Source organism: Chryseobacterium glaciei (genome assembly GCF_001648155.1).
Classification (GTDB): domain Bacteria; phylum Bacteroidota; class Bacteroidia; order Flavobacteriales; family Weeksellaceae; genus Chryseobacterium; species Chryseobacterium glaciei.
In genome coordinates, this window is sequence record NZ_CP015199.1 from 807,400 (window position 1) to 865,070 (window position 57,671).

A 57,671-nucleotide genomic window follows, 5' to 3' on the forward strand; every position below is an offset into this window, starting at 1 on the left:
ACCTTTTATCTTGTGTTGCCTCCATATTTTCTATAATGAACAAATATAAGAAAAAGTGTTTTCTTTTGTTCTCATTTTATGCTCAAAAAAGACCGCCAAAGTATGACGGTCTTTTGTATATTTTATTGATGTATAGATTTTATTTTTTTTGAATATTAGCTTTAAATAATATTCTTTAACGCAAATTCCGCGAAGATTTTTCAATGAGATCAAATTGTGGATAACTTTTTTATTCTTTAACAGGAGTCAGTTCAAGACGGTCTTTATCAATTTTAAAATTATATGTTCCGTTTAATGTTTTTGGCTCATCGCAACCGCTGGACATATCTGCTGATCCTTCACTAATGTTTACTTGATTTGTATCGTACATGCTGTACGTTCCGATCATGTGAAAACAAGAATTCCCGTTGTGAATTTTTCTATCCTCAAATTGAAGAAAATAAAACTTAGGTTGCTCATCAGGAAATTTAATCCATTTTGCTTTTTTTAAAATAGCGCTTCCGTCAGCGTTCATTTTTTCAACTTCCCAGGTTGTTTTGGCAAGCGGATTGGTTTGAGCTTTTACAGTCGTGATCAATGAAAATACAATGATGATGAAAGTGAAAATAAGTTTTTTCATATTGAGATATTTAGAGATTAATTTTTTCAATTCTTTAAGATTCTGCCCGTACACTTATGCTTGATGTATCATCTTTTACAGCGTTTTCAGCTAGTTTTCTTCTGGCGTTTTCTGAAAAATACCCGCTTATTAACGGTACAAAGAATAAGGCAACGGAGGCACCTTTTGTCAATAAGGAATTCTCATTGCTTGGAGACCATCTGTTCTTTTTGATCTGATCATCGAGATGCGATATTGCATTATCTCTCATCTGAGGTCTCAGCCTTATGGGTTTAGAATTCGGGCTTCTTTTTATTTCGTTAAAAACATCCGGTCTTTTTTGCTGAATGCTTTTTATTAAAGCTCTTGCTCTTGGGCTATTTCTGAGCTGTACTTTATTCATTTTAGACAGTTGATCAAACTGTGCTTTTAAGGCTTTATCTTCAATGATTATTTTTCCTGTTTTATACAACTGTACCACGTTGGCTAAGTCTTTAACACTTGGCGGAGCTCCTGATAAAACAGTATTTTTGGTGGTTTCCCCTGTTTCTTTTGCTACAGTATTCGGATCAGTGAAGTCTTTTTCATCAGCTTTATTCATTCTCTGATAGATATCGTTGTTTGCATACGCTTCATTCCCTCTCATGACTTTGCTTTGATACAATGTCATTGCGTAGGTAGCTCCCATCCCACCGACTGTAAACAGAAATCCCGATTTTGTAAATACACCTTTCATGGCCTTTAAAAATCCGCCACCTTTTCCCATAAAAAAACCTGTAGCAATGGCTGCAACTGTTGTCACAGCTGTTTCTTTCATGTTTTCAAAAGCAATAGCTTTAGCTGTCTGAACTGCTACATCATAACTTATAATGGGCTGTAATATCCCGCCACTGTCACAAGTAAGCATGGAAGCCTCTGTTATTGCTATCTGTTTATCAAAAGTTACATTAGATTTTTCGTTGATCCATTTTCCGGATTTCAGAGGACCTGTACAATCGTGCGTGATAATGGCGATCGCTGCCGATGCTATAAGAACCGCTGCACAAACTCCTGCCACAACCCAGCCAATAGGATTGGATGCCAATATTAACCCAACAACTAAACCTCCTATCGCCATCCACATATTCATAGGTTTTTTGCAGATAAATTTTTCTTTTGTATTTCGGTCACCAATTGTGAGAAAAATAAGGTCTTTGTCTCCTTTATATAAAACAGAGAACTGCTGCCTCTCATATTTTGTAGCAATGAGTTTCTGAGGCCCTGTATTTTGCTGGAAAGTACATACGACCCATGTATTTTGGGGAATATAAGCTTTACTCATAATGTATTCAATAAAGGGTTTTTAAATATTTTAATTAAAACCATACTGGATATAATAATGTAGTTTGTAAACAACCGCACAGATCAACAATCCTACAAAAGGTAATATCAAATGGCCATATTGTAAATAATTATCATAAGAGATCTTTTTCTCCGGAATATTATTGTTCCTGAAAAATTCTTTGATATTTTCCTGTTGTTCCTTCTCTACATATACAGCTTCATTTTTTTCTTTTGTCTTAACCCTAAGCATTATTAATTCATTTAAGGGTAAAGAAATATAATAGTTTTCTACTGCAGATAAAGCAACGGGAATATTATCAATCTGAATTTTTCCCTCACTGAAATTGATCTGCACAGCTTTTTTCTTTAACTGATCAATAATAAAAGCATATGTAGCACCACCTACAGACAGATATAAAATAAAACGGAATTTCTCAAAATAAGAGCAAATAAAAATTACAATTGCAAAAACGGGAAGCCATAAATAAGCCGTTCTCAAAATCGTCTGATGATAATATCCCTTAGCTGTAAATGGAAGTTTTTTGCTCATATTATAATTCTATTCTTCTTAATTCAAATTTAGTGATTGTCTCATAATTATTTTTCACCTGTTCTTTAATGGAAGCAGTAGCATTGATCATAAATCCTGTTTCGTTTTGTATTGTATACGTGATTCTGTATATAAAATTAAATTCAGTAAAAGAATACTTAATAATTGGCTGATACATTTCCTGATAAAGCTTAATGATCTCGTTTTCGTTTACAGAATTTTTATCAAGAGTTCCTGCAAGACGGTATGTAGTTGCATTCCCTTCATTGGAGACAATTGTTTTAGAAACATCTGTATTAAGTTTTATATTTGGAAACAACTGAGATTGCTGCGAAATTCTAAAATCATCATTATTTTTCAGATTTGCTTTAAGTAAAATATGATAAAAAAGATTTTTACCTAAAACAGCTCCCAATTCTTTTTCATTAGAAAATTCTTTATTTCCGTTAGCGATAAAATCCTCGATCGTTTCCGGGGCTCTGGCTTTCATTTCATTATAAAAAGGAATTTCTTTAGATTTATTATTAATAAAATTCGACCATTTATCTGATAATTCGGAAAGATTAATGATACTGTTTATTTCTGCTTTCTCATTTTGAGTAAAAACCACGTTATTCCTTACCAATTCTATTTCTTTTATCAGATTAAAAGCCGGTTCCATTTCCTCTGGCTGAATAGAATTCACATAATCTTCCAGCGTTACAGCAAATATATTATCAGAATTTTCTTTTTTTACACTTAAAAGATATTGTGTTTTTGTTTGTGACGAAAAGCTTGGTTTACCGTCGATTACAATTACATTATTCTGTTCACACCTGTATCTTGCTTTTTTTTGAAAACTTATATTTGAAATTTCAATGTTTTGAGAAATTCCGGCTTCCAAAAACAAATATTTTAGATGAATAGGAAGTGAGCTCCCGATAATGGTATTTGTCAGTCCGCAATTATCATTATGGAAATTCACAAGATCTTTAATCGATATTCCTTCTCTTTCTGCAATTAATTCTAAAGTATCTCCTTTTTTTATCTCGTATTTAATTACTTCCATGATATTAGTTTATATCGACCTGTCCACCTTTTATTTTTACATTGCTGTCTACGATCATTCCCGGAGCACCTCCTGTTTTTCCAACTTCTGTGGTGGTTGATCCTATCACTTTCGTGGTTTCTCCTTCAACGTTAATATTTTTTGAGTGAACTGTAATACTTGTCCCGGTTATTTCAATATAGCTGTCACCAACTCTCAACGTAACTTTTTGAGCTCCATTAAGATCAATAACTCCATCTTTATCCATTGTGAGAACACTTTGCCCTTTTCCGACATCAGTGCTGTGTTTTGCTCCCGCGTTTACACAGTTATTATTTCCTACTGTTACTGTTTTATCATTATTGGCGTTGGTTGTAGCATTTCCGGCACCGTCGAATTTCATATTAGCACCGCCCTGATCGGTAAGGAAAACTGAGCCTTCGCCATCATTTAGTTCTAATTTATTTCCGCTGCGGCTGCTTAAACTTTTTATGATATTATTTTGTCCGCCTCCCGCTCCAATGGCGCCATGAAACATTCCTCCCATTACAAAAGGACGGTCAGGATGCTGATGAACAAAATTAATAATCACCTGATCATCAATTTCAGGAACTGCCATAAAGCCTCGGTTTTTATTCACTTTATCGCTGCTTCCCGCATCGGGAGTCATTACTCGGATAAATTCTGTGGTTGATGATCCGCTTTGCCAATCAAACTGAACCTGTACACGTCCCTGATTCATAGGATCTGTATTGGAGGTCACTTTTGCAAACTGAGCTTCGGCTTTTGGCAACTGGAATTCCGGACGTGGAATAAATCCGGTATCTGAAGCTATTGCATCGAAAGTTCCTGTGTAATATCCTCTTGCATCAACTTCATGATTTACTTCAACAATCATTAATTTAGTGAAATAAGAAGTCTGATTGGTATCTGTTTTACGCATTTCAATGTCTGCAATGCATCCCGGATACAAAAATGGAACTGTAGTTGCTCCAGAGGTAACAAATACGTTAGAAGCTTTACTTCCTGCGGTTCCTTTTTGGGAAGCATCAATATCCATAAAGGATACTGCTTTTATGGGAGCAACCCTCAACGAAGGAGTTTGAAAGGTTTTTTCCGAGATTTCGTAAGCTCTTTTAGCAATATCTGAGGTATGACTTATTTTTGATCTTCCTGTTGTGAGTTTTTCATTTTTACTGCTGTTATAGCCATAAAAAGTAGGATTAACGTGCTGTGCTTTCATTTTAATTTTAACATCATTCACGCTGCTTCCGTAGGTAAGTTTCACAGGTTTTTCCTGTGGCGGAAGTTTTCCGAAATGCAGAACTTCGCCGTCATAATAGAATTGTTCGCCATATGCTTCCGCAATTCTGGCCAAATAATTATAATGTGTTTCTTCGTACTGAGAGCTGTACGTAACATTTCCATGTTGTGCGTCTACTCTGTAATCGAATTTATTTTGTCCTAATCCTTCTTTAATAACCTGATCGGCAATGCTGTTCAAACTGATTTCCTGTGCACCACCAAAACTTTGAATATGCGGAGCAGCGTCCAAAAGAACCGTCGGACTTGAACCTGTAAGAACAATATTTCCAAGACTTCCTTTTTCCTGACTGAAGCCTACTTCTGTAATAACTCCGACAAAATTCCTTTCCGGGCCATCTTCTATATCTTTATATTTGAAAACTACCGTAATACGTTTTCCTAAAAAATTCTGAGCTTCTTCAAGATTATGATTTTCGGTATTTCCTAAGCTGTCGTGAGCCAACATTAAACTAAATTCGTGATGCTTAACAGCACTTTGAGTCAGTTTAAAATGCTTAAAATGCTTTACCGTTTTTCCTTCAATAATGATTTCAAGTTTCACCACACGATTGATCCCCGAAATTTGACTTTGGGGAATCGCTGATGCATTATGTATTTTGGAAGTCGGCTGTTTAGACCAGACTTTATCTTCTATGATTGATGGATTATTTGGCGAAACGACCTGGTTCATAAACATATTTGAACCTTGCGAAACTGTAGAATAAGTTTGTTGGGCTTTCGCAACTTTTTGGGTTGCTTTTTGTGCTGCGCCATTTACTTTTTGAAGTTTTTCTTCAGTTGCCTTTATTACTTTTGCTTCAGCCTTCTCCTGTATCTGAGAAACAGGGTCTTTTATACTTTTGGGGCCTTGTATCTTTGTTGATTTGTTATCCTGAAACATGATATTTTGTGTTTTAATTAAATGGTGATATTAGACTTGATATGAAGTACTTACAGCACATATCAAACCAAAATATTTTAATTTTAAAATTAAATATCAATTTATTTTAATTATTATAACAAACAAATTTTATAATATTTAATACTTAAAAATTAAATCTGAATAATTTTATTTCAAGTCATTATGACAGAAACAAAAAAACAGAATAGCCACTTTGTGAAGTGCACTATTCTGTACCAATTTTATTTTTACTAAGATGATTGTAACTGTTAGTTAGTGCCTCCTGGCCAGATACCTTCGTAAGCAGAATTACCATAGTTGATTTTTTCTGCGCTTACAATAAAGCTGATCAACATACTGTTTTCGTCTACTGCGTCGAAGTCTACTTCATGCTGAATTACGTATCCGTTTTCCCAGTTCAAAGTAATTAATGTACCTTCTTCGTGAGATTTGTTGAAAGTGATTTCTCCGCTTGTTGGTTTGTACTTCCCGTTTAGTAAGCTTTCCAGAATGTCTGATTTTTCTGTTGCTTCAATCGTAAGTTTGATGATTGCATTTGAAGGGTCTGATGCTACACGTCCTGAAACGTCTGTAGATCTTGATACGCTATAATTTAGCCTTAATAATTTTTGACCTTCGCTACCGTTGAATTTTAAGATTCCTCTTGAATTTGCTGCCATGTTTTGTAAATTTTAATCGTTAATATTTTGTGATTTGTGATTGATTTCTATAGCAAAGATATACTCCTTATTCCTGTCCTGAAAGTTTTCTACCCTCAATCTGAATTTTTGTAGTATTTCTACGATTTGATGTAGTAATTCTACTACTTTTGATTTAAAATTATTGAAAATTTCCTTTATTAAAAGGATTTAGTTGTAATTTGTTAATATTGAATTAATACATATTTTCACACTTAATTGGGAAATATTAAGTTTTATTTAAGATAAAATTAACAATTATTAACATTCTGTTTTTTCTTTTTCGAAAGATTTAAATTTTTTCGGAATCGTTATTTAAATAAAAATGCCCTATTTTAGAAATAAGGCATTTTAATATTCTTTAAAATTTTCAATCAATTTACTCTATGATATTATTGATATTTTTAGTTTTATCAATATCTGAAGGTTTAAAGCTGATCTTTGTCAAAATAAATTTTGAATTGTTCTTTTCGATATCTACAAGGTCATTATTTAATAATAAAAATTTAAACCCAAAACCTGTGGACTTAGAAGAGCTGTCTTCTAACTGAACAATCATTTTATGATCACCCTGATCTGCCACAGATTCTTTAGAAGAGACATTTACTGATGCTTCCAGAGCTTTTTTGCTGTCAAGACTGACCATCGAAATATAATACAATCCACTGTTTCCTCTGAGATGTTTTGAAAGGCCGTAAATTGTACTATTAACCAACTTCACATCCTGAAAATCTTCACCAAGCAATTCGGTGTCCATTGGCGACAATTGATATTTTTTTACAGGAATAATTGTTTTGGAGCCATTACCCGATAAAGGATAGATCTGCACATCAACCTGCCCGAATTTATCCAACAGAAATACTAAATTATCACCATTTTTAAAAACCGAAATCACTTTTAACTGTTTATAAAAATCAGGTCTGTTGGCAAACGGGCTGTATTCCTTTAATTTTTGTTTATTGATCTTGAAATTATCAACTGTTTTATTTTCTTTGCCTTTAATTTTAAACTCCCAAGCAAAATTATCGTTGCCATTGCTGACAAAGCACTCAACAGAAATATTTTTATCTAATTCTTTGGAAAATATCAATTCGGCATCTGTATTCATATTAGATTTTATATTGGTTTGACATGAGACAAAATTTAGTAAGAAAACTAATATTAAAAAAAGTATTTTTTTCATAACATTCTTTTTAGTTAGGAATAACCTGTTTAGTCAGCTCTTTCTGCATATTGGTGATCACAGTCTTATATTTATAGTTATTCTTTTTTACCGGAGTAAGATTATAAGCAACAAACGGTTCTATATATTTTCCGGTCTGAGGTTTATACACTATAGCGTCTATCAGTGGATTGGCTGGATCTACTTTACCATACAAAATCCCACTTAAAGCTTTCCCAGAATAATCTTTTAATAAATCATCATCATTTGGAAAAGTTTTAGCCGAAGTTAAGCCATAAGAAGGGTCAAAATATTTGTTTCCGTATTTGGTAAATACATGATCCCAGAATAAATTCAGCGGAACATTTTTCAGATCCTGTGCCCGTTGTTTTATGTCAACAGGTGCCGCAGGGTCATTTATCGTCCATTCTTTAACTAAAAACAGGGAATTTTTATATCCGCTGCTATCCGTAGTTCCTGTCGGGAATATTACAAAATCATCAAACTTACCTCCAAATAAGGTATCAGATTGTATCTTGCAAATATCCTGCAAAAATGAACTCCATTCTCCACATCTTGCCTCACCATATTTTATTAAATATCTTACGCCCCGATATCGCATACTGCTTGCATGTAATGAACTGGTATTCCGCCAATATCCCATAGCTCCTTTCACACGGGCTCTTTCAACATTTAAAGATTTTATGTGATTGAAAACATTGTTCATGATTTCATCGGCATTTTTAGATCCTTTTCCAAACTTGCAGCCAAGATACAGGAATGTTTCTAATATGCTTTCTTTACTATTTGCTTTATTGATAATCATCTTGTTTCCATCTTCTGCGGTATATTCACCACCTCTGCCCGATGACATAGATAACTGATTGTACCCAGGATTTCCAATTGTAAGATAAAAACAAAACTTGACACTTCGCATTGGTACCCAATTGGTTCCGTCTTCTGAATATTCAAAATTGAGGGTGAAGTTTTCAAAATACTGTACCGTATCTTTATAAGGTTTTGTATCACAGGTAAAGGTTAGCTCATGTTCCTCATCCTTATTTTTTTTAGGATGCTGCTGTTCTTTAAAAATATACTTATTATTAGCATCTTTTATCCTGATTTTACAAGCCAGCGGACCTTTTGTTTTAAAGGTAGCCGTGAGCACAAAATTGTCGGTGCTTGCAAGGGTTATCGGTAGAGGATCAGGTTTGTTTTTATCATCAGCGTTTGTTCTAAGACTGAGCCAATGATAATATTTTCCTTTGTCTTCTAATATCCAGAAGTTTTTAAACTCATCAAAAGCATTAACCTCATCATGACAAATGTCAAAAGTTGTATTGATTTTAATTTTAATAAGGTCTAAACTTCCCAATGACGGAGGTGCAGCACTTTTATTATAGCTCACCCCTTTTGCAATACCTTTTTGTGCAAATTTGTCTGCAGAAGTGTTTACAATACTTTTTCCGGCAAAAACTTTGGCATCACCTCCGGTTGTCTCTATATAATCACCACCTATGTAAGATTCTTTGCCCATTTTACAAAAGATTTAGTAATTTTTAGATTTCTGTCCTGAGTTGTTCTGCACTTCTTTTTCAGCGTGTTGCTCAAAAGTTCCCTGACTTTGCGTGGTAATTTGTCCGTTGGCCACACGTAATCTGTCTTTTTCGGTATGAGATTCTTTATTTCCCTGAATAAATTCCGTCATTTTTCCGGTTACGTTAGTAATAAAATCTGCTCCGGTAGAAACATACTTCATAGAACCTATGCTTTCGCTGTGATTCATCATAATAGTATCCATTTTATTCACTCCGACGTTTGTCGTCATGTTTTCACCGACATTGATATTCATATTTCTGCAATTCAAAGTCATTGTTTCGGGAGCGGTAATTGTGATATTGCTTCCTGTGGTGTCTAAATGAATTTCATTCCCTGATTTATCTGTAATAATAATGCTCTCATCTTCTGTGAAAACCACTCTGTGACCGCTTCTTGTCTGGATTGATTTTACCCTGTTATCAACTCCGCCGCCTAATCCAACTCCGCCATGAAACATTCCCCCCATTACGAAAGGTCTGTCTGGATGGCTGTGAACGAAATTAACCATCACCTGATCTCCAACTTCGGGAATGGCAACATAGCCTCTGTTTTGGCTGATTTGATCTGTTCCTCCCGCATCAGGACTCATCATTCTGATGAAATGTGTTGTATCATTGGTTTGCCAGTCAAATCTAACCTGAACTCTTCCCTGTCCTTCCGGATCTGTATTTGAAATTACGGTTGCAATTTGCGGTTCAGCTTTTGGCATTGTGAATTCTGGTTTCGGTAAAAATCCGGTGTCTGAAGCGATACCTTCAAAGCTTCCGGTGTAATGACCGATCGTATCAATTTCATGGGTTGTTTCGGTTACCATGATCTTGGTGAAATAAGAACTTTCATTAGTATCAACCTTTCTCATTTGAACATCAGCCACGCAACCCGGATGCAAAAACGGAACCGTTGTATTTCCTGATAATAAAAATACATTTACAGCTTCACTTCCTGCTGTACTTTTTTGAGAATATTCTACATCAAGATGCGTTGATGCTTTAATTGGCGCTACCTGAAGTGCAGGGGTCTTGAAAATTTTATCATTGTGCTCGTAAGCGGTTTTTGCTAAATCACTTTTATGCTGAATCGGTGTTGCTCCGGAAGTCAGTTTTTCATTTTTACTGCTGTTGTAGCCGTAAAATTGAGGTTTTGTATGATTTGCTTTTAATTCAACCTTAATATCATTGGCGTTACTTCCGTAAATAAGTTTGATCGGTTTATTCTGAGGCGGAAGTTTCCCGAAATGCAGGACTTCACCATCATAATAAAACTGTTCACCATAGGCTTCTGCCATTCTTGCCAGATAATTGTAGTGCGTTTCGTCGTATTGGCTGCTGTAAATGATCTGAGAATAGTCATTCGTATCAACTCTGATATCAAAACGGCTTTTATCAATTCCCTGTTTGATAACTTCTTCAGCGATAATTCCCATATTGACAGGTTTATCACCCCCAAAACTTTGGATATGACAGGCTCCGTCCAATAAAATGGTCGGACTAAAACCAGAAAGAACAATATTTCCGAGGCTCATTTTCTCCTGACTGAAACCAACTCCTGTAATAACTCCAACAAAATTTCTTTCAGGGCTGTTTTCTATGTCTTTGAATGAAATGACTGCTGTCAGACGTTTTCCGAGAAATTTATTAGCCTCTTCCAAGGTATGGTTTTGATTATTTCCTAACGTGTCGTGCGCCAAAGTGAGCGTAAACTCATGATGCCGCTGTGCGCTTTGTTTCAGTTTGAAGTGTTTGTAATACTTGATTACTTTACCTTCAATGACCAAAGATAATTTCACCAGCCTGTTGATCCCAGCGTGGTGGCTTTCCGATACACCGTCTGCATTCTGTGACGGACGATAGGAAGGGCTTTTCAGTATATTTTGTGATTCTGTTTTCATATTACCTGCGTTTAGATAGGTTAAACATTATCTCCCCGTGTTATTTTGTGGTTTGGTATGTGGTGTTTGGTTCTTTATATCATTTTCCTTCTTTAATAGATCTGGAAAGTATTTTGGTCTTTCTCAGTAAAAAATCAGGCATCAGATCTGTTGGAAGATACAACATACTTTCGCCTTTATTTTCGAGTTCTTCTGTAATTCCCGGGTTCCATGAGAGCAGTTTGTCTACATCTACATCAAGCTCATCCGCGATTACATTTAAATTAAATCCTGCATTGATCTCTGTTTCCGCCAACGTGGAATTATCTTTTCCGCTTCCCCCGTTTGCAAAGAAAACAGTATTCATTCGTGAAGAATTATAATTGCTTAAAACGCTCTGCAGTTCTCCCGTTGCATAGCATGCATTTAAATATTTTTTGACATGATTAATGGTTTCCTGTGGAAGATATTTAGAAAAAATATGATATTGTGAAGAACCTGCAGCCTGCATTGCTTTGGCAACATTTCCCTCTCCGCAGTTGTAGGCAGCCACGACGGTTACCCAGTTATTATATTTTTTATAAAGATTCGCCAGAGAAATTACTGCAACTTTTGTACTTTTATACAGATCATTACGATTCTGCTCCGAAAGCCCGTACTGATTGGCATGAGAGGTCATAAGCTGCCAAGCTCCCACCGCTCCGGCTCCGGAAGTAATATTCCTGTTAAAATGAGACTCGATCAAAGCCAAATTTCTCAAATGTTTCGGTAATCCTTTTTGAGCAAGAGAATGTTCAATAAAATCAACGATCTCTTTGTTTGAATTAATGATATTTTTATATCTCCTCACGCTGTTTTCCGAAGTATCGGATGCAGCGAGGAATTGTCCGTTCACAAGTTGTGAAGAACTCATCAATATTATTCCTAAAAAAATATTTTTGAAGTTCATGTTTATATTTTTTGACAAATTTGCCGTTCTATTAAAAACAGCAAATCTGCCTTTTTACTTTATTTATTCTACTTTCCAGGTTAATTGATCATCTTGCCAATCTACATTCAGTGTCTGTCCGGTTTTTACCTCTTCTCTCACGATCATTTTGGAAATTGGTCTTGCCAATTGCGCTCTAATCACTCCTGAGATCTGTCTTGCTCCGTATTTACTGCTGAATCCTCCTAATGCAAGTTGTTTCACAGCTTCATCCGTTATTTTTAAGGTCATTCCTAATCTGTGAAGTGATGCGTGAAGTGATTTTAACTGAATATTAAAAATTCTTTCCGCAATAGATTCTGTGATCGGTGCAAAAGGAATAATTTCTGTGATTCTTGCCAAAAATTCCGGTCTGAATTTACCTGAATTTGACATAATTTGCATTAATGCAGGTGATTGCGGAACTTTCCCTTCTTCAAACTGCTTTACAATTTCTTCGCTTCCGATATTTGACGTAAATAAGATGATCGCATTGCTGAAATCTCCTTCTTTTCCAAGCTTATCATGTACTTTTCCTTCATCCATGATCTGTAAAAAGACATCAAAAACTGAGTGATGCGCTTTTTCAATTTCATCAAATAAAACTACGGTGTAAGGTTGCTGACGAATTTTATTCACCAACATTCCACCTTCCTCGTAGCCAACATATCCCGGAGGCGCTCCATATAAAAGTGCCGCCGAATGTTCTTCTTTAAACTCAGACATATCAAAACGAACCATCGCTTTTTCATCATTGAAAAGCAGTTCCGCCATTGATTTTGCCAGCTCCGTTTTTCCTGTTCCCGTTGGTCCCAAAAGGAAAAATGAACCGATTGGCTGTCCGGGTTTATTTAATCCGCTTCGGTTTTCAACAATCGCATCAGAAAGGATTTTTAAAGCATGATCTTGTCCGACAACCCTATTCAACAAAAGACCTTCCATATTCAGAAGTTTTTCTTTTTCCTGAGCCTGAATTTTTCCGATTGGAATATTTGTTTTGGCGGCCATAACAGCAGCCAATTCCAAACGGTCTACTTTCTCTCTTTTCTTTGATGCGTGCTGTAAAAGTTCAGCGTATGTTTCTTCAATTATTTTCTGAATTTCCTCGACAGGCATTGAATTGTCAATTTGTGGCTGCTCACTTAAAGAACCCCACAAAATCGGACTTATTTTATCTCTCAATAAATTATAATTCCAGATCAATTCGTCTGCTTTGTCTTTATCATCCAGATATTCTTCCTGTAAAATGGTTTCATAAATACCTTTCCAGCTTTCTAATTCCTTTTCTGAAAGTTCGTCAAGCATTTTGATCGCCGCCATTGTTCTGTCTAATAAATCAATTGCTGCGTCTGGTAATTTTTTACCTTTTGCATAACGTTTTGCTAAACGGACACATTCGGGAAGGGCAGTTTTTTCAACTTCAATTCCGTGGTGTTTTTTATAGCCATCCAATAGAACATCAATCATTTTAACACAAGTTTTTTCGTCCGGTTCGTTGATCGTTAAGACTTCAAAACGACGATTAAAAGCCTGCTCCGGCTCGATGATTTTTCTATATTCTTCCTGAGTTGTGGCTCCGATTACTGTGATTTCACCTCTTGCCAGTTCAGGTTTAAGAAGATTAGCAACGTTTCCGATGCTTCCTTTTGGATCTAAAAGCGTGTGAATTTCATCAATGAAAAGAATTGCTTTTTCGATCTTTTTACATTCGGTAATGATCTTTTTAAGACGATCTTCAATTTCGCCTTTATAAGAAGTTCCGGCTAATAAAGCTCCCGTGTCAAGTTCTAAAAGAGTTCCGTTTTTAAGCATTTCAGGAACGTTTCCTTTAATAATTTCAGTGGCGAAACCTTCTACCAAAGCAGTTTTACCAACTCCCGGTTCTCCGATAATAATGACATTGGGTTTAGTTCTTCTACAAAGAATTTCAACCAACATTCTCAGTTCTTTATCTCTTCCGATGATGTTTTCCAGATCTCCTTTTCTCGCCTGCGCCGTTCTGTCGACACAATAGGCTTTAATGGATGGAAAAGAATTATCGGAATAATCTGAGCCATTTGAAAATAAGGAAGAAATCCCATCATCCTCAGCGTTACCAAATGGCGTATCTTTTCTGTATAAATTGAATATTTCGTGTTCTCTAAGCGGTAATGACTTCAACTGCTGCAATGAAAAAACAACCTGCGGTTTCACGATAGCCGTTAAAAGGCAAATCGGAGTAATCTCGTCCAACCCCAATTTCAAACGAATATCATCTGCTTCCTCAATAATATTGTCTACAAATTCATCCTGTTTAGCTTCATCGGGAAGATGCGTAGTTTTAGGATAATCTTCAATGCGGACATCTGCCCATTCGTAAAAATATCCCGGATCTTTATCTATGTTTTTTAAAAATTCATTAAGTCCGATATCTTTGTGCATTAAAGCCTGCAAAATATGCGGACCACCGTAAGTGGCATTATAATTTTCTCTCGCGATTGATTGTGCAATATGAAAAAGTTGTTTTACTGTCTCGTTGGTTACTAGTACTCCCATTTTACTATTTTTCTCAAAAATTAATACTATATCTGATTTCGGTGTGTGTTGTTTTGATTATGTTTTCATTAAATTTTAAACAAATATTAATCCACAATCATTAAAAATTTTATACTTTACTAAGATATTAGTTTTTTTTCAATAATATTAGATATGTCTTTTAAATGTGAGATAGTTAATATTACTGGAAAAAATATATGAGTATTTGCTTTTTTTAACGCAAAGTCGCAAAGATTTTTTTTTGAAATGATTGAGGATGTTTTTTGTTCGCAAAGGCGTTCTACTCAACTAAGTTTAAAAGAATATTTTTCATTAAAATATTAAAAAAACATAAAAAACTTCACATTATGAAATGGATATATTGGGTAATGGTAAAAAAAGACCGCCTTGAGGGGACAGTCTTTTTTATGAATGTTGATTATGTGTAGATTTTAGCTAGACGGCCATAGACCTTCGTAAGCAGAATTACCATAATTGATCTTCTCTGCGCTTATGATAAAGCTGATCAACATGCTGTTCTCGTCTACTGCGTCGAAGTCTACTTCATGCTGAATTACATATCCGTTTTCCCAGTTTAAAGTAATTAATGTACCTTCTTCATGAGATTTGTTGAAAGTAATTTCTCCGCTTGTAGGCTTGTACTTTCCGTTTAGTAAGCTTTCCAGAATGTCTGATTTTTCTGTTGCTTCTACGGTTAATTTAATGATTGCGTTTGAGGGGTCTGACGCTACTCTACCAGATACATCTGTAGATCTTGAAACGCTGTAATTCAGCTTCAATAGTTTTTGCCCTTCGGTACCGTTGAATTTTAAAATTCCTCTTGAATTTGCTGCCATGATAGTAAATTTTTAATCGTTAATAGTATTTTGTGATTCAGTGATTGTTCAACAAATATAAAACGGTTAATTATTTTTTGAAAGCATTTGAAAACAATTTTAAAAATTTGTCGTAATTCTACGATTTGATGTAGTAATTCTACGATCGTTAACAAAAAATTAATTTTAAAACCAATTTACTAATAATAGCTTATGATTTCTGTTCGATCTTTAAACTTGTCACATTCTTGATTCCAGATTGGAAAATAACGTATTTGAGCTCTATATTTTTTATTAATCCATTCTCTGAAAATAGTGTATATTTTCCGTTATAGTCAATTTCCTGATTGGGAGACTGAAATGTTTGTAAAATATTTATTTCCTGAGCATGATTTTCTTCGCCAACTTTTTGCTGAATTATAATAGGAATATTTTCTTCACCAATTGTTTGCTCAACATAAGATTTCCCGTTTACAAATTCATTTCTTACAGGCGCAAAATAGGTTTTAATGAAACTATCATCTTTCATTCTTTCATTGAATAGATTCTGATCGAGAACCGCTATTTCAAATTCATCAATGTAGATTTTAGCATATTTATCAGGAAAAAAATCAAGTAATTTTTCTTTTATAGATTTAAAGTTATCAGTGGTTTCTTTTTTCAGACTAACATGAACAACTTTACCTTTTGAATCTGTTTTAATGACTATCGGATTCAAAGAACGGATAGATTCTGTTGCCAGATCTGCCATTTTACTTCCGGACTGATCATAAAAATTATTCTTAAAAAGATGGAAAATATGATAATTAAAACTTTTTTCAATCCATTTTAAAGAAGCTGTAAAAGAAATAAAATTACTTTTCTTTTTATCTTCATTTTCTGCGGCTTCCGTGATATTTACATCATATATTTTGCTGAAATTTTCGGGATCAAAAGATAATTTTGGATTCAGTTTGGGATGTTTGAAGGGGGCATCATTTTTTGAATTATATTCGTTGATATCTTTTAACTCAGGAATTAATAATTTTTTCCGCGGAATAAGTTCATCTTGGATATAATCTTCCCTTGCACAACGCTTATTGTGATATTCTTTAAGATATTTGGGATTTTCGAGTTTAATTTCTTCAGATATACTTTCCAGTGTTTCCCCATGAAGTATAAAATGAACGATCATAGTTTTTGTTTTTTTTTGATATGAAGCAATTTAGTTAAAAATATTCTTATAAAAAATAATTTTACATTACTAAATTCTTTAAAACTCAATATTTAAAGATTAATTAAAATAAAAAGCAACATGCAAAATTTGCACACTGCTTTTTATAAATCTATTAATAAGGCTTAGGTTTAATAAAATTATCTATTTTACTTTTTTTCCAGTTCGTATGAGCTTGTTTCACCTACCGTCTTATCGATTAAACTGCTTTTCAATACATATTTACTTTTGTTTTTGGAAATTGTAAATGCCGAGTTTTTATTATCTTTTTCAGCAAGTGTTATTTCATCCGGTGTTGTATTTATTACTATTAAATCTTTTTTAAGATTCTCAACATAGCTGTTTAGCTGAAATTTAGCTGAACTTCCATCAATTTTAACCGAGATTTGCCCCCAACCTCGAGGATCGCCAGATTCTTCTTTCATTCTTAGAAAACGACCTGTGTAATTGCCTATCCATTGTTTGTCTGACTGAGCTGTTTTTGCGAGTGTCCCACCGTTATTTCGTACACTGTTCACTATCCCAGCGAGGGTCATAGATTGAGGCTGATTCATTTTAGATATCCTCATATCCGGTTGCTTTGTCTGACCTTTGAAGAATATAAAAGGTAACTCTTTTTGGTTATCCGGAACAGTATGCTCATCATCTCTTTGATAATTATTATCCAAAGAAACCTGTAATTCCTTTTGCGGATTAATGATCAATTCCGTAATATCATTAGGATAAGCCCATAAATAGACACCGGGAAATCGACTATCCTGAAGAACCGGATTAAAATATAAAACCGGTTTTTGCTGATTATCAACAATATCATAAATAGCATAATCTACCCCGTCTTCATAACCCTGAGCCCTTACAATTTCTTTTTTATCATCATTATCCAGATCTACAAGCCATTTTTTATTGATCGAAGCCCACGGATAGGTAAATTGATAGATGAGTTTATCATTTTTAAACCAAAATTCATGCGTATTGGTAGCCGCAGAATCTGATGCTGTAATGATCATTTCTTTTTCAGGATCACCATCAATATTTACTTCTTCCTGACTTTGAATTTTTAAATCTGAAGGAATATTATACTTATTTTCATTCTTTACGTTGATATCAGCTGCTGCATTTTTTACTGTTAGATTTCGATTTTCTTTGCATGAAAACCCTAACATACACAGCGCTAAATAAAAAATTACGTTACGTTTCATTTATGTTCCTGTTTGGTTATTTTGGTCCGGACTCACATTAACATCCGTTCCTAATTCTGTAATTTCCGTAAGCGGATTAAAAGACGGTTTCGACATCTTCTCTTTTCTGACTTCAAAATGTAAGTGAGCCATTTTTGCAGCCTGTCCGCTCGCGTTTCCTGTCTGTCCCGTTTTTCCGATCGGATCTCCGGCACTTACCTGACCCGTTGTATATTCTGAAAGGTGACAATACATGAAAAAATATTTTTGTCCGTTATAATTACCTTCTAAAAATGTCCTGTTTCCGTATCCGTTAGGGTCTTCTAAATAAGTGATCTCACCATCTACACAAGCATAGATCTGCGTTCCTACAGGAGCATACAGGTCTAAACCATCATGTTTACCGCCTGTTCTTCCATGGTAATCACTCTTGCCTGGCGACCACTGTGTATCTGAATACCATCCTCTCAATTGCATACTGTCCAAAGGATTGTGCCATTCTGAGCTTCCTCCGATCTTTCCGCAGTTACACTGAATTCCGAATTCTTTTAAAAATCCTTTTTTAAGATGTAAATCGGAAGTACCGGCCAATTCTTCTTTTAAAAATTTGTCATACTTTTCTAAAGCGGCAGTCATTGTCTGAGCAGGCTGTCCGTATCTTCCCGGCGGTAAACTTGCCCATTCATAACTTCCATATTGTTCCAGTGCTTCTTTTACCTGATTCTTGGTGATCAATGGTAAACTTCCTGCTCTTTTATGTTTAAGAATCAAAATACAAAGTTTGTCCTGTGATTCTGCAGTAAAATCGGGCACTGAATATTTTTTAACATAATCATGAGCTTCTTCGTAGACCCCTGCTTTTTTATTGTCACTGGTCAATTGTTCTCCTTTCAGCCACCACCAAGTGTATCTCATTATCTGATAAGCTCCGGCTGCTGAAGATGAGTACGCTCCGGCTGTGATCACATTCTCAGGATGTTTGGTCATATCTGTAAACTGTGTTCCGCTATATTGCGTCGTGTAACCTTTTTCGCCTTCTGTACCTTCGCCTACTCTAAGCATTCTCATAAATGCTCTGATTCTTGCTTCACATTCACATTTCTTGCCAATTTCAAAATAAGCGCCATCTTTTTTCAGGAATTCTCCGTCGTGTTTTTTAACATCTCCTGTACATTCTGCTTTCAGCCAAAGATATTCTGTAACACTCTTATAAACATCGAAAGTTATTTGTTCATCTTTATTATAAACTTCATTGGTTAAAGCTTTTTCGATGGTTTCTATTTTCGGGAATTTTTTCTCTTTTTCAAGTTCATCCTTAATTTTATTGGCAACAATGCCTGCTATTTTCTTTTTCTGTTCTGCAGTTGCCGTTTTATTTCCATTACTGCCGAATTTATAAGTATAAGTTCCGTCTTTTATTCCACTTAATTTATCTTTCCAAGTAACTAAATTTTCATCAGATTTTGGACGGAGTTTTATTTTTACTTTTGCTAAGCCGTCTTGTGCAGTGGCTTTTAAGGTTGTAATTTCATTACCATTTTCTACACCTTCTAAAACCGGTAAATTGGCATCTTTTTCTACTAAAATTGCATCCTTTTCTCTGATATTAATACTTACCTCTTTACCATCCAACAACATCGTTCTGGCAACCACATACACTTCCTCTTCCAGAGGAGCATTGTTTATTCTTACGAATTCTGGACCAAGTTTGTATAAATTTACAGAAATACCTTCACCTTTTTTATAAGAAGTTTGCGTGAGCGCAGTTTTGATATCCTCAAGTTTAGCATATTTTTTATCATTTTTAACCAAATCATCAACTCTGGTTTTAATGATTCCTGCAATTTTATCTTTATCAATATTGTTATTATTGCTTTGGAATGTATACTGATGCTGTCCCGCAGCTTCTGAAGTTTCTTTTTTAAATTCTTCTTTAGCAAAATAAGCATCCAGAAGACCTTCCACTTTTACATTATCTACAACACTGGTACTTTTACCTTCAGGTTTTGGCTGAGTAGCGGGTTTCTGAGGTTCAGCTGTCCCTTTAGTTTCTGCTTTAGCTTCAGGTTCCTGTCCTACAGGTGAATCTTTTGTTTTGGGAGGTTGTTTGCCCTGAGGTTCTGAAGCAGGTGCTTTTGGAGTAGGTTTTGGCTGTTCTACAGGTTTAGGTTTATGTTCGGGATTTTTTACGTCGATATTAGCGGTAGCATGTTTTTTATTTTTATAATATTCTACCGTTACGTAAAACTCCATTTTTTCGGGATCTGCTTCTCCTTTTGCTGCTTTTTGTATTAAAGCTTTCGTTAAAACAAACTCTACAGCTGCCACACCATTTTTCCCAACAACTCCTTGTTTACTGTCAACAAAAAGGTTGTTTGAATTATGTCCTTCGCCTTTTGCATCATCTTCCCAAAGTGTAAATAACAGTTTTTCACCTGTAAGATTTACACACTGAGCTTTGGCAACCAATTTTTCGGTATAGCTAAAAACAGCTCCTTTTGAATCATCAACATAATGTAATTCAACTTTATTAATTTTTGGAACTCCGGCAGGTTGTGGCGTAATATCAATTGTTGTAGAACCTTTACCTTCAGGCTCATAAAGATATGCTTCCAGGCGGTACGTATGTTTTGAGGCTACTTCTCCGAAAGTGAAATTGCCATCACCTGTTTTTTTGATGTTGGTGGTGGTAAAACTTCCGTTGGAACGTTTTTTAAATAACTCCCAGGTTACTAATGCCGGATTCTGTTTATTTTTTGGTGTCGAAGGATACCATCCCGTAATTGAATACAGGGTATTTTCTCCTACTTTTGGAGCAGGATTTCCGGATATTTTTGAAACTCCTTGTTTAGACATATCAGAAAGTTTTTTAAGAGTTAATAAGCATCTATTTCACTTTCTTCAACAGTCTCCTTGAAGTCGTCTATTTTCACAAGCGGATTGATGTGTTGAACAGTTTTACTGTCAGCATTTTTTACATTTTGCTTGCTCATTTCTCCACGCTGACCGTGGTCTTTTATCGTGATCTTTCCTCCTATGACACATTGCAGCTCTGATTCTTCAGTAACGATCTTTTTATCCATTACTTTCACTTTGTCGTAGGTTTTCTTCCATTTTCCGGCCGGAGCATAGGAGCATGGCAAATACCCGCCTGAGCTGGGCTTTAATTTACACTGACCGAAACTTGGCCCGGGAGGATTGAACTGGAGATCGTCTTCTGTTACAGCAAGAAAATCTGCACTTCCTTCAGAATCATTCCAATAATGCTGTTTGTGGGCCGTGACTTTATACTGAGGAAACTGATTTCCCTGATTGCATTCAGCCTTGCCTTTCTGAACGACAAAGTGTTTGCCGTCATGAGGTGATGATTGATCTGACATATTTGTGTGATTTGGGTTCTATAAAGATAAAAAATTTACGTTAAAAAATAAAAAAAGCAGAAATAAATTTCTGCTTTTCAATATTATACATTATTAATGTTTAGTATATTCGGGTTCTTCAACGGGCATCATGGTTGGCATGAAGTATTCATTCAGCCAATAAAATGTTTGTCCGTTCTGTTGAATTTTTACTGCCGGATTGTTTCTGTGCGTAAGCATTCTGTCTGCCAGATCTTTGTAATGACGGAAGTAAGTTCTTGCCGTTTCGTTGGTAATGATCTTAGATTTTTTCCAACCTTTCAGCTTGTATTTTGACATTAATTCTTCTTCAGAATTATCAAAACCTGTACTTACACCCACTGCATAAGACATTGGCTGCTCGTATAAATCGCTTTTATCCAAAAATTTATTGGTAGGATTATACTTTTTCAACAACCTGATATATTCATTAATTGCACTTGACTGATTGAAATCTGCTCTTTCAGCGCCCGTTTTAAGATAAACTTCAGTATAGAAAGCTTTAAGATTGTCATATTCCGTTTCTGAGATCAAAATACCTTTTTCAAGGCCTGGTTTAAACTCTTTTAATTCTTTCGGAATAAAACCTTTCACCAAAAACGGACTTCCGTAATTGATCAACTGCGCTGCAATTCCTGCAGGAACCGGATTTGTAAGTCCCGGATATAGATATTTATATTTTAAATCAACATCCGTTCTTCCCGCTCCAACTGAAGAGTGGAAATAATCATTTAATGATTTATCTAAAGTTTCATTATCTAAAGTAACCTGAGCGATCAGGCTGTCAACAGATTTTTTAAGATAGCCGGGCGTTGCGATATCCCCTTTTTTCGGGAAAATAACGAAACCTTGAGACATACTCTGTTTTGGATAATTTAATGAGAAAAATCCTTCATCTCCTTCTACAAGACTAAAATTATTCTTCGTTAAAACATCATTCTGATTAATGATCTTCTGCTTTTTAAGTTCAGCAATATTTTTAGCGGTGTTGGTGACAACATTTTCGGCAAGCAAAACAAAATCATTGTAAGTATCTGATGATCTTGAGCTTGTCTGGAACATAATTAATCTAGCCTGAGCCTGAGTAAGAGAATTAATCACTCCATACATATTTCCGCCCTGATTGGCAGAAGTTCCGACAGTAATAACAATATTCGTCTCATCCGGAACGTTTGAAAGAAGATTTCCGGCAGCCATCAAACCTTCATTTACAGGTTGGTAACCGCTGTTGCTAGGGCAATTCATTTCATTCGATTTTTGGTCGATGAACGTTGTGATCTTGCTGTAATCTGTACTTAAATTTGATACCGCAACATTGTCTCCACAAGAATTATTTTTAAACAAAACAACTCCATATTTCACATTATTGAAATAAGATGGCTTCTCAAATCTAAGCTGAAGATCCTGTAATAATGATTTTACGATTGGAGCATATGGTGCGTTCGGAGCACTGATGTCTAATGCAAAAACGATATTAATCTTCTTATTTTTTTCTGTAATTTCTCTGTAACGATCAAAGTAAATCGGTTCGCCCAAAACATTGAAAACATAGTTTTTACTGTAATCCAAAATATTGGTAAAATATTTCGTTTTAGAATCCGCAGTCGGAGCATCATTTAGAGGCAATGTTACCGGATAAATATTTTCAAGAGGCGTCCTTTTGTTAACGTCGGTAAGAAGAACGGCAGTTCTATTTTCAACATCAGTTCCGCCCGGAGAACCTTCGTGCAAACCTAAGGCGGTTTCAGAAACTCCTGTTGTATTTTTCATTTTCACGGCAGAACGTTCGCCCCACGCCGAGATCACATTTGAGCTCACCCATCCATACAGGCTCGTGCTGATACTATCCATATCAACCGATGGTCTTTTGCCAACCAAAAATCTTTTGTTGTTTTCGGCCTGTTTGTAGACGTAAACAACTTGGCCGTTCGGAATCTTAACATTTGCCTGTTCGATCAAACTTGGTGAATTAAATACCATGATCGAATCATTCTTGTAATATCGCTCAGAGCTTTTGATAACATCACTGTTACTCGGTAAAACTGCTACTCTTACAGGAAAACCTGTTTTTTCGCTTTTTAAAGAATTGCTCCAGAGAAGAAGATCAGATTCGGGGATCCAACCGTAGGTTTTGATTTGTTTAGACGAAACTTTTTTCATTAAAGCATCAGGAATATATTCTGCTACTTTTACCATTCCGTCGCGGTGTTTCAGAACCATTAACGGCTCTAAAAACTTCACTTCTTTATATGATTTTTCATCACTTTTATCAAGATAGGCCGTATTTCTGGATCTGTCTGAGATCGCGATCCACGGCACTGATTTTTTAGGAAAACCATTGACAACCGGTGAGTTATCAACCTGTCCGTATTGTGAAGGTTCCGGAGTTTTTTTCGATGGCAGTTTTACCTGGCAACTCGTCAATAATACAGAAACTCCGATGTAATATGCTGCTAGAGGAAGTTTATTTCTCATCCTAATTTATCTTTTATGATTGGTGCGCCCGAAAGGACGATTATTTGCTTTGATTAATATCAACTTTGGTTACACAGTTCTGCGTATCATCAAAATTCACTTTTACAGTCTGGATGACGTTGTTTTTGTCAAACTGAAGTCCCGCGCAATACATGTAAAAATTATTTGCCTTACTGTCATTTACCTTTACCACTGTATTTTCGTTGTTACACAGATAGGTTCTCAACAAATAATTGTAGTGTGTATTGAAGCTGTTTCCGTTCGCGATCTGCTGTAAATGATATTTAAAATCGTTATCAATTTTAGCATAAGCATCTTCTACGCTCACTTCTTCTTGCAAAGCGTCATAACCCTGAAGAATTTTTATGTGATGCAAGATAGGCTCAGGACTTTCGTCTGTGTATAAGGTAACTACATAATCACCCGGTTTTTTGTAAGAATAGATCGCCATTTTATCTTTGGAATCTATATTTCCTGTTTCACCGAATTTCCATGTAAACTGTTTTGCGTCAGAAACTGCACGAAACTGCACATTTTCAAAATTCATTGCCTGAGATGGCGCATCGATTAAGGTTTTAATCTTCAACGTATCCTTTGGCTTTGGAATTCCTCTTGCAGAAACCATTACCGGGAAAGATTTAGAATATTTATTATCCACGATAAGCGTTACCGAATAATATCCAGGTTTATTATAAAAATGAAACCCTGTGCTTTTATCAGAAGTTGTACCGTCTCCGAAATTCCATCTTTTGGTTTTTGCGAACTGGGTTTTATCTTCAAATAAAAGTGTATCTCCTACCTTGAGAGAAGACGGATACACCACTCCCACAATGTCATCGGCGGAGTGTATGACTTTCTTCTGCAACCACAATGCAACCAGGGCTGCTATGAGCAAAGTTGCAATAACACCAATGATAATGTTCTTTTTGTTTTTTTGAAAATAATTCATAGTTAATATTAATAATTGTGATGTGTTTTGTTCCTAATTTTTTTTGAATTTTGGTTATTGGTTTCTTGCCTTTAAAGCATTTTCACGCTGAAAAAGTTGACTTTTCTTTTCTTTAAAACCGATTGAGCATTCCTCAAACTGTTTTTCAAAATTCTTTATGTTTTCAGTTTTACTTGAAATAACTTTTTTATCGTCGAAGAACATTTTGTAAAACTTGGCGATCTGAGGATATGCTTCTTTTCTGATATCTAATACATTGGCATTCTCAAAAGAATTAGCGACATCATTGATGCCGTTCATGATATTATTTTCCTCAAAAGGTTGAGGAACCTCATTGGTAAGCCTGTTGATTTGCGTAAATGTGCTGTCTAAAACTCTTTGAGTAACTTTTTGCTGTTGATCGAATTTTGCTTTCTGTTCCAGATTTTGAACAGAAATAACGTCTTCATCGGAAAACGGCGACTCAAAACCTTTCAGAAAAATAATTCCCAGAAAAATAAGTGCCGCGAAAAGCATGAGTACTAAATAAAGAAACTGATAATGCCTTTCCTTTTTTGATAATGTGATTTGTCCCTGCATAATTTCTGTATTTATCTTCTTTTTCTACTTCCGGTAAATTTCCTTGTAGGATCCAGTCTTAATTCATTATTTGCAAGCCCGATCTTGCCTCGGCACTCGCTCAAATCTCTCAATGCAGTCTGTTCCTTGTAAGAAACACTAACAATCTGAGTCTTTAAAGCCAATATAGGCTCTAGCTGTTTCATCAGAATGGAATAATGCTTAAAGTTGTCTGCACTGTCTTTTCCCATGATGTTTTTAGCATCCCGTACATTGTCCATGATATAGTTTTTAAGGAAAATATCATTATCAACCTTGCTTATGTCAAGCTGGTTCATTCTGTATAAAATACTGTCTACATGGGTCCTCAGCAGGTCGCTGCGGGTAAGTAATTCGCGGTATTCGTCTGCCTGTTTTTTAATTCCTTCCCTTTGGATGTCATAACTTTTAAAAAAGAAAAACACACTGGTGAAAGAAACGGCTGATAAGACGACAAAAGATAGAACAAACTTCCAAATGCCTATTCTAACGTCTGATTTGTTTAATTTTTTCTCCCTATTCGAAGACATATTTTTGTGATTTGTTTGGCAGGTGAAAATATAAAAAAAAAATTTTATGCACAATATTTAAATTATTTAGTTAAATAATACTGTCATATTATTTAATTTAAGATTAATTTTCACTTTAATAAGTTTTTCATACATTAGGCCTCTAAATTTTAAATATCTTACACCAAATCGATATTAAAGTGAGTAAACTATTAACTAATACCGTACGATTTTCTATAGCAGACAGCGATTTTTATTTTAAAAAAATAATGATCAAAACCCTTATGGAAAACCCTTTTTATATGCTTCTAAACGACTGTAACAACGGCCACGAGATTGTAAACAGAATCTATAGAAGGCAGGAAGATGTGTTCATTATTGAACTTTTTATGCCGGTATTAAGCGGAATCGAAGCCATAAAATACATCAGAAAAAGCAATTCTGAGACGCCGATTATCACTTATTCCGGGACTTATCAGGAAGATATGGCGGAAATCCTTTCAAAAATCCCAAATACTTTTTATTGCCAGAAAAAAAGCAGTGTCATAAAAGATATTGTCAAAGGCCAAATTGCGTCGAATACATTTGATTACGAAGCTTATTCTAAAGAGTGGGAACAGCAGCCATTGGCTGTTCAGGAGTATATGGACAGACAAAAACAGAGCCAGGGAGAACTTTCTTCTACCGAGATTCAGCTGATGAAATTCTGCTATGAAGGCTTCAGTAACAAAGAAATAGGAGAAAAATTAAATCTCAGCACAAGGACTATCGACACCTATATAAACAGGCTTACAGAAAAGCTCGGATTGAAAACAAAACTCCACCTGATACGCTTTTGCGTAGAAAACGGATACTACAATTCTAGCATGTAACACTATCTTAACGCAAACATAATATATAGTAAACATTAAAATCTCAACCTTTTACCGAAAAATAATTCGCGACTAATTTGCTAGTATTCAATTTTTTTAACTAAATTTGCACACCTAAAATTTAAAATTTAAAAAGGAAATGACAAAGGCAGAATTGGTAAACACCATCTCAAATAAGTTGGGAACAGAAAAGAATGAAACACAGAAAGTTGTAGAAGCTTTTATGCAGGAGATCAGGACTTCTATGTATAATGGAGACAATGTTTATCTAAGAGGTTTTGGTTCTTTTATCATTAAAACAAGAGCGGCAAAAACTGGAAGAAACATTTCTAAGAACACTGCAATTGAGATTCCTGCACACAACATTCCTGCTTTCAAACCATCAAAATCTTTTGTTGAGAAAGTAAAAACGAAAGTTACAGTAAAATAAGAAATTAACTGAATATTAACTAGTTACTAAAAAATTAAAATTATGCCAAGCGGAAAGAAAAGAAAAAGACACAAGGTTGCAACTCACAAGAGAAAGAAAAGAAGAAGAGCGAACAGACACAAGAAAAAATAATCTCCTTTTTTCGAGATTTATAATATAACAATATAGTTGGTGGTTTTATTTTTTTAAAGTTCACCGACTATATTTTTGTTTTGCAACAACTATAAGATTTTGTGCAAAATCAGGAGTGGTCACTTTTATTTTTATTAATAAAGTATGGTGGTTTTAATTTAATTCCTAAATTTAAAAACTTAATCATCCTGATAAAAACCACACCAATTTCACAACATCTTAATAATTTTACCTTACAACAAAATGAAGAAAGAACTAATAGTTTCGCATGAAGGCGACTTTACGAAGATCGCGCTACTAGAAGACGGAAGACTATGCGAACTTCATGAGGAAGAGGACAAAAGTGATTTTATAGTTGGAGATTTGTTTATAGGAAAAGTAAAAAAGCTGGCTCCGAACCTTAATGCAGCATTCGTAAATATCGGTTACGATAAAGACGCATTTCTGCATTATCAGGACTTGGGACCGCAATATCTTACGTACAAAAAGTTTCTAAAAGATACTATTTCTAAAAAACAAAGTACTTCAAGTTTAAAAAGTTTCGAGATACAACCCGAAATCGACAAAAACGGAACAGTAGAAAAAGTGATCGTTAAAGACGATCTTGTTCTGCTTCAAATTACCAAGGAACCTATTTCGACAAAAGGACCGAGAATTTCAACTCAGGTTTCTTTAACGGGACGTTTTTTGGTATTAATACCTTTCGACAATAAAGTTTCTATTTCCAAAAAGATCAAAAGCTATGAGGAAAAAGAAAGACTGAGAACCCTTATTGAAAGCATCAAACCAGAAGGTTTTGGCGTTATCATAAGAACTGTTGCAGAAGGAAAAAAAGTTGCCGACCTTCATAATGACATGAATCAATTGATTCAGAAATGGGAAAGCACTTTTAAAAACATCCAGAAAAACAAGTTTCCGTCTAAAGTTTTAAGTGAAGAAGACAAAGCTTCAGCTATTCTGAGAGATAATTTCAACCAAGACTTTGTAAGTATCATCTGTGATGACGAGCAAATGGTGGAAGAAATGAAAAATTACGTAGAAGTAATTGCTCCGGAAAGAAAAAATATTGTTCAGTTTTACGATTCACACATCCCCCTCCTCGAATATTATAACGTAGAAAAACAGCTTAAACAAAGCTTCGGAAAACACGTAAATATTCCAAGTTCAAAAGGTGCTTACCTTGTTATAGAACACACAGAAGCACTGCACGTAGTTGACGTAAACTCCGGAAATAACATCACAACCGGAAATGCAGCCAATAAAGAACACGCTCTGAACGTGAACAAAATGGCAGCAACAGAAATCGCAAGACAATTGCGTCTCCGTGATATGGGCGGCATCATCGTTATCGATTTTATAGATATGCCAAACCCCGATCACAGAAGAGATCTTTTTGAACATCTGAAAGCAGAGATGATGCGCGACAAAGCTCGCCACAAGATCCTGCCTCCAAGTAAATTTGGATTGATACAGATTACCAGACAAAGAAATCGTCAGGAAAAACAGATCGAAACAAAAGAAGACAACCCGAATAAAGACGGAGAAATCATTGCTCCGATCGTTATTGTGGAAAGATTGGAAGAAACCATCAGAAATATTATACAAAAGGATAAAGGAAAACTTTACCTTCATGTACACCCTTTCGTTGAAGCTTACCTTACTAAAGGAATCAAAAGTATTCAGATGAAATGGTTTATCAAGTATAAAAAATGGGTCACCATCATCCCAAGGGATTCTTTTAAATATTTAGAATACAAGATTTACAATTCGAAAAAAGAAGAATTGATAGGATATTCTAATTAATACAAAATTTTAAAACCTCTAGCTTGTCTGGAGGTTTTTTTGTTTATTTTAGATTTAATAAAGTATTTACAAATAACACGAAATTGATTATCATTATTAATACATTCAAAATGAGCAAAGATCACCACTACAAAACCACCATCCAATGGACAGGTAACAAAGGAACCGGAACCAGTAATTATCGTAGTTACGAAAGAAGCCACACTGTTTCCATAGAAAATAAAGCTATTATTGAAGCTTCTTCGGATCCCGCTTTCCGTGGAGATAAGACAAAACATAATCCTGAAGATCTGTTTCTCTCGTCCTTATCATCTTGTCATATGTTGTGGTATTTGCATTTTTGTTCAGAAGCCGGAATTATTGTTACCGACTACACCGACAACGCAACTGGGATTATGGAAGAAACAACCAACGGAAGTGGACATTTTAGAGAAGTCACGCTCAATCCGACCGTCATAATTACAGAAGAATCGATGATTGAAAAGGCAAAAGAGCTTCATCATAAGGCAAACGAATTCTGTTTCATTGCCAACTCCGTAAATTTCCCTGTGAAACATATCCCTCTCGTGTTAGTTAAATCAATTTAATATAATTTTTACACACGTCAAAACCCCATTAATATTAGATTTATCTAACAATAACTCTAAATTTTCAAACAAAAACTCCACCAAAAGAGAATTATTTAAAGAATAATCAATAAAATCAAATTTTACCATAAGTATTCTTAAAAAAAATAACAATATTATGATTATTTTGCTTAAAATGTAAATATTTTTTTATATTTTTATGTAAACAAAACTAACCATGATGAAGCCAAGATTAACCATTTTTGATGAGCCCGTGTTATATACCGAAGGTTTATCAAAATTACTTACCCAGAGTAAAATTTTTAATACTATTGATGTATTCAATTGCTACGAAGCACTATCAATACAATTAAAAAAGGAACCGCCTGAGTTTCTCATGATAAGTTCAAACATGCTTATGCTTACGGAACTTTATAAATCTGTAGAAAGCATAACCTCAGAAAATAAAAATATAAAAATTATCATCATTGGCAACAGCTATGATATTGTAGATATAAGAAAGCTTTTTAATAAAGGAATTAAAAGTTATCTGGATAAAAACAGCAGATACGACGAGTTTATAAAATCTATTCAGGCTCTTCTGCTTAACGAAATTTATATTTGTGATCACGCGAAAGACAGAATGATTAATTTCATCAGCAGTGAACATGCTCAAAAAAGACTTCAGATCAAAGATCCTCTTACAAGACGCGAAATGGAAATTTTAAAACTCATTTGCGACGGGCTCAGCAGTAAAGATATCTGCGAAAAACTTTTCATCAGCATCAATACCGTAGAAACGCACCGCAAAAGAATTCTCCTTAAACTAAACGTAAAAAACTCCGTTGGAGTTGTAAAATACGCACTAGAAAATCATATGATCGACTGATCACTAACCAAAACTAATTAACCAGAAATTCCAAACCTTACGGGGTTTGGAATTTTTTAATATATGAAAAAAATCTAGGCTTGAATGGTGAATTTTGCTTCGCAAGTCAATAATTGTGAAATGTGAATTGTCAATTTTTAAAATTCAGCATTCACTTGCGAAGCAAAATTGACAATTCACTATTTAAAATTCAGCTACTCATAATCCGGCATTTCGGCATTACTGAAGAGAGCAGTTCGTATAAGATCTGTCATAGAACTGCTCAGATCAATAGTCATAACGTTCTTCTGAGAAACGTTATCATTAGAAGTATTCATGAAAATAACTTGTGCATTATTGGGCGAAAATCTAGGATCAAGATCATTTGTTCCTAAAGGTTTATCGCTTTCGGTAGAAATATCAATATTTGTATTCGTTGCTAGATTATAGATGAAAATTCGCGAATCAAGCTGTCGGTAATTTCCGCTTCCGTCCTGATAGGCAGAAACATCTTTTGTATAGAGCAATAATTGTCCGTCAACGGAGAAATTCAGACCTCCGGCAGCTCCGGCAACTCCGGTGAGAATGGTTTTTACAACGCTTCCGACCATATCAACAATATAAATTTTGACATTATAACCGTTGAAATCATTCGTTTTTAAGGCAATTTTACTTCCATCATAACTCCAGTCGCATTCTGAGATCATGCTTCCGTCGAGAGTTGTGTAGATGAGCGTCAATCCGCTTCCGTCTTTATTAATTTTATATAATTTATTGAAGTTTGAGTAAATAAGTTCCTGGCCGTTTGTACTCCAAGAAAAATCCATTTCAAAATTATTAAAACCTGCTACTGGAACCGATGTTACTTTAAATAAATTGGATCCATCAGGATTTGCAGTATAAAGATGTGCGCTTCCGCCTTCTGTCCTTAAAAAAGCTATTAATCCGGCATTATTATTTTTTCTCGGTCGCCAACTGTTGTAAGACGAGTTGGTGAACTGAAAATTATTTCCAGAAGCATCACTTGAGACAATCACTAAATTTCCGTTTTGTTTCTGGGCATAATGATAACGGTTAGACGGAACCGTATTGGTGGTAAATTTACTGATTGAACTTAAAACTGGCTGGTGAATGCCGTCCGAAACAGACACCTGCCAGAAGTAACTTACACCAAACTTCAAATTTGAAAGCGAATAATGTTTCGCCGTCAAATCATTAACCTGAATCACGTTAGTGTCAAGATTATTTTTAACTGTTAAACTATATTTCAAAACATCTGTCGTATCGGGATCGGTGGCGTTCCATGTCAATTCCACACTCAAAGGCTGGTTCACCGCGTTGTCTACCGGACTTAGTAACACAGGTGTTGTGGGTGGAGAATTTAATGATTCATCATCGTCCATTTCAAAAACTACGGTCACAACCTGATTCTGGTTTTGCACATTTACCGCCTGAAAATTGGTAAGATAACCGGACAATTCTGCTTTTACAGAATAATTTCCTACAGGCATATTCGCTATTTCAAAAGAACCATCTGTTCCGCTGAAAACGGTCTGCGTTGTTGGCGCTGTGAAGATTTTCACATTGGCAATAGGTTCGTTGGTTCCTCTTTTCACCACTTTTCCTTTTAATATTCCTGTCTGAGCCTGATCTACAAGCTCCTCATTACAGGAAAATAAACAAACAGAAAAGATGATTATGCTGATTAATTGTATTAAAGTTTTCATAGTTTATGTTTTTATTTGTTACCAATGTAAAAGTTGATTCCCAACGCAAATCGCATTGCCTGATCTTTCCTTTTACCATTCACCAAACCTTCCCAATTATCTTTAAAACCCAAATCATATTGTGCTGAAGCTCTTACAGCAACATTTTTATCAATCAGATATTCTAATCCACCTCCTACCTGGCCTTTGTAATTAGGTTTAAACTCAGAATACATAGCTCCAAGACCGCCATAAATGTAGGGCGTGAATTTATATTTAGGGAAAACTAAAAATTCAAGATTAACTTCAGGAACGAAATAATTTCTTTTAACAATATTTTCATTTTCCAACGTGAAATAATTCCCACTAACCTCAACATTGAAATTTGGACTTATAAAATATTTAAAGCCTAATTTTCCGCCAATATTCATTTTAGGATTAATGTAATCATCTTTTATTTTTTGTCCTTCAGCCTGAGCAAAAATCGAGAATTTTCCTCTTTGATTATCCGGATATCTATTTCCGATGGCTCTGTTTTGGTTTTGCTCCTGTTCTCTGTTATAATTATCAATCAAAGCCTGATAATCTACGGTATTATCTACCGATTTCCCCCATATTTTATCTCTGATGCCTTCAACAATCAATGATTTTACAGATTTTTCGATGGCTTCGGATACGGCAAGCTGAACCGGTTCGTTTTGCGTCATACCAACCTCAGCTTCCAATAATCTTTCAGTATCAATATATCTGAAAAAACTTCCGTTAACGCTTGTTGAAAGAATGGTTTTTGAGGTATAAACTGTTTTTAAAATTTCGCCATTTAATGTAGAAACAGCTCGAAGATAAATCGTAATTCTATCTTGTCGATATTGAGTTGAAGCTCCGATTCCAAAATATCTAGCGCCCAATCCTCCTGTCATAATATTGCTGTCATAAGAAATCACGCCGCCCTCCAGAAGAATTCCGGCGTACAAAAGTGGTGGTAAAGCCTGGCTGTTTTTTTCGGCATCTTTTAAATATTCCTGTCTTGTGGATCTGATGATCTGTCTTTCGTTTAAAAGATTGGCAATATTTTCCCTTTCGATCGGGATAAACCACTTGCTGTCTTCCAAAGCTTTAATTAAAATGGTGGTGGTACCCTGTGGAACGGCGGTACTCCAGTTATTTCCGTTTTCAGAAGGTTTGTATTGCCCTGTCTGATCCCTGAATTTATAAACACCGATAACAACTTTTTCTTTAGGTAAAGGTAAATTTTTTAATTCTGCGGTGTAAGATGTGTTCTCTCCCATCGTAGATTTTTCGGGATTGGACGGCAATCCGAATAACGAGCTGCACGCCTGTATGACACACAACATGACGGCACAGAAAAAAATTCTGGTGTAAGTGTAAGCTCTCATGGTAAGTTTGGTTTTTTAGTTACTTTTTTTTTCTATTTTGGAATTACGATCTCGGACTGATCGCCAGTGCTGGTATCCAAAATATTTATTAAAAGTCCTTGAGCGGTAGTCGTAACCTGTAAGTACATAGACCCAAAAAGGTAATTTCCGGGTTGTATACTTCCCTCTCCGAACTGATCTTCAAACAATTTTCTGGACAGCTCACTCAAAACCTGTCGGTTAAGACTTTGGCTGAAACTGTCAACAGAATTCAAATTTCCCAGCAAATCACTGTAATCATTTTTTTGATCAAATTGATTCTGGGCATTTGCTGAACTTAAAAGCCATTGATAATTAAATGTATCTCCCCCAAATGCAGGATTTACCGGCTTGTAGACGAGTTGCTGAGACTTCCCGAGGAAAATTCCTGCAAAAAAGGTCAAAATAAGTATTAAAGTTTTCATGGCGGACGTTTTTAGTATATAAATTCATTTTTTATAAGGTTTTTCTTTGCATTAAATTCTTTTATGTATTTTAAACTGTTAGTTAATTGTTCTTTGAGATAATCTTCACTAGGATTGGTCATAAAACTGTAGACTACTTTATCATCAATTTCGATATTAATTTGTCCGTTGGTTCCACGGCCGGGAAGTTCTGAGATTGTAATGGCTGAATTGCTTTTATCCGGAAGCTGGCTGTATTGAAGGTAAAAAAAGTCATAAAAATCTTTTCCTACTTTGCTTTTGGTTTCATCGATGGTTAATCCTTTTAATTCAAAAACAACATCTTCTTCTACTTTACTGACTTTCTTTTTAAATGAATCATTATTAAGCTCAAGGCTGTCTTTGGCGATTAATTTTTGAGTTTCTTCATCTTTTACATAAAGAAAAACTTTCAAGGCATCTTTTTTTTCAAGGTTAACATTGATCTCAGACAACACTTTTGTTTCATTAGGATTAATAGAAAATTTTCCGCTTTGCTGATTGTTTGAAAGATTTCCTCCGTTCCCTTTTTTAATGGAAACCAAAAGATAATTGAGTTCTTTATAGATCGCGGTAGAGTTGGTAACTACAGCTTTTAGATTGATTTGCCCCTCCATCGTTTTACTCTCAATTTTTGCATTGATTTTTTTATCTTCCTGTCCGCTTATCGAAACAGACAGGAAAATAAAAGAACACAAAATCAAAGAATAAAAATTTTTCATCATCGGGGTTTTAATAGTTTCTCATGAAAATTGTTTTATTATCTCCTTTCACCTGTATTTGAAGGCCGTCCGAAATACTGTTACTTCCGGTAACATCAATAATATTGTTGTTTCCCTGGGTTGTAATAGCAGTTTTGGTTTCAGTATCAGTAAATGAATTATTAAAGTAAAGACTGTTGTAATCTCCCAATTGTTTTATAGAAATATTGGTTTTAGCATTAAGAGAAAGTTCAGCATTATTCGCGTCACCCATCTGAATGATATTGGAATAAGACATCATCTGATCAGGGTTCTGTCCGGCAATAACGTTAAGAACAGTATTGCTGTTGATGCGATCCCAATCGAGCAGCTGTGATTTCACAGACAAGAAAATGAGAAGTGCGAATACACTCCACCCCAATTTAAACATGGTATTAATTTTTATTAAAGTTACTGGATTACAGCTCTCTATAAAACACACCTACCCGTTACAATTGAAAAATCACGGTTTCTAGTTACGCTTTAAAATCATCAAAAAACTTTTAACAAAAAAAGGGAGAAGCCGCAGCCTCTCCCGTGTTGATTAAGATTTTGTAATGTACTTCTCTAATTTGATTGATTAACCATGATTGTATTATTATTTCCTATCTGAGCTCCTAAATGGATGTTAGAATCACCACTTTGGCTGATTGCAGCATAGTTGTTATCTCCCATTTGAAGATCAATAGCTGTATTGTTATCTCCATCCTGTTGTTGATACAATTGGTTATCAGAACCCCATTGTAGCCCCATTGCAGTGTTATCGTTACCTTCCTGAACAGAAACTGCAACGTTATCATCACCTACTTGGCCATGCATTGCAACATTGTCATTTCCATCTTGGTATTGTACCAGAATATTTCCGTCTCCAATCTGTACTCCTGTAGCTTCATTTCTTCTGCCTAACTGTACCTGAACATCAGTATTGTCATCTCCAAGCTGAATAGAAGAAGCTTCGTTTCTTCTGCCGTTCTGAAGCTGATAAGCAAAGTTATCACTACCCAACTGAATAGAAGAAGCTTCATTTCTTCTTCCTACCTGAGTTTGTTGCGTAGTGTTCATTAAACCTACCTGCCATGTTGTAGCAGAGTTTCTGTTTCCTGTTTGGCTTACTTCATTTGAGTTTCCAAGCCCCAGTTGATCTACGTCTATTGAGTTTCTGTTCCCGATACTTTCTGCAGTGTTGGTATTGAAGGCTCCCACCTGATCTATATCGGCAGTATTTCGATTTCCATCCTGATTTAGAGTATTGATATTCACCAGACCTGTTTGGTCTACTGTGGCAACGTTCCAGTTTCCAGTTTGAGTTGTTACATCAATATTTGCTTGTGCAAAAGTAAAACCCATGGCCATTAGTGTAAACACACCTGTTATAAAGTTTTTCATCTTAATAAAAATTAATTGGTTAATAGTCTGACAAAGGTAGACGCTAAAGCAATCGGGCGAACCACTATAAAAGGGCAAATTTTCAAAATCACTAATTACGGTCGTGTTTGTAACCGTTTACAGTTTATTAGCCATCACTGTAAGTAATTACGTATAAATACGGGGATTATTTCATTTGAATTTATTATTGATTATCAATTATTCGTTACTTATTTTTTCGTCCTTTTATCATTAATTAACATTTTTGCCTCTTCTTTTCTTCAGTATATATTGCTAAATTTGAGCTATGGAAAATTTTGGAAAAGATTTATTACGAAAAATAAAAAGTGTTGAACTTCCGGGAGAACATGCTCATGGTGTTTTTTCACCTCCTTCACGTCCTGTTTTCACGTATGATGAGGTATTGGCCAAGAATCCAAAATTCGCTGCTGTAAATATTATTTTGTACATTAAAGACGATGAATGGTATTTTCCATTAATATTAAGAACTGAAAACGAACGAGACAGGCATAGCGGGCAAATCTCTTTACCAGGCGGAAAACGCGAAGAAACGGACAGAGATTTTGCGGAAACCGCCGTTCGCGAAACTTCGGAAGAAATAGGCATTGAAAAACATTACGTAAGAATCATACGAGAAATGTCTCCGATCTACATTCCGCCAAGTAATTTTTATGTTTATCCGTACATTTCTTATACCAAAAAAGATCCGAAATTTATCCTACAACATACCGAAGTGGTAGAAACCATTGAATTTCCCATCACTTCCTTTCTAAACCTTCCCGATAAACCTGAAATAATGGCTTTGCCGAGCGCAGGAGGACATGAAGTTCCGGTCATCAATTTCAACGGATATATCATCTGGGGAGCTACGGCAATGATATTAAGTGAATTCAGTCAGTTGTTGAAAAAAATGTAACTTTGCACAACTGTGTTTAATTGATAGATGGCAAAAAAAAATATTTTCACCGATGCATTCGGAACTCCTTATTTTTTAAAAAGGTTAATCATTTTTATTTTAGGACTTGTCTCTTACAGAAGATTCAATGGCTTTAATAAACTAAAAATAACAGGTACAGAACACCTTGTGGATCTTCCGGATTCCAATGTGCTTTTTGTATGTAACCATCAGACATATTTCGCAGATGTGGCAGCAATGTATCACGCCTTCTGCGCGGTAAATAATGGATATTTAGACACCATAAAAAACCCGATCTACCTACTTAATCCAAAGATCGATTTTTACTACGTTGCCGCCGAAGAAACCATGAATAAAGGTATTCTTCCAAAAATTTTTAAAATTGCAGGTGCCGTAACCGTAAAAAGAACCTGGAGAGCTGAAGGACAGAATGTCAACAGAATGGTAGATCTTACAGAGGTTGATAATATTATGAAAGCCTTAGACAACGGCTGGGTAGCTACTTTCCCTCAAGGTACTACATCTGCTTTTGCGCAAGGAAGAAGAGGCACCGCAAAACTGGTTAAAAATCAGCGCCCTATTGTGATTCCTATTAAAATTAATGGGTTCCGAAGAGCGTTTGATAAAAAAGGCCTCCGCGTAAAGGTAACAGGCGTAAAACCTACCATGGAGTTTAAAGCACCTTTAGACATCGATTATGACAACGAAAAAGCACCGGAAATTTTGTTGAAAATAATGACTGCCATTGAGCAGACCGAAGATTTCAATGTACTACACAATTATGATGAAGAACTTAAAGCTAAAAAATTAGAACAAAAGGATTCAGATAATTAAAGTAGATTAAATATGAAAAGAATAATAGGGATCTTATTCGCAATCATAGTATTAGTTTCATGTAACAGCCAAAAAGTATATTCAGATTTTGACATAAGTTATTCTAAAAACGGGGGACCTTCTCCTATCTATGAGAATTTACTTATCAAGGCCAATAATGTGCATTACTCTTTTGAGGGACAAGGGAAAAAAATTAAAAAAGAGTTTAAACTTACCAATGAAGATCTAAAAAAATTGGATAACGTTCTCTCTCAGAATAATTTTAGAAGAATACAGGAAGATCGTAAAAAATTATACGACAATGTAACGACTTCTATTAATGTTAAAAAAGGTCCTAATGAAGGCAGCAAAACAGATGCGAGTTTAGTGATGCCAAATTATAAAACCAACTGGGATAACATTTTAAATGCTTTTCAGGAGATCATTAATAACAACGTTAAAAAACAGTAAATAAATTGAATACCCATTTCATTGCTATTGGCGGGAGTGCTATGCATAATCTTGCTATTGCGCTAAAAGACAAAGGATATCAGGTGACAGGTTCAGATGACGCTATTTTTGAACCTTCAAAATCAAGACTTGAGAAGAAAGGAATTCTTCCTCAGGAAATGGGATGGTTCCCTGAAAAAATAACTTCTGATATTGATGCCGTAATTCTCGGAATGCACGCTCATCAGGACAATCCCGAATTAGCAAAAGCGAAAGAACTGGGTTTAAAAATATACTCTTATCCGGAATTTCTTTACGAACAGTCTAAAACCAAAACCAGAGTTGTTATTGCAGGTTCTCACGGGAAAACAACAATTACTTCAATGATTCTTCATGTTTTGAATTTTCATCAGAAAGATGTTGATTACATGGTGGGAGCGCAATTGGAAGGTTTCGACTGTATGGTAAAACTGACTCAGGATAACGATTTTATGGTATTGGAAGGTGATGAATACCTTTCCTCTCCTATCGATTTACGTTCAAAATTCTTACTCTATCAACCCAATATTGCTTTAATGAGCGGAATTGCTTGGGATCATATCAATGTTTTCAAAACTTTTGATGACTATATCGAGCAGTTCAGAAGATTCGTTGCCAGCATTACTCCGGGTGGAGTTTTAGTCTATAACGAAGAAGATGCTGAAGTGGTAAAAGTGGTTGAAACCGCTGAAAATTATTTCAGAAAAATACCTTACAAAACTCCTGAATACGAGATCAATAACGGACAGGTTTATTTAAAAACCGAAATGGGAGATATTCCTCTTTCTGTTTTTGGAGCGCATAATCTTTTAAACCTTGAAGGAGCAAGACATATTTGCCACACGTTGGGAATTATGGATGAAGATTTCTATGATGCGATTATGAGTTTCAAAGGCGCTTCAAAACGTCTTGAAAAAGTAGAAAGAGAAGACAAAGGAATACTTTACAAAGACTTTGCGCACGCACCGAGTAAAGTGAAAGCGGCTGTAAAAGCTTTCTGTGAGCAATTTAAAAATGAGAAAAAATACGGTTTCCTTGAACTTCATACCTATTCAAGTTTAAATCCAGTGTTTTTAGAGCAATATGATCACGCAATGGACGGGTTGGAAGAAGCGATCGTTTTCTATTCCGAAGATGCTTTAAAAATCAAAAGAATGGATCCTATTTCACCTGATTTGATTAAAGAAAAATTTAAAAATGAAAATCTAAAAGTATTTACCAATGCTGAAGAACTTCACGCTTATTGGGAAACGTTAGATAAAACTAACGGTGTTTTCCTGATGATGAGTTCGGGGAATTTTGGTGGTTTAGATTTAACTAAATAAGATTATTCATACAATATAAAAAGGCCGTCTCACGATTTGTGAAACGGCCTTTTTTATGCCTTTTAAATTTCATAGATTGAGTTGATAATCATATCTGAATTATACCTAATCTAAGAGAAAATTCAATCCTTAAATATCTACAACAACATTCAACATTTTCTGCTCCCATTCAGGATCTTTAGGATCAAAGAATAATCTTTTTCCTGTGTCTAAAGAACGAACAATATTCATTTCGTCTTCTGATAATTCAAAATCAAAGACATTGAAATTTTCTTCAATTCTAGACGGCGTCACAGACTTTGGAATCGCGCAGAATCCTTCCTGCAAATGCCATCTTAAAATAACCTGAGCAACCGTTTTATTATGTTTTTCAGCAATAGCTTTTAAAGATTCGTTATTCAACAATTCAGCATTTCCGTTTCCAAGCGGGCTCCAAGGTTGGGTAACAATATTGTTTTCTCTGTTATAAACCTGCAATTCTTTTTGTTGGAAAATTGGATGTAATTCGATCTGATTAACCACAGGAAGAATGCTTGAATTAGCTTTTAATTCTTCCAATTTCTCAACCGTAAAATTACAAACACCAATTGCTTTTATTTTTCCTTCATGATACAACTCTTCCAACGCTTTCCAAGCTCCTATAAAATCTGAATAAGGCCAGTGAATAAGATACATATCTAAATACTCCAGCTGCAATCTGTCTAAAGTTCTATGAAAAGCACTTGTAGCTTTGTCATAAGTAGTATCCTGAACCCAAAGTTTCGAAGTGATAAATAAATCTTCTCTGTTTACTCCACTATTTTGAATTGCCTTTCCAACGCCTACTTCATTTTGATAGATTGCGGCCGTATCAATCATTCTATATCCTGTTTGGATAGCTTTGATCACCGTATCTTCGCATACTTTTTGGTCATCAATCTGCCAGACACCGAAACCTAAAGCCGGAATGTCAACTCCATTATTTAATGTAATCACAGGTTGTCCTGTGTATGTTTTCTTTTGCATAATATTTTGTTTATTTTTTCTAAAGTCAAACAAATTTCCGATAAAAAATTGAAATTCTACTTACCAATTTTACTTTAGATTCTAATTTTTACAAAATATTTTACCTGCTATAATTCCTGTTTTTCATTTTAAAACTATAATTTCATAAGCAAAATTGAATATTAAAAATTATAAAATATGAGTATTTATTCCTTTACAAATTATACTTTTGCATCTTTAAATTAAAATAAACTAAAACCATGAAAATCAATTACAAGAAAATGGTACCTTTTATAGGTATTCTTTGTTCAAGTGCTATTACTGCACAAGCTCCGGCCATAGAATGGCAAAAATCTTTAGGAGGAACAAACTCCGATAGAGCACATACTATCATTCAAACAGCCGATGGAGGGTATATGATTAGCGGAGCATCTAATTCAAACAATGGGAATGTAACAGGAAATCACGGAAATCAGGATTACTGGCTTGCAAAATTAAATGCAACAGGAAATCTTCAATGGCAAAAATCTTTAGGAGGAACAGGAACTGACTATGGAAGTTCTATCATTCAAACTGCTGATGGTGGATATGTGGTTGCCGGAACTTCTGATTCAAACAATGGGAATGTAACAGGAAATCATGGACTTACAGATGGCTGGGTTCTAAAATTAAATTCTGATGCAGGAATTATTTACTGGCAAAAATCTTTCGGAGGAACAAATTATGACGTTATCAATCAAATGATTCCTACGACAGATGGTGGATATATATTTGCAGGAAATTCTTCTTCAAACAATGGCGATGTAACGGGAAATAACGGTTATGTAGATTATTGGATCGTAAAAATAAATGCTGATGGAAATCTTCAATGGAAAAAATCTTTAGGAGGAACAGGAGATGACAGGGCTATTTCTATTGTTCAAACCAACGATGGTGGATATGCTGTTGCCGGATATGCTGAAAACAACAATGGAGATGTAATAGGAAATCATGGTGGAAAAGATTATTGGATTTTAAAATTAAATACTGATGGAGGCGTTATTTTTTGGAAAAAATCTTTAGGAGGATCACATCAGGATTTAGCATATTCTATTAAACAAACTTCAGATGGTGGTTATATTGTAGCTGGTAACGCTTTTTCTAATGATGGAGATGTAACAGGAAATCATGATGGAACAGATGCTTGGATCGTAAAATTAAATTCTGATGGAAACCTTCAATGGCAGAAAGCTTTAGGAGGAACTAAGGTAGATGACGCTTCTTCTATCATTCAAACCGCTGATGGTGGGTATTTGGCTGTAGGAAGCACCACTTCAAATGATGGTCAGGTAACAGGATATCATGCCCCTTCAAGTACAGGTCCTGGCGAAGCACCTCTTTCTTATGATTATTGGGCTGTAAAACTAAACGCTACAGGAAGTATTCAATGGCAAAAGTGCTTAGGAGGATCAGGAAGTGATGAGGCTAGCTCTGTTATTCAAACTGCAGATGGCGGTTATGTCATTGCTGGAAGTTCAAATTCAAACAATGGCGACGTAAGTGGAAATCATGGAGATTATGATATTTGGGTCGTAAAACTTGCTCAAGATAATCTGGCAACTAACGAAGTTTTGAAAGATGATATAAAAGTTAATATCTTCCCTAATCCGACAAAAGATAATATTACTTTAAAGCTTGATTATTCTACACCGTCTATGGAGGTTACAATTACTGATATGCTAGGGAAAATCATCCATACTCAAAAATTAGAAGGACTGACAACAAAAATAAATACCAACAATCTTAAAAAAGGTGTTTATTTTTTAAACCTAATTGGAGGTAAGGAAAATGTGAGCAAAAAATTCATTAAAGAATAATTTATACTAAAAATTATTTGTTTACAATAGACCCCGTACTTCTTGTGCGGGGTTTCTTTACATATTAATTCCCTAAGTATAGTTTCTAATTCTTTACTTTTGTGAAAATTTCACCCAATATCAAATTCAATAAGAATTGCTATTTCGGAAGACTATTCCAAAATCATGGAAATTTGGGAGTCTGCCGTAAAAGCATCCTTGCTCATGACCTGTCTGAATAATCCTTTGATATGAGCAATCTCAGATTGATAACTCGTATTTTTTCTACAACCAAAATACAGTGTATTTTCTAATTTTTTTTCTCCTTCCCAAATCAGTTTTACTTCACCGTTTTCTATTTCATTTTTACATAAAAAATCGGGAATCACAGCCAATCCTTTTCCTCCTTTCAAACAACGAATGATTGAATTTAAATTAGGAACGATATAATTTGCTCTGAAATCCGGTTTATGTCCAAAATTCAAGGTCCAGAACTGGAAGAGATGCTCCATATCTCCCGTTGTTCCGTACCATTTTTCTTCCTTTAACCAACTTTCAATCTGCTCTTTATCTTTTGTTTTTAATACTTTTTTGAAACTTTCCGTATCAACATCTTTTCCGCCCACCAAAATAATCTGTTCAGATGAAAAAGCTTCATGTTGAATATTAGGAGAAATTCCCTTTTTAGGCGTAATAATCAGGTCTAAAATCCCTTTATCCAGCTGATCCAACATTTCGGGATATTCTCCAAAACTTATTATTAAATTAAAAGGCAAGGAAGAAACATATTGCTCCAAAGTGGTCTGAAAAGTTTCAAAACACATTCCCACACTTATCGTTGGCGTCGTTTTCTCTGTAGATTTCTGAAAGTTTTTCTCAACATCTTCAAGTTTAGTCAATGGATCGGAAACTGCATTGAATAATACTTTTCCTCTTTCCGTCGGATGCATTTTTCTTCCGGTTCTGTCGAATAATTTATATCCAACATATGCTTCTAATGAGCTTAAATGAAGACTCACTCCGGGTTGTGATATGAATAAAGCCTCTGCTGCTCCCGTTAATGTTCCGGTTTTGTAGATTGCTTTAAACGTTCTGTACCATTCTAAATTTACCATAATTTATTAATTTAGTGAATAGTCAATTTGTTTCGCAGTGAATTATGAAATTCTTCAGCTAAAAAAAATTGACAAGCAAAGCGAATTGACCATTTATAATTCATTTATTACTTTAATGATACAAAGTTACAAAATAATCAGAAAACTGATAGTTTTTCGTTTCTTAAAAATGAAGCATAATAATTTGGAATTTCACTCTCTTCGATTTTTTGAGCAACTTCTTCAAGCGGATATTCTAGCTGAATAATTTCAGGAGTAATATTATCTTCATCCAACGTTAAAATTACGTAGGAAGCCAATCTGTTTTCTTCTCTTGATCTACCAACGGAGCCACTATTAATCGCCCATTTACCATCAAAATATTTTTTAAAAGACAAATGAGTGTGTCCCATAATGACAACATCCGACTGAGAATCGTTTAATAAATCAATAAAAATATTATCATTTTCAGATTCATACAAATAGGTATCATTGCTTTTTAGGCTTGAATGGACTAACTGAATATTCCAATGTTTTTTTCCAATTTTATAATTTAATTTTAAGTGAAAAGGCAATTCCGACAAATACTTTTTATTCTCTTTTGTAATGTATTTTTTAGAATGATCAATCGCCAAAAATCTTGCAGCAGTTTCTTCCTCAGAATGCTTCGTTAAAGGAATTACAGGAATATCGAAAGCAATTCTTTCATCATGATTTCCCATTAAACAAGGAATATTCAGATTTTTGATCTTTTCAATCACTTCATTTCCCCACGGTGCAAAATCAACCAAATCTCCTAAACAGAATTTCTGATGAATTCCTCTTTCTTCAATATCATTTAACACTACTTCCAACGCAGGAAGATTTCCATGTACATCGCTAAAAATTGCTATCTGCATCCTATTTTATTCAAATTATTCAAACAAAATTACGTGAGAAATGTTAGAAACAGATTTAAAATCAATATGATATTTGAACATGAAATGGGAAGTTTAATTAGGTTGGAAGTTAGAAGCTGGGAGATGGAAGCCATTCCGTTTAAGATAATAACAAAGTACTTTTGAATTGTATTGAAGTTCCATTTAATTCTGTTATTGAACTTTTCGTGCTGGATAACTTCAATCTTCATGCTTCTAACTTCCAACCTAAACCATCACAATTCTGATACTTTGCTATGATTTATACTATTTTTATTATACAAAATCCCAACCTAACTTTGCAAAGTAAAATTTAAACAATCATACAACAATGAAAAAAGTATTAATCATTAACGGTGGACAAAACTTCGGACATTCTGGAGGAAAATATAATAAAACAATTGCAGACAGCACGTTGGAAGTTCTACAAAAATTTGAAAATGTAGAAGTAAAAACTACGACAATAGACGAAGGCTATAACAAAGACGAGGAAGTTCAAAAATTTGTATGGGCAGATGTTATTATTTATCACACTCCAATCTGGTGGTTCCAATTACCAAATGGATTCAAAAAATATATTGATGAAGTTTTCACTGCAGGTCATGCCAAAGGAATTTATATGAGTGACGGTAGAACTTCAGACAATCCGCAGACCAATTACGGAACGGGAGGAATGCTTGGCGGAAGAAAATACATGGTAACCACAAGCTGGAATGCACCTGAAACTGCTTTTACGCTTCCAGGAGAATTTTTCAATGAAACGAGTGTAGATAATGGACCATTATTTGGTTTCCATAGAATGAATGCCTTTGTTTCTCTAGAAAAAATGGAAAGTTTTCATTTCCATGATGTAGAAAAAAATGCAAATATCGAACGTGATATGAAAGTCTACAAAGAACATCTTACCAACATTTTTGAACAGGAATTAAAACCACAATTAGCCTAATGAAAATTTATCTTACCGCAGTAATTAAAGCAAAAGAAGAACACAGAACAGAAGTTTTGGAAGTTCTTCAAAATATGGTTTCAGAAACCAGAAAAGAAGAAGCCAACGAATTGTACACATTACATCAAGGAATTGAAGATAAAAACCACTTTATTTTCTATGAAATTTGGAAGGATCAGGAAGGTTTAACTCAACATAATCAGCAACCTTATATTCAGGCTTTTGGAGATTTGGTTGATGAAAAATTACAGGAAAAACCACAAATTTATTTAACTAACATTATTTAAATATGAAAAAATTAGCATTATTAATTCTTGCTTTATTTACGATAGGATTTGCTCAAGCTCAAACCAAAAAATCAAAAAATATGAAAAAGAAAATTTTATTTGTCATTACCAGTCATGACAAAAAAGGTGATATAGGCGAAAATACAGGATACTATCTGGGGGAAGTTTCTCATCCTTGGGAAGTTTTGCACAAAGCGGGTTACGAAATAGATTTTGTAAGTCCAAAAGGTGGAACTCCTCCCGTTGACGGATTTGATTTAAAAGATCCCGTAAACAAAGAGTTTTGGGAAAGCAAAGACAAAAGTAAAATTGACAATTCTTTGACTCCATCACAAGTAAACCCCGCTGATTATTCAACCATATTTTATGCCGGAGGTCACGGAGCAATGTGGGATTTTGCCGAGAATACAGAATTAGCCAACATTGCTTCAAAAATTTATGAAAACGGAGGAATTGTAGCTGCAGTTTGCCATGGTCCGTCAGGTTTGGTGAATATTAAATTGAACGATGGAAAATATTTAGTTGACGGTAAAAAAATCAATGCTTTTACCAATGAAGAAGAAGCTGAAGTGAAATTAACCAACGTAGTTCCTTTTCTTTTGGAAGATAAATTAAAAGAAAGAGGCGCAAAATTTGAGAAATCAGGACTTTGGCAGAATCATGTGGTGACGGATCAGAGAGTGATTACTGGGCAAAATCCTCAATCTGCAAAAAGTGTAGGTGAGGCTATTTTAAAGGAATTAAATAAGTAATTATTAAATATTTTAACCACAAAAGACTTTTACACTTAAGTTATTTTAAGCTAAAATTATTTTGTTGAAAAGAACACTTAAGTTTTTGAAAATCTAAGATTTTCGGCTTATGTGATCTTACTATTTTCAATACATTAAACTTTAAACTTTAAAACTAAAGTGGTCTAAAGTGTTTCAATAAAAACTTTTGTGACTTTTATGGCTAAATCAACTTAAAAAATTAAGAAAAAAAATGGAATATAGAAAATTAGGAAACACAGATCTGGAACTATCCGTCATTACGCACGGAGCCTTCGCGATCGGTGGAAATATGTGGGGTGGAAATGAGAAAAAAGACTCTATAGATTCTATCCATGCTTCTTTGGATCATGGCGTAACTTCTATTGATACTGCACCTTTCTACGGTTTTGGATTGAGTGAAGAAATGATCGGAGAAGCCATCAAAGGAAAAGACCGTTCAAAAATTCAGTTATTAACCAAATTCGGTTTGGTTTGGGACGGAAGCAACAATGGAAAAGGAGAATTTTTCTTCGACGCTAATGATGACGGAAAAACGCTTCCTGTTTATAAATTAGCTTCAAAAGAAAATATCATTAAAGAAGTTGAAGAAAGTTTGAAAAGATTAGGAACAGATTACATTGATCTTCTACAGCTTCACTGGCCGGACAACACAACGTGCATCTGTGAAACCATGGAAGCTATGGAATTACTGATTCAACAAGGAAAAATTCTTTCAGCCGGAGTAAGCAATTACAATGTTGAACAAATGCAGGAAGCTAACAGGACGTTGAATTTAGCAAGCAATCAGGTTTCTTACAGCATGTTGAACCGCGCGATTGAAAACGATTTGGTTCCCTATTCTTTGGAAAATAATTCTGGAATTATCGTATACAGTCCGATGGAAAGAGGTCTTTTGACAGGAAAATATTTCAAAGAAGATAAGTTAAAAGAAAACGACCACAGAAACGGATATTTTTCTCAGTTTGATCTTAATAAAGTAAAAACATTCTTAGAGAAAATTGAACCGATTGCTCAGGAAAAAGGAGCTACTCTTTCACAGTTAGTTTTGCGTTGGACGACTTTACAACCCGCAATCACAGTTGTTTTGGCAGGAGCAAGAAACGCTCAACAAGCCATTGAAAATGCAAAAGCAATGTCTTTCGATTTATCACAAGAGGAATTGAATTTTATTAATGCTGAATTGGGCAAACTTTAGTACACATTGTCATCCTATGTTTGCATTAGGAAAACATAAGATGACTTCATAACAAGAAAAAAGCGCTTCTCAACATTGGGAAGCGCTTTTTGGTAAATAACTTATTCTAGAAAATTTATTTTGCAATCGGCATGTGCGTGCTTATTGCAATTCTGTTCCAACCATTGATTGTAACGATTGCCATAATGATTTGGGCAATTTGTGATTCATCAAACAATTGGTTTGCTTTATAATACGTTTCTTCTGTAAGCCCTTTTTGGCTGATCAAAGTGATTTCTTCCGTCATTGCCAACAATACTTGCTCTTCTTCTGTGTAAAGTTCCAACGCTTCTCTCCAGGCATTTAAAAGATAGATTCTTTGTGGAGTTTCTCCATATTTCATCGCATCTTTTGTGTGCATATCCAAACAGAAAGCACATCCGTTGATCTGTGAAGCTCTGATTTTAATTAATTCTTTCTGAATATGGTTTAAAGAAATCGTCTGAAGATATCCTTCTAATCCCATCATTGCTTTGTAAGCTGCTGATTCTGCTGTCGCGATGTTTACTCTTGCGCTCATATTATTTATATTTATTTGATTAATTTTTCTTGATTAATTCGTCGATACTTAATGAAAACTGATGTTGACTCGCCAATAAAAACGCTCCCGCACTTCCTACCCAGACAGAATAATCCAGAGGAGCTTTAACTCCTAAAGCCATCGTCATCGATAAAGCGAAAATGAGTAGTAAAAAACCTGCGCCGTAAGCTGCAATCTTAGTTTTAAATCCAATAAGTAATAATAAAGGGAATAGAATTTCTAAAAAAGTGGCGAAATAAGCTGAAAATACACTTAAACTTTCAGGAAGAAAAGAAGTCAGTTGTTGGGTGTACTTTTCAAAATTCTCCCAGTTTCCCCAAGCTGAGTTTTTACCCCAAAATCCGAATCGGTCGGCAACTGCGGAAAGCATTGTCACAGAGATGGCTAACCTTAAAAATAGTTGTGGGAATTGAAAATCTTTTTTGCCTGTCATAATCGTTGTTTTTATTAACAGGGCAAAGTTGCAACTTCTAAATTGTAAAAATCTTAAACTGGTTTAAGAACGTAATTTTGCTCTGATTTCACTTAAATATTCCGGAGTAAAACCCAAAAAGGAAGCAATCAGATATTGTGGAATTCTTTGAATAAACCAAGGATACAAGGTACTGAAATGCACATAATATTCTTCCTTCGTCATCTCATAAATATAACGGATTCTTTTCTCTGCCGCTGCATAAGCAGTTTGATACACCATTCTGAAATAGCGTTCCATAACAGGATGCTTTTCTAATAAAAGTTCCTGAGATTGATAATCGATAGCCAAAATTCTGGAATTTTCCACAGATTGAATATTAAAGCTTGATTTCATCTGTTTTTCAAAGGCAAAAGTATCAGACATCCACCAGGTTTCGATAGCAAATTCCGTGGTTTGCTCTACTCCTTTTTCATTGATAAAAAACTTTCTCAGACATCCTTCCAAGACGAAATATTTAAATTTACAGACATCGCCTTCAAGCATCAGATTTTCTTTCTTTTTCACTTTCAGAACTTGAAAAAAAGAAATAATAGAAGCAAATTCCTCGTCATTAATCGTAATGAATTTATCTAAATGTGCCTTGAAAGTTTCCATTGTAAAATTTAGTACTCAAACTTAACTTTATTTTTTTAGTTTTACAATTCCAAAAAACATTAAATCATGGACATCGTTGCAAAAATTTTGATCGCCCTAGTCGCAATAGAACACATCTACATTCTTTGGATGGAAATGTTTGCGTGGGAAACAAAAGGAAAGGAAGTTTTCAAAGCTGCTTTACCTGCAGAAATGTTCAAGCCCACAAAAGGTTTAGCCGCTAATCAGGGACTTTACAATGGTTTTCTGGCTGCAGGATTAATTTGGTCTTTATTAATTGAAGATCCGAAATGGCAAACCAATGTTTCTCTGTTTTTCCTAAGTTGTGTCGCTATTGCCGGAATTTATGGCGCTATTTCTGCAACTAAAAGAATATTTTTCGTTCAGGCATTGCCCGCTATTTTGGGAATTATTGCTGTTGTTTTGAGTAATTTCTTTCATCTTATGCAGAGATAATTTTTTGTTTTAAAAACTTAAATTCTTCATATAAATCATTTTTTTAGCTAAATTTTTACAGCTAAATTTCCATGAATTTTTCATTCCATCATCAGGCTTAAAACCAGCTTTTTAGGCCTTAAAAAATCCATTTAATATATAATTCGTAAATTTGCACTGTCATAAGAAATTGATACACAGCTTTTTTATGCTGGCCTGCATTTTGATGAAATGTAGAAATCTAAGTTGTTCAGTACACATATCTGTAATTACATCATCAGTAATTTATTTGTAGAATCTCATTAAAAGATTAACTTCTTTTTTACTTGATTCACTCTTTTTCTAGAGTATAATCTATTTGAAATATTTAAAATATAAACATAAGGCTACAGGTTTTTATGCTCATATTTTATTGTAAAAAGTTTTTATCATTAAAAGCTATTACAGACTATTTTGTACTATCGTTATTAGCAGAACAACCAAGATTAAACGTATAATCATTAATTGATGTACAGTTTCTTATATCATTTATAAATCAAATATTCTGAATATGGAAAAAATTGAAAACGGTAGAAAAGTAAAACTTAAAGTTGAAGATCTGACTATTATTTTTGGCAAAAACAAAGAAAAAGCACAGGAACTTTTAGACAAAGGTTTTTCCAAAAAGGAAATTCTTGAAAAAACGGGTTGTACTGTTGGAATCAACAAAGCTAGTTTTGAGATCTACGAAGGTGAATTTTTTGTCATCATGGGACTATCAGGAAGTGGAAAATCTACTTTGCTGCGTTGCCTAAACCGACTGAATGAGCCTACTTCAGGAAAAGTATATATCAATGATGATAATATTACCGATAAAAATAATAAAGAGCTTCTGGAAGTAAGAAGAACCGAAATGAGTATGGTATTCCAAAAATTTGGACTGCTACCCCATCATAATATTCTAGACAATGCAGGCTTCGGATTAGAAATCAGAGGTGAAAGTAAGGCTTCTCGTGATAAAAAAGCTCAAAAAGCATTAGACATCGTAGGTTTAAATGGTTTTGAAAACCAGTTTCCATCTCAACTTTCAGGAGGTATGCAACAGCGAGTAGGATTAGCAAGAGCATTAGCTAACGATCCTGAAGTTCTATTGATGGATGAAGCTTTCTCCGCCCTTGACCCTTTGATCAAATCTGAAATGCAGGATCAGATGCTTGAATTGCAGGATACATTACAAAAAACCATTGTCTTCATTACCCATGACTTAGACGAAGCCATTAAAATTGGAGACCGTATCGTCATTATGAAAGACGGTGTGATAGAGCAAATCGGAACAGCTGAGGATATTTTAACCAATCCTGCCAGCGACTATGTAAAAGCTTTTGTGGAAAAAGTTGACCGTAAAACAATCATCACCGCCAAATCTTTGATGTTCGACAAAGCTACCGTCGTACGTTTCAGAAAAGACGGTCCTGAAGGTGCCTTAAGAAAAATGAGAACAACCGGTTTGGAAACCTTACCAGTCGTGGATTTTCAAAATAAATTCTTAGGATTTGTAACGCTTAATGATGTTGTAAGAATCGCAAAGAAGAAAGAACCTACGGTAGAATCAATTATCAACAGCAATGTTCCGTCGGTTTATGCGGAAGCAACTGTTGAAGAAATGTTGCCGCTAATTTCCGGAAGTAAATCGGCCATCGCTGTGGTAGACGAAAACAATAAATTTTTAGGTCTTGTTACCCAATTATCTCTCATCATAGAAGCTACAAAATTTAACGAAGAAGAAATCATAGAATTAAAAGAAATCGCAAACAATCAATAAAATGAATAAAACTATAGATATTGGTCAATATGTAGAAACTGCAATCAATTGGCTCACAGAAAATGGGAAACCTGTATTCGATGTCATAAAACATGTAGGAAACTCCTCAATCATGGGAATTGAATGGGCTTTGGTAAACACTCCATTTTATGTTATCATTCTCCTTTTTACATTATTGGCATGGTGGAAAGCCGGAAAAGGCATCGCTATTATGACCGTAACCGGACTTACTTTAATATTTTTAATGGGATTATGGAGAGAAACCATGGAAACCCTGGCCCTTATTTTTGTCGCAACCATTACCGCGTTGGTCATCTCTGTTCCTTTGGGAATTTGGGCGGCTAAAAGTAAATTGGCTGCAAAAATCATCCGCCCGATGCTGGATTTAATGCAAACAATGCCTGCATTCGTTTATCTAATTCCTGCTGTATTATTTTTCAGTATCGGTAAAGTTCCGGGAGCCTTTGCAACTATTATTTTTGCAATGCCGCCAGCCGTACGATTAACGACCTTGGGAATTGAAGCAGTTCCGAAAGATATTGTAGAAGCAGCACGAGCTTTTGGAGCTACCAACCGCCAGATTCTATTTAAAGTAGAACTTCCTTTAGCCATGCAAACTATTTTGGCAGGGATTAACCAAACGATACTTTTATCATTATCCATGGTCGTTATTGCCGGAATGATTGCCGCAGGTGGTTTAGGTGAAAAAGTGTTGGAAGGAATTAATAATCTGGATATAGGATTAGGATTTGAAAGTGGATTATCCGTGGTGATTTTAGCCATTATTCTAGACCGAATTACTCAAGGATTTGTAAAGAAAAAACAATAAGATGAAGGAATTAAAATACTTATTTTTTCCAATTTTAATAGCCATATTTGGTGTATTAAATTCATGTGAAAATATAAAAAACTCTAAATATATAACCATCGGAATGGTAGACGGCTGGGCAGAAGACGTCGCTATGACACACGTTGCCAAAGCCGTTCTGGATGAGCAAGGATATCACGTAATTATTCAGAAAGCTTCAACAGATATGATTTTGGCTTCGATGAATAATGAAGATACAGACCTTTTCATGGGAGTTTGGTTGCCTTACACGCATGCTAAAAAAGTTGCTAAATTTCCGGGATTAATTAACCTCGGAACCAATTATGACAACGGCCGTATAGGATTGGTGGTTCCTGAATATGTCCCGATTAATTCGATAGAAGAATTAAATCAGCATCAGGATCAATTCAATCACAGAATCATTGGAATTGAAAAAGGTGCCGGATTAACATCTGGAACGGATAAAGCCATTATTGATTATCAACTGGATTATAAACAAATCAATTCCTCCACCATTGCCATGATTACGGAACTACAAAATGCGATCAAACGTAAAGAATGGATTGTTGTAGCGGGATGGCAACCCCACTGGATGTTTGGAAAAATGAAGCTTAAGTTTCTGGAAGATCCAAAAAAGACATTTGGAGAAGCAGAACAGATTAAAACCTACAGCAGAAAAAGCTTTGTCAAAGATCACCCAGAATTGGCAAAATTCTTTTCTAAAGTACATTTTGATGATGAAAATATGGCTGATCTTTTAACTAAAATGGAAGACAGTAAAGACAAAGAAGCCACGGCTAAGAAATGGGTGGAAGATCATTCTGAGCTTGTGAAATTATGGTTGGATAAAAATTAATGTTAATAATTCTCTAGCTGATTTTTTTGAATTTTTAAGAATTCACTTTATGCATAAATCATCCGCTAAATCAAATAAGAAATATAAGTTGGTAAACGCTAAGGCACAAAGAATGAAATGATATACTGTTTTAAGGCGCAAGAAAATCAAAGATTTTCATCAAACGTTATAATATGCATCCCTAAATTTTATCGCAGATAAAATCCTTGCGCCTTAAAACAGATAGTTGTTAAAAGCTTTGCGCCTTTGCATTAACCAACAAAATAAGCAGAACTACAAAGCAAAAATTTCCAACAATTTCTGCTTCATTATTTCAGGTTTAAATTCTCCTTCATGATAATACACCAAGTTTTGTTTTGAATCTAAAATAATCCACAACGGATAAACAGGCTGTTTTTTATTTTTAGATAAAGCCAACGCCAATTCATGAATTCCTGAATTTCCGTTCGGCAAATAATTGAATTCTTTTCCCTGAAAATTGATATTATCTTTCGTTTTTTCCGCTTCGAAATTGATGAAATAAAAATTGTCATTGATCATTTTAACCAAATCCTTGCTTTTATTTAATTGAAAAGATTCAATCTTACACACTGCACACCAATCTGTATAAAGATGAATAATGGTAGGTTTTGGCGTTTCTTTCTGTAGAATTTCCAAGTCAGAAAAAGTGCCTGTCTTTATCTGCGAGAGACAAAGACAAGGCACAAACATTAAAAATAAAAATATTTTGAAATTCTTCATTATTTTGTTTTTAAATCTTTTTTTTAAACGCAAAGTTTTAATTTTCTCTATTTAGTAAAAGTGAGCAAAGATGAATCAACAAGTTGATTTGATGAAGCTATTACTCTAGCTTCGCGAGGCAAATTTATTTGCCTTTGCTTTCTAAAGAAAAATATTCTAATTATAAATCTTTGCGTCAAAAAATCTTTTTATAATGTTAGCCAATCTTTATTTCAAAGTATATTTTACACCCAGAAACCCTCTAATTCTCTGCATCGGAGCATATCCGTAAGTGGTATCAAAAGTATAATGATTAGGATTGTTGATCGGATCATCAACATGCTTATCAAAAGGGTCAAACGGTCTCATCAACGGATCTTTCGGAGTAAAATTGAAGAGGTTTTTCACTCCGCAATACACTTCAAACCCAGATTTAAAACTTTTGGAAACCTGAATATTCGCCAACGTATAAAACGGAGAATATTCCGGTCGGTAATCATTCGGTAAAACAGGCAATCGCATCGGGCCATAAAACTGTCCAGTGAAATCAATCACTAAATTGTTTGAAAATTTATAGGTCAAACTATACGTTCCGCTCCATTTTGGAGCATGAAGCTGTTGAACTTTTTCTTCTTCTCCATCAAATTTTTGATAAACATCAAGGTAGGTCACTCCCAAATTAACACTCAAAGGAAAACTGAAACTGAAATCAACATTCACAGAAGCACCTCTTGAAATGCCGTATCCGTGAAGATTATCGTAAATGATTTTCTGAGGATCTGTATCAAAATCACCGACAATTTTATTGCTGAAATAGGTGTAAAATGCAGAAGCATCCAAATTAATTAACTTGCCTCCAACAGGAATTTTCCAGACATAATTTAAATTTCCATTGATTGATCTTTCTGGTTTTAAATTAGCTTTAATTACCACTTCACGGGATCCAGTCAAAGCTGCATGGTCTTCTGTAAATAAATTTACCACTCGGAAACCTGTCCCAAAATTAAATCGCAACGTATGATAAGGATTCGGAGAAAATTTCCACGCAAACCTCGGTGAATGCACAGAATGATGGATTCTATCGTAATCATATCGATAACCCAACAACAACGTATTTTTATCATTAATCTCCCACTGATCCTGAATAAAAGCTCCCAAAATCGGCGATTTCATCGGCTCATTCGTCACTCCGTCTCCGGATAAAGTTCCGGGTGTATTGTCATCATAAAAAGTTCTTTTGTAAGTAACCCCAGCAATCAAATCATGACTTCCCAATTTCTTATCCCAATACGTCTGAACAAAGGCTACTTTTTGTGTGGCATCAAACGGATTACTTCCATAAAAAGAATTTTGGTCATGAAAATTATATGAAAACTGAGTAATAATATTTTCTTTCATCGGCCATTGATACATCCCGAAAGCCTCTACTCTATTCGTATAAATACTTTCACCATACACTTCATTGCTTCCTCGGTAAGATTTATTCCACTGCATTTCTCCACCAAAACGGTCTTCATACAAATATCTCAGTGCAAAACTCGCCATCCTGTTTTCCTTTCTTTGGAAATTCCATTTATTGAAAACTGAAATTCTATTTTGTAAAGCCGAATCTGTGAAATTATCTTTATTTTGATCTATTTTTTCATTAAAACTGAAATAATTTAAACTTAATAATGAAGCGACATTTTTTCCAAAATTAAATTTTGTTGAAAGATCCAGATTATTTTCTCCCCAACTTGTTGTCATAAGATCGACACTCAATTTTGGAGCGGTCAAAGCATTTTTTGTGATAATATTAATGACTCCGCCCATCGCTTCAGATCCATAAAGAGAAGATGCAGGGCCTTTTACAACCTCAACTCTTTCAATCAAACTATTCGGAATTCCGCTTAAACCATACACGGTAGAAAGCGAACTTACAATTGGCATTCCATCAATCAAGATCATCGTATAAGGCCCTTCCAAACCATTGATGTGAATATCTCCCGTATTACAAACCGAACAATTTAATTGAGGTTTTACGCCGTTTACCATTGCAATAGCCTCGAAAATATTTGGAGTCGGATTTTTCTGAAAAAACTTCTGACTGTAAATTTCCACTGCCACCGGACTTTTAGATCTGCTGATCGGTTTTATGGTTCCGGTAATCACAACATCATCGATCAGTTTTGTCCTTTCTTCCCGTTGTGAAATTTTTACAGAATCAACCTTTTTTGATTGATTTATATTCAAACTATCCGTTTCCTGTGAAAAACAATAGCCTGAAAAAAAGATGGCAGAAAATAATATTCGCTTCATGAAATTAAAATTGTTAGACAAAACTAACATTTATTTTTAGAACAGCAAAACTCTATGAAAAATATTCTTAAAAACAATTCATGAAAAATTATTAAATTTGAGAAACTACATATAAAAGTAAAATGCGATATAACCAGTCGGGAAAAATCCCACCAAAAAGACATACTATTTTTAAGTCTCCGGAAGATAAATTTTACTACGAACAGCTTTTCGGAACGGAAGGTTTTCATGGAATCTCCTCATTGCTATACCATATTCACCGTCCGACTCAGATAAAATCTATTGGGGAACCAAAAGATGTAACTCCGAAAATCGCCGTTGATAAAAACGTAACGCCAAGAATGTTTAAGGGAATGAATGTAACTCCTGAAGACGACTTTTTGGACAGCCGCAAGATACTTTTGGTGAACAATGACCTTAAAATGGGATTGGCAAAACCAAGAAAATCGATGGATTATTTCTACAAAAATGCAGAATGTGACGAACTTTTATATGCTCATAACGGAAGCGGAGTTTTGAAAACTTTTGTAGGAAATCTGGATTTTTCTGTTGGTGATTATCTGATTATTCCGAGAGGAACAATTTATCAGGTTGAATTAAACTCTGACGACACCGTTTTCTTCGTAGTGGAAAGTCACTCTCCTATTTACACTCCAAAAAGATACAGAAACGAGTTCGGGCAGCTTTTGGAGCATTCTCCATTCTGCGAAAGAGACATCATCGCACCGACTTTTGTTGAACCTAAAGACGAAAAAGGAGAATTTTTAATTAAAGTAAAAAAAGAAAATCAAATCACCGATTTCATCTACGCAACGCACCCATTTGATGTTGTAGGCTGGGATGGTTACTTTTATCCTTATAAATTTAATATTAAAAACTTCGAACCGATTACAGGAAGAATTCACCAACCGCCACCAGTTCACCAGACTTTTGAGGCACATAATTTTGTGGTTTGTTCGTTCTGTGCAAGAATGTATGATTATCATCCGATGGCAATTCCTGCACCTTACAATCACTCAAATATTGATTCTGATGAGGTTTTATTCTACACAGAAGGAGATTTCATGAGTCGTAATCATATCGATTTAATGGATTTCACGCTTCATCCGGGAGGAATCGTTCACGGTCCTCACCCAGGTGCTATGGAAAGAAGTATCGGAAAAAAATTCACAGAAGAATATGCGGTGATGGTCGACCCTTTCCGTCCTTTGAAAATTACTGAAGAAGCAATGAAAGTGGAAGATCCTTCATATAAAACTTCTTGGTTGGAAGAATAATTTGATACGAAAAATATTCAATATACTAAACCTAACAGGTTTTTGAAACCTGTTAGGTTTGAAAATATAAAATAAGGACTAAATACACATTTAGTCCTTATTTTTTTCTAGAATATGACAAATGTTTGAAAAAAATACAACCATTTTTAAAGCAAATAAATACAATATTAATTATCTTTAAGAGATAAAAATTAAAAACTCTAAT

The 57,671-nt window shown here is 34.8% G+C and carries 54 protein-coding genes (1 of these 54 running past the window's edge); 19 read left to right on the forward strand and 35 right to left on the reverse strand.

Annotation, left to right across the window (positions count from 1 at the left end; all coding sequences use genetic code 11):
• The 21 genes from polA to tssO all read right to left on the reverse strand — a co-directional run.
• A protein-coding gene (polA, locus tag A0O34_RS03535; RefSeq protein WP_066751239.1) for a DNA polymerase I crosses the window boundary here: on the reverse strand, nt 1–25 show its start. The gene continues 2,825 nt to the left of window position 1, outside the view; 25 of the gene's 2,850 nt are visible here — the first part of the coding sequence; it begins with the start codon at nt 23–25; its stop codon lies beyond the left edge, outside the window.
• 204 nt (nt 26–229) lie between these two features.
• Nucleotides 230–619, reverse strand: coding sequence for a hypothetical protein (locus tag A0O34_RS03540; RefSeq protein WP_066751242.1), 390 nt, complete (start codon nt 617–619; stop codon nt 230–232).
• A 34-nt stretch (nt 620–653) separates the two neighbouring features.
• Nucleotides 654–1,919, reverse strand: coding sequence for a hypothetical protein (locus A0O34_RS03545; protein ID WP_066751249.1), 1,266 nt, complete (start codon nt 1,917–1,919; stop codon nt 654–656).
• Nucleotides 1,920–1,949: 30 nt separating this feature from the next.
• Entirely contained in the window at nt 1,950–2,471 is a 522-nt protein-coding gene (locus tag A0O34_RS03550) for a hypothetical protein (protein WP_066751252.1), read from the reverse strand.
• Nucleotide 2,472: 1 nt separating this feature from the next.
• Nucleotides 2,473–3,519 carry a hypothetical protein gene (locus A0O34_RS03555; RefSeq protein WP_066751255.1) on the reverse strand — a complete coding sequence of 349 codons (1,047 nt, stop codon included), beginning with the start codon at nt 3,517–3,519 and terminating at the stop codon, nt 2,473–2,475.
• Nucleotides 3,520–3,523: 4 nt separating this feature from the next.
• Nucleotides 3,524–5,704, reverse strand: a complete 2,181-nt coding sequence (locus tag A0O34_RS03560) for a type VI secretion system Vgr family protein (RefSeq protein WP_066751259.1) — start codon at nt 5,702–5,704, stop codon at nt 3,524–3,526.
• Nucleotides 5,705–5,973: 269 nt separating this feature from the next.
• Entirely contained in the window at nt 5,974–6,384 is a 411-nt protein-coding gene (tssD, locus tag A0O34_RS03565; protein ID WP_066751262.1) for a type VI secretion system tube protein TssD, read from the reverse strand.
• Nucleotides 6,385–6,781: 397 nt separating this feature from the next.
• The gene (locus A0O34_RS03570; protein WP_157885939.1) at nt 6,782–7,585 is read right to left on the reverse strand and encodes a hypothetical protein; all 804 of its coding nucleotides are present in this window, start codon (nt 7,583–7,585) and stop codon (nt 6,782–6,784) included.
• A gap of 10 nt (nt 7,586–7,595) precedes the next feature.
• Nucleotides 7,596–9,101: a hypothetical protein gene (locus A0O34_RS03575; protein ID WP_066751267.1), complete on the reverse strand. Its 1,506-nt coding sequence runs from the start codon at nt 9,099–9,101 to the stop codon at nt 7,596–7,598.
• A 12-nt stretch (nt 9,102–9,113) separates the two neighbouring features.
• Nucleotides 9,114–11,051: a type VI secretion system Vgr family protein gene (locus tag A0O34_RS03580; protein WP_066751270.1), complete on the reverse strand. Its 1,938-nt coding sequence runs from the start codon at nt 11,049–11,051 to the stop codon at nt 9,114–9,116.
• Nucleotides 11,052–11,130: 79 nt separating this feature from the next.
• The gene (locus tag A0O34_RS03585) at nt 11,131–11,979 is read right to left on the reverse strand and encodes a lytic transglycosylase domain-containing protein (protein WP_228394349.1); all 849 of its coding nucleotides are present in this window, start codon (nt 11,977–11,979) and stop codon (nt 11,131–11,133) included.
• A 63-nt stretch (nt 11,980–12,042) separates the two neighbouring features.
• On the reverse strand, nt 12,043–14,532 hold the full coding sequence (locus tag A0O34_RS03590; RefSeq protein ID WP_066751273.1) for an ATP-dependent Clp protease ATP-binding subunit: 2,490 nt from the start codon (nt 14,530–14,532) through the stop codon (nt 12,043–12,045).
• Between the two features lie 431 nt (nt 14,533–14,963).
• Nucleotides 14,964–15,368, reverse strand: coding sequence for a type VI secretion system tube protein TssD (gene tssD / locus A0O34_RS03595; protein WP_066751275.1), 405 nt, complete (start codon nt 15,366–15,368; stop codon nt 14,964–14,966).
• A gap of 190 nt (nt 15,369–15,558) precedes the next feature.
• Entirely contained in the window at nt 15,559–16,521 is a 963-nt protein-coding gene (locus A0O34_RS03600) for a hypothetical protein (RefSeq protein ID WP_066751283.1), read from the reverse strand.
• A 188-nt stretch (nt 16,522–16,709) separates the two neighbouring features.
• On the reverse strand, nt 16,710–17,759 hold the full coding sequence (locus tag A0O34_RS03605) for a hypothetical protein (RefSeq protein WP_157885940.1): 1,050 nt from the start codon (nt 17,757–17,759) through the stop codon (nt 16,710–16,712).
• Nucleotides 17,760–20,594: a peptidoglycan DD-metalloendopeptidase family protein gene (locus tag A0O34_RS03610; protein ID WP_066751289.1), complete on the reverse strand. Its 2,835-nt coding sequence runs from the start codon at nt 20,592–20,594 to the stop codon at nt 17,760–17,762.
• A gap of 20 nt (nt 20,595–20,614) precedes the next feature.
• Entirely contained in the window at nt 20,615–21,118 is a 504-nt protein-coding gene (locus A0O34_RS03615) for a DUF4280 domain-containing protein (RefSeq protein ID WP_066751292.1), read from the reverse strand.
• A 93-nt stretch (nt 21,119–21,211) separates the two neighbouring features.
• The gene (gene tssR, locus A0O34_RS03620) at nt 21,212–23,611 is read right to left on the reverse strand and encodes a type VI secretion system protein TssR domain-containing protein (RefSeq protein ID WP_066751294.1); all 2,400 of its coding nucleotides are present in this window, start codon (nt 23,609–23,611) and stop codon (nt 21,212–21,214) included.
• 40 nt (nt 23,612–23,651) lie between these two features.
• Entirely contained in the window at nt 23,652–24,560 is a 909-nt protein-coding gene (locus tag A0O34_RS03625) for a PKD domain-containing protein (RefSeq protein WP_066751296.1), read from the reverse strand.
• Between the two features lie 54 nt (nt 24,561–24,614).
• On the reverse strand, nt 24,615–25,139 hold the full coding sequence (locus A0O34_RS03630; protein WP_066751299.1) for a type VI secretion system transmembrane protein TssO: 525 nt from the start codon (nt 25,137–25,139) through the stop codon (nt 24,615–24,617).
• Between the two features lie 11 nt (nt 25,140–25,150).
• A complete protein-coding gene (gene tssO, locus A0O34_RS03635) occupies nt 25,151–25,687 on the reverse strand; it encodes a type VI secretion system TssO (protein ID WP_066751302.1) in 537 nt (178 codons plus the stop codon).
• Between the two features lie 248 nt (nt 25,688–25,935).
• Here tssO and A0O34_RS03640 point away from each other — a divergent pair, with 248 nt between their 5' ends.
• The 5 genes from A0O34_RS03640 (at nt 25,936) to A0O34_RS03660 (ending at nt 30,358) form a co-directional block, all read left to right on the forward strand.
• The gene (locus A0O34_RS03640; protein ID WP_228394350.1) at nt 25,936–26,538 is read left to right on the forward strand and encodes a response regulator transcription factor; all 603 of its coding nucleotides are present in this window, start codon (nt 25,936–25,938) and stop codon (nt 26,536–26,538) included.
• A 139-nt stretch (nt 26,539–26,677) separates the two neighbouring features.
• Complete coding sequence (locus A0O34_RS03645) at nt 26,678–26,968, forward strand: HU family DNA-binding protein (RefSeq protein ID WP_027388329.1); 291 nt, start codon at nt 26,678–26,680, stop codon at nt 26,966–26,968.
• A gap of 375 nt (nt 26,969–27,343) precedes the next feature.
• Nucleotides 27,344–28,903 carry an Rne/Rng family ribonuclease gene (locus A0O34_RS03650; protein WP_066751307.1) on the forward strand — a complete coding sequence of 520 codons (1,560 nt, stop codon included), beginning with the start codon at nt 27,344–27,346 and terminating at the stop codon, nt 28,901–28,903.
• A 110-nt stretch (nt 28,904–29,013) separates the two neighbouring features.
• Nucleotides 29,014–29,490 carry an OsmC family protein gene (locus A0O34_RS03655; RefSeq protein WP_066759482.1) on the forward strand — a complete coding sequence of 159 codons (477 nt, stop codon included), beginning with the start codon at nt 29,014–29,016 and terminating at the stop codon, nt 29,488–29,490.
• Between the two features lie 217 nt (nt 29,491–29,707).
• A complete protein-coding gene (locus tag A0O34_RS03660) occupies nt 29,708–30,358 on the forward strand; it encodes a response regulator transcription factor (RefSeq protein WP_228394351.1) in 651 nt (216 codons plus the stop codon).
• Between the two features lie 194 nt (nt 30,359–30,552).
• Here A0O34_RS03660 and A0O34_RS03665 read toward each other — a convergent pair whose 3' ends face one another.
• The 6 genes from A0O34_RS03665 to A0O34_RS03690 all read right to left on the reverse strand — a co-directional run bounded on the left by A0O34_RS03665 (nt 30,553) and on the right by A0O34_RS03690 (nt 36,027).
• Entirely contained in the window at nt 30,553–32,064 is a 1,512-nt protein-coding gene (locus A0O34_RS03665) for a carboxypeptidase-like regulatory domain-containing protein (protein WP_066751309.1), read from the reverse strand.
• Nucleotides 32,065–32,075: 11 nt separating this feature from the next.
• Entirely contained in the window at nt 32,076–33,440 is a 1,365-nt protein-coding gene (locus A0O34_RS03670) for a CsgG/HfaB family protein (RefSeq protein WP_066751311.1), read from the reverse strand.
• Nucleotides 33,441–33,472: 32 nt separating this feature from the next.
• Entirely contained in the window at nt 33,473–33,883 is a 411-nt protein-coding gene (locus tag A0O34_RS03675; RefSeq protein ID WP_066751313.1) for a curli assembly protein CsgF, read from the reverse strand.
• Nucleotides 33,884–33,894: 11 nt separating this feature from the next.
• Nucleotides 33,895–34,623, reverse strand: a complete 729-nt coding sequence (csgH, locus tag A0O34_RS03680) for a curli-like amyloid fiber formation chaperone CsgH (RefSeq protein ID WP_066759484.1) — start codon at nt 34,621–34,623, stop codon at nt 33,895–33,897.
• Between the two features lie 10 nt (nt 34,624–34,633).
• Nucleotides 34,634–35,032 (reverse strand): hypothetical protein, encoded by a 399-nt coding sequence (locus tag A0O34_RS03685; protein WP_066751315.1) that lies wholly within the window; start codon nt 35,030–35,032, stop codon nt 34,634–34,636.
• Between the two features lie 176 nt (nt 35,033–35,208).
• Nucleotides 35,209–36,027 (reverse strand): hypothetical protein, encoded by an 819-nt coding sequence (locus A0O34_RS03690; protein ID WP_066751317.1) that lies wholly within the window; start codon nt 36,025–36,027, stop codon nt 35,209–35,211.
• Between the two features lie 286 nt (nt 36,028–36,313).
• On the opposite strand from A0O34_RS03690, the gene A0O34_RS03695 reads away from it, so the two are divergent.
• Genes A0O34_RS03695 through A0O34_RS03710 form a run of 4 tightly spaced genes read left to right on the forward strand, consistent with a single transcriptional unit; the run spans nt 36,314 to nt 39,570 of the window.
• Nucleotides 36,314–36,943: an NUDIX hydrolase gene (locus A0O34_RS03695; protein WP_066751319.1), complete on the forward strand. Its 630-nt coding sequence runs from the start codon at nt 36,314–36,316 to the stop codon at nt 36,941–36,943.
• A gap of 27 nt (nt 36,944–36,970) precedes the next feature.
• Nucleotides 36,971–37,777, forward strand: coding sequence for a lysophospholipid acyltransferase family protein (locus tag A0O34_RS03700; protein WP_054511251.1), 807 nt, complete (start codon nt 36,971–36,973; stop codon nt 37,775–37,777).
• 12 nt (nt 37,778–37,789) lie between these two features.
• On the forward strand, nt 37,790–38,227 hold the full coding sequence (locus A0O34_RS03705; RefSeq protein ID WP_066751322.1) for a hypothetical protein: 438 nt from the start codon (nt 37,790–37,792) through the stop codon (nt 38,225–38,227).
• A 5-nt stretch (nt 38,228–38,232) separates the two neighbouring features.
• Entirely contained in the window at nt 38,233–39,570 is a 1,338-nt protein-coding gene (locus tag A0O34_RS03710; RefSeq protein WP_066751325.1) for a UDP-N-acetylmuramate--L-alanine ligase, read from the forward strand.
• 129 nt (nt 39,571–39,699) lie between these two features.
• Here A0O34_RS03710 and A0O34_RS03715 read toward each other — a convergent pair whose 3' ends face one another.
• Nucleotides 39,700–40,575 (reverse strand): aldo/keto reductase, encoded by an 876-nt coding sequence (locus tag A0O34_RS03715; protein ID WP_066751328.1) that lies wholly within the window; start codon nt 40,573–40,575, stop codon nt 39,700–39,702.
• Between the two features lie 239 nt (nt 40,576–40,814).
• On the opposite strand from A0O34_RS03715, the gene A0O34_RS03720 reads away from it, so the two are divergent.
• Nucleotides 40,815–42,410, forward strand: a complete 1,596-nt coding sequence (locus A0O34_RS03720; protein WP_066751331.1) for a T9SS type A sorting domain-containing protein — start codon at nt 40,815–40,817, stop codon at nt 42,408–42,410.
• Between the two features lie 152 nt (nt 42,411–42,562).
• Here the strand turns inward: A0O34_RS03720 and A0O34_RS03725 are convergent, their stop codons facing one another.
• Entirely contained in the window at nt 42,563–43,504 is a 942-nt protein-coding gene (locus A0O34_RS03725; RefSeq protein ID WP_066751333.1) for a LysR family transcriptional regulator, read from the reverse strand.
• A gap of 137 nt (nt 43,505–43,641) precedes the next feature.
• A complete protein-coding gene (locus A0O34_RS03730; protein WP_066751336.1) occupies nt 43,642–44,382 on the reverse strand; it encodes a metallophosphoesterase family protein in 741 nt (246 codons plus the stop codon).
• A 349-nt stretch (nt 44,383–44,731) separates the two neighbouring features.
• Between A0O34_RS03730 and A0O34_RS03735 the strand changes: the two genes are divergently transcribed.
• From A0O34_RS03735 to A0O34_RS03750, 4 genes are all read left to right on the forward strand, one after another.
• Nucleotides 44,732–45,346, forward strand: coding sequence for an NAD(P)H-dependent oxidoreductase (locus A0O34_RS03735; RefSeq protein WP_066751338.1), 615 nt, complete (start codon nt 44,732–44,734; stop codon nt 45,344–45,346).
• The gene (locus A0O34_RS03740; protein WP_066751340.1) at nt 45,346–45,633 is read left to right on the forward strand and encodes a putative quinol monooxygenase; all 288 of its coding nucleotides are present in this window, start codon (nt 45,346–45,348) and stop codon (nt 45,631–45,633) included. Before A0O34_RS03735 ends, A0O34_RS03740 begins: the two co-directional genes overlap by 1 nt.
• 2 nt (nt 45,634–45,635) lie before the next feature.
• The gene (locus A0O34_RS03745; protein ID WP_082891090.1) at nt 45,636–46,385 is read left to right on the forward strand and encodes a type 1 glutamine amidotransferase domain-containing protein; all 750 of its coding nucleotides are present in this window, start codon (nt 45,636–45,638) and stop codon (nt 46,383–46,385) included.
• A 232-nt stretch (nt 46,386–46,617) separates the two neighbouring features.
• Nucleotides 46,618–47,601 carry an aldo/keto reductase gene (locus A0O34_RS03750; protein WP_066751343.1) on the forward strand — a complete coding sequence of 328 codons (984 nt, stop codon included), beginning with the start codon at nt 46,618–46,620 and terminating at the stop codon, nt 47,599–47,601.
• Nucleotides 47,602–47,716: 115 nt separating this feature from the next.
• Here A0O34_RS03750 and A0O34_RS03755 read toward each other — a convergent pair whose 3' ends face one another.
• The 3 genes from A0O34_RS03755 to A0O34_RS03765 all read right to left on the reverse strand — a co-directional run bounded on the left by A0O34_RS03755 (nt 47,717) and on the right by A0O34_RS03765 (nt 49,250).
• Nucleotides 47,717–48,160 (reverse strand): carboxymuconolactone decarboxylase family protein, encoded by a 444-nt coding sequence (locus A0O34_RS03755; RefSeq protein WP_066751346.1) that lies wholly within the window; start codon nt 48,158–48,160, stop codon nt 47,717–47,719.
• A gap of 19 nt (nt 48,161–48,179) precedes the next feature.
• On the reverse strand, nt 48,180–48,614 hold the full coding sequence (locus A0O34_RS03760) for a DoxX family membrane protein (protein ID WP_066751349.1): 435 nt from the start codon (nt 48,612–48,614) through the stop codon (nt 48,180–48,182).
• 63 nt (nt 48,615–48,677) lie between these two features.
• Nucleotides 48,678–49,250 (reverse strand): Crp/Fnr family transcriptional regulator, encoded by a 573-nt coding sequence (locus A0O34_RS03765; protein WP_066751352.1) that lies wholly within the window; start codon nt 49,248–49,250, stop codon nt 48,678–48,680.
• 66 nt (nt 49,251–49,316) lie between these two features.
• Here A0O34_RS03765 and A0O34_RS03770 point away from each other — a divergent pair, with 66 nt between their 5' ends.
• From A0O34_RS03770 to A0O34_RS03785, 4 genes are all read left to right on the forward strand, one after another.
• On the forward strand, nt 49,317–49,706 hold the full coding sequence (locus A0O34_RS03770; RefSeq protein ID WP_066751355.1) for a DUF1304 domain-containing protein: 390 nt from the start codon (nt 49,317–49,319) through the stop codon (nt 49,704–49,706).
• 529 nt (nt 49,707–50,235) lie between these two features.
• Nucleotides 50,236–51,486 carry a quaternary amine ABC transporter ATP-binding protein gene (locus A0O34_RS03775; RefSeq protein ID WP_066751356.1) on the forward strand — a complete coding sequence of 417 codons (1,251 nt, stop codon included), beginning with the start codon at nt 50,236–50,238 and terminating at the stop codon, nt 51,484–51,486.
• Nucleotide 51,487: 1 nt separating this feature from the next.
• Nucleotides 51,488–52,315: an ABC transporter permease gene (locus tag A0O34_RS03780; RefSeq protein ID WP_066751359.1), complete on the forward strand. Its 828-nt coding sequence runs from the start codon at nt 51,488–51,490 to the stop codon at nt 52,313–52,315.
• Nucleotide 52,316: 1 nt separating this feature from the next.
• Nucleotides 52,317–53,171, forward strand: a complete 855-nt coding sequence (locus tag A0O34_RS03785) for a glycine betaine ABC transporter substrate-binding protein (protein WP_066751362.1) — start codon at nt 52,317–52,319, stop codon at nt 53,169–53,171.
• Between the two features lie 273 nt (nt 53,172–53,444).
• Here A0O34_RS03785 and A0O34_RS03790 read toward each other — a convergent pair whose 3' ends face one another.
• On the reverse strand, nt 53,445–53,912 hold the full coding sequence (locus A0O34_RS03790) for a thioredoxin domain-containing protein (RefSeq protein WP_066751364.1): 468 nt from the start codon (nt 53,910–53,912) through the stop codon (nt 53,445–53,447).
• 207 nt (nt 53,913–54,119) lie between these two features.
• Complete coding sequence (locus A0O34_RS03795) at nt 54,120–56,189, reverse strand: TonB-dependent receptor plug domain-containing protein (protein WP_082891241.1); 2,070 nt, start codon at nt 56,187–56,189, stop codon at nt 54,120–54,122.
• A gap of 122 nt (nt 56,190–56,311) precedes the next feature.
• Between A0O34_RS03795 and A0O34_RS03800 the strand changes: the two genes are divergently transcribed.
• Nucleotides 56,312–57,466, forward strand: a complete 1,155-nt coding sequence (locus A0O34_RS03800; RefSeq protein WP_066751366.1) for a homogentisate 1,2-dioxygenase — start codon at nt 56,312–56,314, stop codon at nt 57,464–57,466.
• The last annotated feature ends 205 nt before the right edge of the window (nt 57,467–57,671 follow it).

Bases quoted from the DNA above. Each gene is read 5' to 3' on its own strand.
- A0O34_RS03660 (WP_228394351.1), top strand. From the start codon at position 29,708: ATGATGAAGCCAAGATTAACCATTTTTGATGAGCCCGTGTTATATACC.
- A0O34_RS03640 (WP_228394350.1), top strand. From the start codon at position 25,936: ATGATCAAAACCCTTATGGAAAACCCTTTTTATATGCTTCTAAACGAC.
- A0O34_RS03560 (WP_066751259.1), bottom strand. From the start codon at position 5,704: ATGTTTCAGGATAACAAATCAACAAAGATACAAGGCCCCAAAAGTATA.
- tssR (WP_066751294.1), bottom strand. From the start codon at position 23,611: ATGAGAAATAAACTTCCTCTAGCAGCATATTACATCGGAGTTTCTGTA.
- A0O34_RS03690 (WP_066751317.1), bottom strand. From the start codon at position 36,027: ATGAAAAACTTTATAACAGGTGTGTTTACACTAATGGCCATGGGTTTT.
- A0O34_RS03575 (WP_066751267.1), bottom strand. From the start codon at position 9,101: ATGGGCAAAGAATCTTACATAGGTGGTGATTATATAGAGACAACCGGA.
- A0O34_RS03705 (WP_066751322.1), top strand. From the start codon at position 37,790: ATGAAAAGAATAATAGGGATCTTATTCGCAATCATAGTATTAGTTTCA.
- A0O34_RS03600 (WP_066751283.1), bottom strand. From the start codon at position 16,521: ATGATCGTTCATTTTATACTTCATGGGGAAACACTGGAAAGTATATCT.
- A0O34_RS03610 (WP_066751289.1), bottom strand. From the start codon at position 20,594: ATGTCTAAACAAGGAGTTTCAAAAATATCCGGAAATCCTGCTCCAAAA.
- csgH (WP_066759484.1), bottom strand. From the start codon at position 34,623: ATGAAAAATTTTTATTCTTTGATTTTGTGTTCTTTTATTTTCCTGTCT.
- A0O34_RS03795 (WP_082891241.1), bottom strand. From the start codon at position 56,189: ATGAAGCGAATATTATTTTCTGCCATCTTTTTTTCAGGCTATTGTTTT.
- A0O34_RS03760 (WP_066751349.1), bottom strand. From the start codon at position 48,614: ATGACAGGCAAAAAAGATTTTCAATTCCCACAACTATTTTTAAGGTTA.
- A0O34_RS03580 (WP_066751270.1), bottom strand. From the start codon at position 11,051: ATGAAAACAGAATCACAAAATATACTGAAAAGCCCTTCCTATCGTCCG.
- A0O34_RS03770 (WP_066751355.1), top strand. From the start codon at position 49,317: ATGGACATCGTTGCAAAAATTTTGATCGCCCTAGTCGCAATAGAACAC.
- A0O34_RS03585 (WP_228394349.1), bottom strand. From the start codon at position 11,979: ATGAACTTCAAAAATATTTTTTTAGGAATAATATTGATGAGTTCTTCA.
- A0O34_RS03715 (WP_066751328.1), bottom strand. From the start codon at position 40,575: ATGCAAAAGAAAACATACACAGGACAACCTGTGATTACATTAAATAAT.
- A0O34_RS03800 (WP_066751366.1), top strand. From the start codon at position 56,312: ATGCGATATAACCAGTCGGGAAAAATCCCACCAAAAAGACATACTATT.
- A0O34_RS03655 (WP_066759482.1), top strand. From the start codon at position 29,014: ATGAGCAAAGATCACCACTACAAAACCACCATCCAATGGACAGGTAAC.
- A0O34_RS03555 (WP_066751255.1), bottom strand. From the start codon at position 3,519: ATGGAAGTAATTAAATACGAGATAAAAAAAGGAGATACTTTAGAATTA.
- tssD (WP_066751275.1), bottom strand. From the start codon at position 15,368: ATGGCAGCAAATTCAAGAGGAATTTTAAAATTCAACGGTACCGAAGGG.
- A0O34_RS03645 (WP_027388329.1), top strand. From the start codon at position 26,678: ATGACAAAGGCAGAATTGGTAAACACCATCTCAAATAAGTTGGGAACA.
- A0O34_RS03725 (WP_066751333.1), bottom strand. From the start codon at position 43,504: ATGGTAAATTTAGAATGGTACAGAACGTTTAAAGCAATCTACAAAACC.
- A0O34_RS03615 (WP_066751292.1), bottom strand. From the start codon at position 21,118: ATGTCAGATCAATCATCACCTCATGACGGCAAACACTTTGTCGTTCAG.
- A0O34_RS03650 (WP_066751307.1), top strand. From the start codon at position 27,344: ATGAAGAAAGAACTAATAGTTTCGCATGAAGGCGACTTTACGAAGATC.
- A0O34_RS03590 (WP_066751273.1), bottom strand. From the start codon at position 14,532: ATGGGAGTACTAGTAACCAACGAGACAGTAAAACAACTTTTTCATATT.
- A0O34_RS03720 (WP_066751331.1), top strand. From the start codon at position 40,815: ATGAAAATCAATTACAAGAAAATGGTACCTTTTATAGGTATTCTTTGT.
- A0O34_RS03625 (WP_066751296.1), bottom strand. From the start codon at position 24,560: ATGAATTATTTTCAAAAAAACAAAAAGAACATTATCATTGGTGTTATT.
- A0O34_RS03755 (WP_066751346.1), bottom strand. From the start codon at position 48,160: ATGAGCGCAAGAGTAAACATCGCGACAGCAGAATCAGCAGCTTACAAA.
- A0O34_RS03630 (WP_066751299.1), bottom strand. From the start codon at position 25,139: ATGCAGGGACAAATCACATTATCAAAAAAGGAAAGGCATTATCAGTTT.
- A0O34_RS03735 (WP_066751338.1), top strand. From the start codon at position 44,732: ATGAAAAAAGTATTAATCATTAACGGTGGACAAAACTTCGGACATTCT.
- A0O34_RS03765 (WP_066751352.1), bottom strand. From the start codon at position 49,250: ATGGAAACTTTCAAGGCACATTTAGATAAATTCATTACGATTAATGAC.
- A0O34_RS03750 (WP_066751343.1), top strand. From the start codon at position 46,618: ATGGAATATAGAAAATTAGGAAACACAGATCTGGAACTATCCGTCATT.
- A0O34_RS03605 (WP_157885940.1), bottom strand. From the start codon at position 17,759: ATGAAACGTAACGTAATTTTTTATTTAGCGCTGTGTATGTTAGGGTTT.
- A0O34_RS03785 (WP_066751362.1), top strand. From the start codon at position 52,317: ATGAAGGAATTAAAATACTTATTTTTTCCAATTTTAATAGCCATATTT.
- A0O34_RS03545 (WP_066751249.1), bottom strand. From the start codon at position 1,919: ATGAGTAAAGCTTATATTCCCCAAAATACATGGGTCGTATGTACTTTC.
- A0O34_RS03740 (WP_066751340.1), top strand. From the start codon at position 45,346: ATGAAAATTTATCTTACCGCAGTAATTAAAGCAAAAGAAGAACACAGA.
- tssO (WP_066751302.1), bottom strand. From the start codon at position 25,687: ATGTCTTCGAATAGGGAGAAAAAATTAAACAAATCAGACGTTAGAATA.
- A0O34_RS03570 (WP_157885939.1), bottom strand. From the start codon at position 7,585: ATGAAAAAAATACTTTTTTTAATATTAGTTTTCTTACTAAATTTTGTC.
- A0O34_RS03700 (WP_054511251.1), top strand. From the start codon at position 36,971: ATGGCAAAAAAAAATATTTTCACCGATGCATTCGGAACTCCTTATTTT.
- A0O34_RS03550 (WP_066751252.1), bottom strand. From the start codon at position 2,471: ATGAGCAAAAAACTTCCATTTACAGCTAAGGGATATTATCATCAGACG.
- A0O34_RS03540 (WP_066751242.1), bottom strand. From the start codon at position 619: ATGAAAAAACTTATTTTCACTTTCATCATCATTGTATTTTCATTGATC.
- A0O34_RS03730 (WP_066751336.1), bottom strand. From the start codon at position 44,382: ATGCAGATAGCAATTTTTAGCGATGTACATGGAAATCTTCCTGCGTTG.
- A0O34_RS03780 (WP_066751359.1), top strand. From the start codon at position 51,488: ATGAATAAAACTATAGATATTGGTCAATATGTAGAAACTGCAATCAAT.
- A0O34_RS03685 (WP_066751315.1), bottom strand. From the start codon at position 35,032: ATGTTTAAATTGGGGTGGAGTGTATTCGCACTTCTCATTTTCTTGTCT.
- A0O34_RS03775 (WP_066751356.1), top strand. From the start codon at position 50,236: ATGGAAAAAATTGAAAACGGTAGAAAAGTAAAACTTAAAGTTGAAGAT.
- tssD (WP_066751262.1), bottom strand. From the start codon at position 6,384: ATGGCAGCAAATTCAAGAGGAATCTTAAAATTCAACGGTAGCGAAGGT.
- A0O34_RS03665 (WP_066751309.1), bottom strand. From the start codon at position 32,064: ATGAAAACTTTAATACAATTAATCAGCATAATCATCTTTTCTGTTTGT.
- A0O34_RS03675 (WP_066751313.1), bottom strand. From the start codon at position 33,883: ATGAAAACTTTAATACTTATTTTGACCTTTTTTGCAGGAATTTTCCTC.
- A0O34_RS03670 (WP_066751311.1), bottom strand. From the start codon at position 33,440: ATGAGAGCTTACACTTACACCAGAATTTTTTTCTGTGCCGTCATGTTG.
- A0O34_RS03745 (WP_082891090.1), top strand. From the start codon at position 45,636: ATGAAAAAATTAGCATTATTAATTCTTGCTTTATTTACGATAGGATTT.
- A0O34_RS03790 (WP_066751364.1), bottom strand. From the start codon at position 53,912: ATGAAGAATTTCAAAATATTTTTATTTTTAATGTTTGTGCCTTGTCTT.
- A0O34_RS03695 (WP_066751319.1), top strand. From the start codon at position 36,314: ATGGAAAATTTTGGAAAAGATTTATTACGAAAAATAAAAAGTGTTGAA.